The following is a 57,671-nucleotide window of genomic DNA, read 5'->3' as shown; positions in this document are numbered from 1 at the left end:
GCCTTCCTTGCCAACTTTCTGCATCGCATCGGCAATAATCTTACCGATGGTCTCGTCGCCATTGGCAGAGATGGTGCCAACCTGAGCAATCATCTTGCTGTCGTCGCAGGGCTTGGCCATCTCGCGGATCGCCTTCACAGCTTCGGTAGTGGCCTTGTCGATGCCGCGCTTCAGATCCATCGGGTTCATGCCGGCAGTAACCGCCTTCACGCCCTCGTTAACGATGGACTGAGCCAGAACGGTTGCCGTGGTGGTACCGTCACCAGCTGTATCGTTAGCCTGGGAAGCCACTTCCTTCACCATCTGGGCGCCCATGTTCTCGAACTTGTCAGACAGTTCGATTTCCTTGGCGACGGAAACACCGTCTTTGGTGATGGTCGGCGCGCCGAAGGACTTTTCCAGAACCACGTTACGGCCTTTCGGGCCGAGGGTCACTCTAACTGCGTCTGCCAGTACGTTGACGCCTGCGACCATGCGCTTACGTGCGCTATCACCGAATTTAACGTCTTTTGCTGCCATATCTTCTATTCCTGTTCGTTAAACCGAAGTCGTTGAATCAATCGGATTAATGAGAGTTCGTGCGATTCGCTTCAGCGATCACTCAAGCACGCCGTAGATGTCGCTCTCGCCCATGATGAGGAGCTCTTCGCCATCGATCTTGACGGTGTTACCGGCGTACTGACCGAAGACCACGGTGTCACCCACCTTGACCGCCAGTGAGCGGGTTTCGCCGTTATCGAGGATACGACCGTTACCAACGGCAATCACCTCGCCTTGGGAGGGCTTCTCTTTGGCGTTACCCGGCAGCACGATGCCACCTGCAGTTTTCTCTTCTTCTTCCTTACGGCGCACGACAACACGATCGTGTAGCGGACGAATTTTCATTGCTCGGCTTCTCCAATAGTCAGATTAATGTGGCAATGACATTGTTGATGTAAGTCGGATCAGCTAAGCCTGACCCGACAAATTGCCCGGCCAGATAACCAACTGTTTTCAGTGGAAATCAGCCCGCAGCGAACTTGTGGTTTCTATTTGGGGTAGCAGGTAGGTGTTTTCAACACCCCGGAGAGAAAATTTTTCACTTTTTTTCGATCCGGTCCCGATCGGATTCGGTCTCGTCCTGATACTCGCCTTCGATGATGTCGCCATTGCTGTCACGATCAAACGGGCGTTGCCTTCCGAACGGATTCTCCCGGCCACCAAACGGATCCTGTCCAAACGGGTTCGAGCCACCACCGGCACGAAAATAGAAACTGCTACTCCGACTTTGACCAGCCACAACCATGCGCTTGAGCGCCTGTGCGGCGAGCCAATGCCGGGTACCCGGAATCAGACAGAGGAAGCCAACGGTATCGGTAATAAAACCCGGCGTCAGCAACAGGGCGCCGCCTACGGCCAGGATCAGCCCCTCGGCAACCTCTTTGGCAGGCAGTTCACCACTATTCAGACGCTGATTGGCCCGCAAAAGCGTTGCCAGACCCTGCTGGCGAAGTAGCCACGCACCAATAACGGCCGTCAGCAACACCAGCCCGATGGTATTAAGCACACCAATCATGCCGCCCACCTGAATCAATACCGCCATCTCGGCGATTGGCATAATAATGAAGAGAAAAAGGAAAACGGACAAAGTGCCTCCATTGTTTCTGATCCTGTCGGGTTACGCTTCGCTCACTGTGCCGTTCACCGGCAAACCCGACCTACGGTACCGGCCCGTGCATCAAGAGCAGGTCGGATTAGCGAAGCGTAATCCGACAAGGCTAAACCCCACCATAGTCGTATTTGGTATACTCCGCGCACAAAAAATAACCGCACAGACGCACAGCAACCGTAAAACCACCTGATAACAGTAGTTAGGGCAAAACATGAAACTTCAAGATTCCGTGATTGCAATTACCGGCGGCGGCCAGGGCCTTGGCCGCGCCATGGGTGAATACCTTGCGGCCAAAGGCGCAAAAATCGCGCTCATCGACCTGATGCCAGAGAAACTGGACGAAGCCGTCACCGCATGCGTGGCCGCAGGCTCTGAGGCCAGAAGCTACGTTTGCAACGTGGCCAAAGAAGAAGACGTTGAGAAAACCTTCGAAGCCATCGTCAACGACTTCGGGCACCTTAACGGCCTGGTCAACAACGCCGGCATCCTCCGGGACGGCCTGATGGTCAAAGTGAAGGATGGCGAAGTTGAACGCCGCATGGAGCTGTCCCAGTGGCAGGCCGTTATCGACGTCAACCTCACCGGTGTGTTCCTCTGCGGTCGCGAAGCTGCGACCCAGATGATCAAGAACGGCGATCAGGGCGCGATCATCAATATCGCCTCCATCTCCCGCGCCGGCAACATGGGCCAGAGCAACTACTCCGCCGCCAAAGCCGGCGTTTCCGCCCTGGTACCCGTCTGGGCCAAAGAACTCGCCCGCTACGGCATCCGCTGCGCCGGCATCGCCCCGGGGTTCATCGAGACCGAAATGACCGCTTCGATGAAACCGGAAGCCCTGGAAAAAATGACCGCCGGCATCCCGCTGAAGCGCATGGGCAAACCGGAAGAAATTGCCTCTGCTGCGGCGTTTATTTTCGAGAATGACTATATGTCCGGGCGGATGCTTGAAGTGGATGGGGCTTTGAGGCTCTGATCTGGCAGCAAGAGTAACCGGCAAGTGTCGGATTACGGCCCTTTGCGCCTAATCCGACCTACTACCAATCAGATTTATGGTTGCTTTGCCTATTCCGGCCTACGGTTGCCATTGGAATTGGCGCATGGGGACGCGGCCGTTGGTGATCTCTACGCCTTCACCCCTCAATTTGCCAACCTGAGTTTCGTAGGCATCCGAGCCTTCGGGGAAGGCAATCTGGCCATTGCTGCGGATTACCCGGAACCAGGGGATGCTGTGGCCGGCGGGCAGCTTGCCCAGGGCCCGGCCTATGTATCGGGCCTGACGACCCAGACCGGCCATGGCTGCGATCTGGCAGTAGCTGGCTACGTTGCCGGGCGGGATGGCGGCGACGACTTGCCAGATTTTTTGGTCTTTTGTTGGTTCTGACATGTTTTCCGGGTCTCGCTCTTTGTCGGATCACGCTTTGCTAATCCGACCTACGGCACTAATCCGACCTACGGTTCTGAGTTTAAATCCTCGCAATCGTAGGTTGGATTGGCCGTAGGTGTAATCCAACGGCTTCTGTCGGATTACGCTTCGCTAATCCGACCTACTTTCTGAATCTGCATCAGGTTTGGCTTCATTCTTTGGCGCAAGCGCATCCAGGCGGCTCCCTTGCCGAATCATGAAAATGGCCAACAGAATGGCAGGCACGCCCATTATGCCGGCCACCAGGAAGAATTCCGCGTAACCAAAGCCGGCCACGACAATGCCGGAGAAGCCCCCCAGAAACTTTCCGGGCAGGGTCATCAGAGAACTGAACAGGGCGTACTGCGTTGCCGTGAACGAGGCGCTGGTCATGCTGGAGAGCCAGGCGATCAGGGCCACGTTAGCAATGCCGCCACTGAGGTTATCGGCGCTGACCACCGCCGCCAGGGTGGCAATGTTGGGTGGGTACTGGGCCAGAACGACAAACAGGAGGTTGGTGGCGGCGGTCATTGTTGCCCCCAGCAGAAGAATGCGACGAACGCCGTAGCGAACCACCATAACCCCGCCAACGAGAGAACCGGCAATGGTCATGAAGAAGCCAAAGATCTTGGTCACATCCGCTACCTGGGTTTTGCTGAAACCCATAAAATCCAGGTAGAAGGGATTGGCCATCACACCCATGGCGATGTCCGAGATCCGGTAAACGGCAACCATGAGCAGGATGACCAGAGCCAGTTCCTTGTACCGGCGAAAGAAATCCAGGAACGGGCCGGCCACAGCGGCATAGAACCAGCCAACCAGCCTCGCCAGTCGGGGCTTCAGATGGGTGCGTTTGGCGGCCTCCTGCTCGATCTTGTGAGCAATGTCCTGGGCGGCGGCAAAGTGGTTTACGGTGGGCTCGCGAACGATCAGAACGGTCAGAGCCCCGACACCCACGAGGGCTGCCATCACTTCATAGGACACCTGCCAGGACCAGAATTCCGCCAGGTACAGAGCACCGGCGCCGGCCACCAGCAAGGCCAGACGGTAGCCAAAGATGTACGTAGCAGCCAGGGCGGCCTGGAGCCGTTCCTCGGCAATCTCGATGCGGTAAGCATCAATTGCCACGTCCTGGGTGGCGGAGGAAAAGGCCACCAGCAGGCCACAAAGGGCCATCATTTCCGGCGCTGCCGTGGCATCCACGTGAGCCATCAGGTACAACCCCGTGGCGATACCTGCCTGCGCAAAGATAATCCAGCTTCGCCGCTTGCCCAGCAGCCGGTCGAGCAACGGCAGCTTCAGGCGGTCTACTACCGGCGCCCAGAACACCTTGATGGAATAGGTAATACCAAGCCAGCTGAAAAAACCGATGGTGGCGGTTTCCACTCCGACATCCGCCAGTCGGGCATTGAGGGTGGAAAACACCAGCAGGAACGGCAAACCTGCCGAAAAGCCCAGGAATAACAGGGCGATCACCTGCCAACGGGTGTAGGTGTAAAGCGTATCCCGAATCAGGGTCAGGCGGGTGCCGGTTAAGATGGTGAAGCCTCCGGATCAGTCGCGGAAATTATTGAACTGCAGCGGGATGTCCAGCTCAGCTTCCCTGAGCATGGCAATAGCTTCCTGGAGATCGTCCCGCTTCTTGCCGGTCACCCGCACCTTGTCGCCCTGGATACTGGCCTGGACCTTCATCTTCTGGTCCTTGATCATCTTCACAATCTTCTTCGCCATATCGGTTTCAATGCCCTGCTTCAGCAACAGGTGCTGTTTCACCAGCTTGCCGGACTTGCTGTCACCATCTTCCGCCAGGGCGCGTGAATCGATATTGCGCTTGGCAAAGGCCATACGCAGCATATCCAGCAACTGTTCGAGCTGGAACTCCTGCTCGGCACTGATGGTGATGCCCTTGTCGTCCAGCTCAATGTCAGCTTCCACGTTCTTGAAATCCCAGCGATTGCCCAGCTCCCGCTTGGCCTGGTCGACCGCATTCGTGACTTCGTGCATATCGATTTCTGAAACAATGTCAAAAGAAGGCATGGTCGTTATTCTCCAACAGGGTAAGAAGGTATACTTCTGCAATTTGCTGGGGATGATACCAACCCCCGACAACTCCCGCATCTGACAATGGACTGGTAAAAGTAGATAACAATGCCAAATCTGGACCTTCCCATCCTCGTAGTAGACGACGCGAAATTCAGCAGTATGGTGGTTGGCCGCACGCTGCGAAATGCCGAATATCGCGACGTACGCATCGTTAATAACGCACCGGAAGCCCTGCAGCTGATCGAACAGCGCCCGGTAAGCGTGCTGATTGCAGACTGGCTGATGCCCGAGATGGATGGCCTGGAACTGACGGACCAGGTGCGACAACAGGACGAACAGAACAATCATTACACCTACGTGATCCTGCTCACCGCCCGGGAAAGTGTAGAAGCCCTCTCGGAAGCCTTCGACCGGGGCGTAGATGATTTCATCTACAAGTCCGACATGACCAAGCAGCTGATCCCCCGCATCTTTGCGGCAGATCGCATGGCGGATCGCCAGAACACCCTGCTGAAGGCAAACTCCCTGCTGATCGAGAACAACCGGGAACTGGAATCCACCAACATCATTGATCTGGAAACCGGCCTCTGCAATACCAAATACGGCCGGGAGCGCCTGACCAAGATGCTCCGCCATGCTGAATCCCGCGGCGGTTGTTCCGCCTATGTACTCTGCGGCCTTCGCAACTGGCAGGAACTGAAACGCAAACATCCGCCCACGGTGATGAGCGAACTGGCCATCGGCATCGCCCGCCGCCTGAGCACCCTGATTCGCCCCATTGATGCTTTGTGCCGGGTTGGCGACAACCAGTTCGCCATCATTGCCTACTTCCCGAACAGCGACCACTGCACCACCACCGCCTTCCGGCGCGTGTTCGACGGCATCAACCATAAGGCCCTGAAGACCACGGCCGGCTATATTTCCGTGGAAGCAGGCATGGTGCTGTGCAAAGCCGACGCCCAGAACGGCACACCCTCGATCCAGGATATGGAGCGAGCAGCGGTGCAGGGGCTGGTGGATGCCTACGATACACGGCGGTTTACCGAGACCGCGCCGGAAGTCAGTGCAACGGCATAACCAGTCTGTCGGATTACGGCTTTGCCTAATCCGACCTACCCTTCCCTCCCGATTCAGGAGATCTCCGTAGGTCGGATTAGCGCAGCGTAATCCGACAACCAGGCTCAGCCTTGGCGACACATTCGGTAACACTGATACACACTTCACAAACAGACAGGAAAGCCCGGAAGACTTATTCTGAAATTGTGGATTTAAGCAGTATCCCCCATGGCGGAGGAGCCGAGTAGTACCTCCGCCGCCATATGGGGAATCGAATCCACCGGATTAACGAATTTTTCAGGCACTTTCGTTCTTTCCTTGTTTTTTGGGCCAGCTCTTTAGCTGGCCTTTTTATTTTCACTCCCAGACGTTTCCGCACCAGTTCCGTTATACTCCCGCTATAACGACTCCAAAAACAGTGCTGCAACCATGAAAACCCTCGGAACCGCCTCCGTCGCCGCCCTGCGCCAATACGTTCGTGCTGCCGAATCTTCCGGCGTGGATATCAACCGCCTTTTTGACCAGGCCGAACTGGACCATAACATCCTCGACACCGATGACGGCCGCATCAACGGTGAGCAGTTCCAGCACTTTATCCGTTTATTGTGCGAGCAAACCGGCAACCCAATCCTGGGCCTAGAAACCGGCGACTTTGTCCAGCCTGGCTCCTACAGCGTCCTCGGCTACATCACCATGAGCTGCGCCACCCTGGGCGAGGCAGTGGCACTAATAGCGCCGTTCGAAAAACTCGTCGGAGATATGGGCACCACCAGCCTCGCCATGAAAGGCGAAGACATCAAACTGACCTGGAACTGCAACTACACCGACCCTGTCGTTCGGCCGCAACTGGTGGATAACGTGTTCGCCTCCTGGGTGAACTACGCCCGCTGGCTTGCGGACAATCAGGAGGCGTCACCCAGCTTGGTAAAACTCCGTCGGGCCTCTCCGGGCTCAGAATTTGAAACGGCCTACCAGGAACGCTGGCACTGCACGGTCACTTTCTCAGCAGATGAAGACAGCATCACCCTCAAGAAAAGCCTGTTGGAAACCCGACTCAGGCAACCGGACCCTCTCCTTCGCAAAACCCTGGAAGCTCATGCCCTCAGCCAGTTGGCCTCTCTGGACACCGACAGCGACCTGACTTCGAAGGTCCGCCACAGCATCCAACAACAACTGATGCACGGCATCACGCGACAGGACATGGTGGCAGAAGACCTGGGCATGACCAGCCGGACCCTGCAGAGAAAACTTGGCCAGGAAGGCGTGTCTTACCAGAAACTGTTAGATGAAGTGCGGCAAAAAATGGCCGAGGACTACCTCCGCAACAGCGAACTGGCCATTCCGGATATTGCACTGCGGCTGGGGTACAGTGAAACCACGTCGTTTCACCGGAAATTCAAAGCGGTAACGGGGAAGACGCCCGGAGAGTTCCGGGCGTCCGTAGAGCAGACTTAAAGCTTGCGGCCTTTCCCTGCAGCAATCCGCAGGCGTAGGGCATTCAGCTTGATAAAGCCTTCCGCGTCTTTCTGATCGTACGCACCCTGATCTTCTTCAAAGGTGGCAATCTTCTCATCGAACAGAGAATCCTCAGATTTACGGCCAACCACGTCCACATTGCCCTTGTAGAGCTTCAGACGAACAGTGCCGTTCACATAATTCTGGGTCTGATCAATCAGCGCCTGCAGAGCCTCACGCTCCGGGGACCACCAGTAGCCGTTGTAGATCACTTCGGCGTAGCGCGGCATGATGCTGTCTTTCAGGTGCGCCACTTCGCGGTCCAGGGTAATGGACTCGATGGCACGGTGGGCACGCAGCATAATGGTGCCACCCGGGGTTTCATAGCAGCCACGGGACTTCATGCCCACATAGCGGTTCTCGACGATATCCAGCCGGCCAATACCGTTGGCACCCGCCACCTTGTTCAGGGTTTCCAGAACCACGTGGGGCTTCATGTCCTGACCGTCGATGGCAACAATGTCGCCCTTCTTATAGGTCAGCTCAACATAGGTCGGCTCATCCGGCGCGGCTTCCGGAGACACACTCCAGCGCCACATATCTTCCTCGGCTTCCGCCCAGGGATCTTCCAGGTTGATGCCTTCATAGGAGATGTGCAGCAGGTTGGCGTCCATGGAGTACGGGCTCTTGCCCTTCTTCATTTCCACCGGGATGTTGCGCTCTTCGCAGTATTGCAGCAGCTTCTCGCGGGAGTTCAGATCCCACTCACGCCAGGGCGCAATCACCTTCACACCCGGCTTCAGCGCGTAAGCACCGAGCTCGAACCGCACCTGGTCGTTGCCCTTGCCGGTTGCGCCGTGGGAAATGGCATCGGCGCCGGTTTCATTGGCAATATCGATCAAACGCTTGGCAATCAAAGGACGGGCAATGGACGTACCCAGCAGGTACTCACCCTCGTAGATGGTGTTCGCGCGGAACATCGGGAACACGTAATCGCGCACAAACTCCTCGCGCAGGTCCTCGATGTAGATTTCCTTAACGCCTAACGCCTCGGCTTTCGCCCGCGCAGGCTCAACTTCCTCGCCCTGGCCGATGTCGGCGGTGAAGGTCACCACCTCACAGTTATAGGTATCCTGCAACCACCGAACGATTACGGAAGTATCCAGGCCACCGGAATAGGCCAGCACCACCTTTTTGATATCAGACATGCCCTTGCTCCAGACTGAACAGAATGGATGTGTTGAAAATAAGGGCAGTATTGTACGGGAGAGCGGGGGGAATGGCTATTGGGCCGGAACATGGGGTCAGATGAAAGCGTTCATCTGACCCAGACTTCAGCTAGATCAACAGGACTGTTCAAACAGCCTGTTGCTGACCAATAGCTTCTTCACGAATACCGTCCCAACCTTCTTTAACAGAACGAAGAAGGGTCAGAACCTCATCCAGCTTGGCCAAATCATTCCTGGCACTGGCTTCCAGAAGTGCCCGCTCCATGTAGTCATAAAGCGCTTCTAGACGCGCAGCCAGATCGCCACCCTGTTCAAAATCCAGGAAGGAACGAAGCCCGCCAATAATTTCAATGGCCTTATTGATCAGCTGGGCCTTGCCAGAGTAATCCTTTGCCTGGATCCGGGACTTGGCCATGTTGATGCGCTCAATGGCACCGTTATACAAAAGCTGGATCAGCTTATGGGGGTCCGCATCAGTGATGCTGGTTTGGGTGTTTACGCGCTGGTATGCCTGTAAACCGTTCATATCAGACCTCTTCGTTCGCTAACCGGCTAATCGCCGATCAGTTGTTGTTCCGGTTGTTTTGGGGTGCAAGCGCGGCAAGCTGCTGGCTTACGTAATCTTGGGTGCTGTTGAGCTGGGAAATTAATGAGTCCGCCGCCGTAAACTGGCTTACCAGACGCTCACGATAAGCTGCAATTCGTTCTTCCAGCCTTGCCTGATTCTGCTGAATCTGCTCAAGGTCACGGTTAAGGCTTTCTGTGCGTGATTCGAGAGCACCGTCAGCGCCAACGAAGCTGGTCACGAGATCAACCGTGCGCTCTGCCACACCCTCTACAAAGGTAATTGAGCCACGGTTTCCGGTCTGATCGCCCAGAATACGAACTTGAAGGCCAGAGGCACCGCCATTGCCGTTGTCAAGGAATAGAACCTGACCGTCGCCCTGGGCTGTCCGCCCACCAATTGTGCCGGCGACGTCAGAACCGGCAGTTCCAGTGGCAACAGACAGGCCATAGGCAGATCCATCCTCCGCAGAAGTAATACTAACATTGGACTCGCTGCCATACTGAGAAGAGGTAAAGGTAAACTCACCGCCAGCTCCAACACCTACCTGTACTGATGAACCTGAAGCGTTGAGCGCGTTGTTGGCATTAAGCTGAACCTGGAGCTCATCAGCCAACTCTTGGGCCGAGTTGTAGGTTTGTTGAGTCAACTGAACGCTGACGGAGGTTTCTCCGTTGACCTGAAACGTCAGATCATCGTTCGTTCCGTCGACAGTGATCGGAGCAGTAACAGCAGACGCGCCCACAAGGCTCCCCTGACTCGCGGCCTGGGTGATGTTGACAGTGTATTCTCCAGGTTCGGTATTCACCCCGCTTCGGACAAATTCCACCTGGCTATCACTTGCTCGCCCTTGCTCAGCGAATAAAGCCGTCACGTCGTCCGGATTGTTTTTAAGCTGCTCTTCGAACTTCGCTCGGTCAAACTCAAGGCCGCCAGTCTCAAAATTGGTGGTAATGCCAACGTCGGCCAGGCTTCGAACACTTGCACCTTCAAGCCCCGGAACAACCCGAGTCAATATTTGGCGCAGCTGGTTCTGGATACCCCGAACTGTACTATCACCGGTGAGAAGCCCCCCAACGCCAGCTTCAGCGTTGAAGCCGGCAAGGCTATCAATCGTCCCCTGGAGGGAATTAAATTTGTCCACGAACCCCGCAACACGATCAGCTACAGCACCATAGTCTTGCTGGACCTTAACAATGGAAGTTCCAGTCGCTGCGATATCGAAAGTAAGACCATCAATCACATTTTCGAAGTTATTGGTAGAACGAGTGACTTCGACTCCATTTATCTTCATGACGGCGTCAGAGGCTGCGATCGTTTCATTCAAACCCGAATCCACATCCATCCCGGGGTTGAAGGCAAACCGCGAAAGGCCCTGGTTATCTGTATCGGTACCGCCTGAATCCCCCGAAACAGAAATACTCACAGCGTTATCTGTGCCCGTGTCATCAGCAGACAGAACCAGCTGGAAACCGTTACCTGTGTCGATGACGCCAGCTGATACGCCAGCATCCGCCTCGTTAATGGCGTTGGCCAGTCCCTGAAGCGTGTCATTGCTGTTATCAATCGTGATATTCGTGGTGTTGTTTCCAGCGGAGAGAGTGAGCGTTCCCTGGCCGACACTTGTTGAGTCCCGGTCCGCAAAAACGTCTCGAGACGCAAGTGCCTGGGCACTAGCCAAACTGGTCACTTCCACGCTATACGTACCGCGGCTAGCTCTAGCACTGTCAACGGATACAGCAATATCTTCATTCGAAGAGTTCGCAGAGAACGCCTTCATGTTATCTGGCGCACTCAACTGCCTCATAGGAAGGCGTAGTTCGGTGATGGCACTGCGCAACTTCCCGTAGGCCGAGATAAGCGCTTGAGTTTGTTCCGTTTTTCGGGCAAGACGGTTTTCAGTCGGCGCTCGTTCGGCCTGAACCAACTGATCAACCAGGTCTGACGTCAAGACGCCGGAACCGATACCCAAAGATGAAATACTTGCCATAACCATGCCTCCTCAAGGGGGCCAATCCACTCATTGTTCAAGTTATCGGCAAAATGCGGCAAAACTTTGCCTTTTTCTTTCCCCGATTTGTAACGGCTTGTAAAAAACAAGCTTGACTCTTAACGCAGAGCACCGCCGGGCCCTCTCGGGTGCGGCGGTGCTGAAATACCGATGTTCACATTAGCGCAAAAGCGGCAATCGCTTACACTTTGATGTTAAACAACGTCAGCGGCTCATCCTGCTGCAAGTTTTCTGCCAACCTCATTGCCACCTCATCTGGAATCTGGCGAATGACTTCCTGGGTTTGCTGGTCTACTACACGAACAACCGTCTGACCCAATTCGTTATTCACTTCAAACTGCAGATCCCGCTGGACATTCTGAACGTATCTGTTCAGCTGCGAAACCGCATCATCAAGCTCTTCCCGCTGGGCCTCATTCTGCTTCTGAAGCTGTTCCGTTCTGGAAACATCCTGCGTTTGAGGAACTGTAGATGTGGGCGCAACGCGTCCCGCATTCGAAAGGGCAAGGTCGGAGGCATTCCTGCCTTCGGCCTGAGATGACGAAATTGCCCGAGCCGGTGGTTGGTCACTGGTACGAACCAGCTTCAGATCCGGGCTATTCAGGTTAACGTCATTCATAGCTTACCTCGCTATCCTGGAACGGCGCTAAGCCGGAACCCGAAGGTTCCGGCTATTCCCGTTATGCCCCAATTACTGCAGGAGGGACAAAACCTGCTGCGGGCGGGCGTTCGCCTGCGCCAGTACAGAGATACCGGCCTGCTGCAGAACCTGGGACTTGGACAGTTTCGCAGTTTCCGCTGCGAAGTCTGCATCCAGGATCCGGCTGTTTGCCGCACTCAGGTTTTCAGAAGTAGTCGCCAGGTTGGCAATTGTGCTTTCGAAGCGGTTCTGGATCGCACCAAGGTCCGCACGGATTGAATTGACCCGGGAAAGAGCAGAATCTACAACTGCGATTGCAGATGCAGCGCCATCTTCACTGCTGATATCAATCTGGGCAACCGTGTTTGCAGAACCATTGTTAACGGTGTTTGCAGCACTGTTAAAGATTGAACCTGCGTCATCTCCCAGACTTGAGCTAGCTGAGAACGCCTGATCGGCAGACAGTTCAACTGTACCAGTCACAACTGTGGAGTCTGTGTTGCCAGCAGTAGTGTTTGCGGAAGCAAGCTCAATTGCTGTTTGAGCGGTTGTCCCGTCACCAGCACCTGCAACATCAATCGTATCACCGTCAGCTGCGCCCAAGAAAGTCAGGCCAATGTCCTTACCAGTGGACTGTGAAAGTACAATCTCGTTACTAGAGTTGATCTCCGCGGAAACACCTGTTGTACCAGCCAAGCCATTGATTGCATCAGCAAGCGCGGAGAGATCACCTGTAGTTACACTTGCAGTGGCTGTGGCTGACTGACCACCGCTTTCAATAGTCAAGCTCACCGAGCCACCAGCACTCAAATTCGAGAGAGTCGCTGAGGTCGAAGCCGTCGCAGACACGCCTGTGGATCCGGAGATATCATTAATCTGACCGGCAACCTGCTCTGCAGACTCCCCACCAGTGAGGGTGAAAGAACCCTGGGCTACAGGGCCATTTATGGTCACATCCTGACCAGCAACAGTGTTTGTTGCCGGAATTGCAGTTGCCGGGTTTGCAGCTGTACCCAAACCGAAATTCGCATCTTCACTACCTGCAGTCAGCGAGTAGTTAGCGAGGTCAGTAGTCTTTGCACTGCCTACATCAACGGAAATGGTTTGATTGGCGTTAGCGCCTACCTGGAATTTCTGAGCACTAAAGCTACCATCCAAAAGATTCAGGCCGTTAAACTGAGTTGTCTCCGCGATCCTCTGCATCTCCTGCTGCAGTTGATTCACCTCAGACTGAAGGGCGGAACGATCAGACGAAGAGTTTGTGGAGTTGGCTGACTGAATAGAAAGATCGCGGATACGCTGCAAAATGTTAGTGGTTTCTTCCAGGGCACCTTCCGCAGTTTGAGCCAGAGAAATACCGTCATTGGCGTTACGCTGAGCAACATTCAGTCCCGAAATCTGGGATTGAAAGCGAGTAGAAATTGCAAGACCAGCCGCATCATCTTTGGCAGAGTTAATTCTCAAACCCGAGGACAGTCGCTGCAGGGCCTGATCAGACAGGCTCTGAGACTTGCCCAGTTGGTTCTGAGCGGAAAGTGACGCAACGTTAGTGTTAATACCGAGAGCCATTATGCTTCTCCTTCGACAGGTGTCGTTATTTCATGAAAAAGGTCTGGCGCCCTTTTTTCACTTTGGGAGCGCCGCCCTGTTACACCGCTTAACGGCCCCCCCTTCCTATCCTTTAGAAAAAAAAGCCCAAATTTTGTAAAGGAATGTAAAACCGCTTAAAAAGCGGCAAACGCATGCCAGAAAAAAAGAATCCGTAAACGGAACGGCGAGTCAAAAAACACCCAAACCATATAATTTTTAGCTTTATGTTCAATTTCTTAGCGTCATATTGTCGAAAGTGGCACGCCCTTCGCTTAATCAGAGGAAAACGGCAATCAAACGAATACCTGCCGGTCACTCGTTGCCCTTTTTACGGGAAGACGACCAGCCGGCACCTCTGAGCAGGGAGAAGAGACATGCCTCAGATCATCAATACCAACATTGCGTCACTCAACGCACAGCGAAACCTCAATGCCTCGCAGGAGGATGCCAACGTTGCACTTCAGCGTCTTTCCTCGGGTTTGAGAATTAACTCTGCCAAAGATGATGCCGCAGGCCTTGCGATCTCCGAACGCTTCACATCTCAGATCAAAGGCCTCAACCAAGCAATCAGGAACGCCAATGACGGCATATCCCTCGCCCAGACGGCAGAAGGCGCTCTTGGCGAATCCGGTAACATTTTGCAGCGCATTCGTGAACTGGCGGTTCAGTCTGCCAACGCCACGAACTCCGCTTCCGACCGGAAGGCTCTACAGTCTGAAGTTAACCAGTTGAAAGAAGAGCTCGAACGGATTGCCACCACAACCGAGTTCAACGGGCTCAAGCTGTTGGATGGCACTTTCCAGGCTCAGAAATTCCAGGCGGGCGCCAACGAAAACCAAACCATTGCCGTATCTATCGAGGGCGCTCGAACTGACGATCTGGCAAACAATACTCTGTCAGCGACAAACGCAACTCTGAACCAGGGCACCGGTTCCACCACGGCAGCAAACGCCACTCTCCCGACCCAAAACACAATAGCGAGCCAAAACCTCACTATCTCAAGCTCGCTGGATAGTCAGGTGGTCCCAATTGGAGCCGGGGATACAGCTGAAGAAATAGCTGCCTCAATCAACGATATTGCAGCAACAACCGGTGTCAACGCTACAGCGCGAACCTCAGCGACACTCAGCAACACGGCAACAACACCGATTGCCGTGCCACAAACTGTATCCCTCACCATTTCTAACGGCAGCAGCTCGGCAACCATTTCAGCACAAATCACTGATGCCAGCGATTTGTCGGCCATAGCACGCGAAGTGAACGCAGCCTCTGGCAAAACCGGTATTACTGCCGAAGTGGAAAACAACGGCAGCATCACACTGGTTCAGGACCAAGGCAAGGACATCACGATCGAAGACTTTACCGCGTCTGGTTCCCAGCAGCTTGCTGTTCAGGGTAGTGGCGACCCAAGCGCTATCGAGTTGACCAGTGGAGGCACCAACGCTACCCGAATCGCTGGCGAACTGACTCTCGATTCATCGGTAAGCTTTGCAGCCACCTCAGACGCGACTCTGGCTGCAGGCAGCGTTCTGAATAGTGCTCAAAACATAGCGGACGGCTCGACACCGGAAGCCGTATCAGGAATCGACATCAGCACTGTTGATGGGGCAACCAGCGCTCTTGCCGTCGTCGATGCCGCCCTTGAGACAATCAGCGGCATTCGTGCCGACCTTGGTGCAGCTCAGAACCGACTCGAATCCACAATCGCAAACCTGAGCACTACCTCCGAGAACCTCTCGGCAGCCCGCTCTCGTATCCGCGATGCGGACTTCGCGGCGGAATCCGCCGAACTGGCCCGAACCCAGGTCCTGCAGCAGGCCGGCCTCTCGGTTCTGGCCCAGGCCAACGCCAGACCGCAGCAGGTACTGCAGTTGCTGCAGGGTTAAGCCTTAACAGTGAATCCAAAACAACCGGGCTAATGGCCCGGTTGTTTTGGTTTGGGATCGCACTTATTACCGAAGTAGCTCGAACAAACGCCAAGTGGTAGACTAAGGCCCTTAGACTAAGTTTAGGTGAAGATCGATGGAATCGATTAACATGCACGAAGCAAAAACCCGCCTTTCACAGCTTGTAGCCCGTGCAGCCAAAGGCGAGGCCTTCATTATTGCAAAAGCTGGCAAACCCGTCGCCCGCGTAACCGCTTACGATTCTCCGGAAGAAGGCCAGCAGAAGAGGATCGGCTTCATGGCAGGTGAATTCACCGTGCCAGACGATTTCGACCGAATGGGTCAGGATGAAATAGTCGACATGTTCGGAGTCTGACGTGAACCTGCTTTTGGACACTCACGTTTTGCTCTGGGCGGCGGCTGAGCCCTCCAAGTTATCCCCACGGGCTACAGAGCTGATTGGCAATGAAGAAAATCGCTTGTTTTTCAGTGCTGCCAGCCTGTGGGAAGTCGTGATCAAGAACGGCCTGGGCCGGCCGGATTTTCGGGTTGATCCCCATTTGCTGAGGCGCGGCCTGGTCGATAACGGCTATTCGGAATTGCCGATCACCTCGCAACACACACTGGCGGTAAGTCACCTACCGGATATACACAAGGATCCCTTTGACCGGATTCTGGTTGCCCAGGCAGAGATTGAGGGCTTTTTGCTACTTACCTCTGATGAGTTGGTTGCACGCTATCCGGGGCCTGTTCGGTTGATTTAAATATCTTCCTGAATTTGTCGGATTACGGCTTTGCCTAATCCGACCTACCGAGCTAATTCCACCTCCCTTAATATTGCCACCCGTCGCCTCACTAAACTGGCACACCTTTCGCAACACCTCACCCAAAGCACGGCAAACCGTCAAAAACTGCAGACCTTTGCCGCTCCCAACTGCGGCTGTATTCACGAGGTGTCCCATGCAAGCCAAGCATCAAGTTCAGGTTTCCCAATCCCAACAGGCCCAGGTTGCCCGCCTGCTTCTGCAGGCCAATCTTGCCTACGGGGAGTCTAACAGCAACGGCCTCAGCCATATCCAGCGGCTGAAGGCCCGGCAGGAGTGTCGGGGCTACCTGAACGAGGCTCTGGCACTGGAGCCGGAGAACGCTGGTGGGCTGGGACTGCTTGGCCGCGTGGAGATGGACGATGGGCAGCTTGAGAAGGCACACACCCTGTTCAACGCCAGCCTGGACCATCAGCCGGGCCAGGTGCAGCAGTATTGCAACCTGGGTTACTGGGCCCTGAAAACCGAGCGACCGGCGCTTGCAGAGCAATATTTCCTGCAGGCCCTGGACTGCGACCGGCAATCTGCCGCCGCTTTCTGTGGCGCTGCCCATTCCAAGCGGTTGCAGGGGCAGTTCGATGTGGCCTACCTGCATTACCGCAAGCTGCTGGAAACCGGCAACGAATGGGATTCCGTCTACAGCGGCATGCTGACCTGCGCCCAACATCTGGAAGTTAACAAGGCGGATTCCGCCCTGGCCCACGATGCTGTCACCCTCCTCCAGAGGGAGGGTTTGCCGCATCAGGAATTGGGCCGGTTTGTCAGCGCCATTATTCATCACCAATATGGCCTTGATAACCCGGACGCACAGATTTCCCTTGAGGCCGCCAGCGAAGACGAACTGCTGATCCTGGCCCTGCAGAAAACCCTGATGCCCAATCCGGCGGTGGAAGAACTGGTTACCCTGCTGCGTTGGGCGATCATTGCCGAAGTGGCACAAACCGTTGAACTCCGGGATGAACTGCAGCTCCTGACGCTGGCCATCGCTCAATACGCCGACAAAACCGGCTATGCTCTGGCTGCTGAAGACGATGAAGAGCGACTGGTCTCTGCCATCAACGACAGCATCCAGGCCCAGTTTGCCCTCGGCGAGGAACAGGACGGACTCATCGGATCACTGATGATCAGCGCGATGTACGGAGCCCTCTTCCACCAGCCGTTCGCGGTACAACTTGGCCAATGGAACCTGGTGGACTGGCCCCTGGCATTGCAGCCCGTTCTGGCCGCCAGCTATTACGACCGGGCCGAAGAGGAAGCCATCAAGCAGAATTTCGATGAGAAGGCCGAGGAGCTCTGCCTGGAGAAGACCGATGTTCCTCAGGCATGGCCGTCCTGGTCCCAGTTGGCCTATCGTACCGAAAGCAGCCTGAAGACACTGATGGCCAATGAACTGGGGCTGGACACCGAAAATCTCCCGGCCACCCTTCGCATCATGGTGTGCGGTGCCCAGTCTGGCCAGCGGGCGATGGAACTGGCCGGCTATCTGGACGATGTGGAAGTGATCGCGGTGGATGAATCCCTGGCCAACATCGCCAAAGCCACACGCATGGCGAACGAGATGGGTATGGACAACATCGTGTTCTGGCCCTGGTCCATCGCCCAGCGATTCGTGGCGGATGACCATCAGGTGCACTGGATCGAAGTCGGTCGCCTGCCCTCACCGGCCATGACCACCCTTTCGCTTGCCGCCCTGGTTAACCAGGCCACCGGTTCTGGCGCTGTGGTGCACATGCACACGGCTGTTGCAGAGCAAACATCGGGCGACAAACAGATTCGCAAACTGGTTGCCGAGCACAAGCTGCAACCCACCCGCCAGACGCTGCGCCAGTTACGCCGGATGGTTCTCGCCAATCGAAATGATGTCGCCTGGCAGGAACTGATCGCCGACGCCGATTTCTTCAGTCTCGGCGGCTGCCGCGACAGATGGTTCCGGCCCCAGGATACCGCCCAGCTGAAAGAGCTGGTGGCTATGGTAAGCAATGAGGTGGAATGGAAGCTGGTGAAGGCGCGGGATGTGGATGGCCACAGTCTGGCAACCGGGCCGGTTCAGAAGCAGATTCAGGCAGAGGCACTGGGAAGTGAGGTGCAGAGTCTGATGGGGCAGAGTTTGAGTGTTTACTTCCAGCGAAGGAGGTAAAAAAGGAGAACACCTAAATGCCTCGGACCTTGTTCGGGGCGTTTTTGTTTAATGTGAACGGTAAATTATCAACCAGCCTTCAGCGCTGCCTGCGCCTGGCTCAAAACGTCCTCCAGATTGCTTTCCACCACACCCCAAACAATCATCGGATCGATAGTCGCATAGCCGTGAATCAGCACGTTCCGAAAAGCAATCATCTTTTTATAATCGACAAATCGCTCAGCCTTATCCGGGGCAATCTTATGTAACTTACCCATCGCCTCTCCGATAATTTCGAACTGGCGCTCAACGGCAGACTGCAACAACTCATCATTCAGATAATCATCTTCACTGCTACCAGCAACAAAACGCTGAACCTTCTCAGCAGCTGCAAGAATATCGTAAAGGTACTTGAGAGCCTCACGCTGCATACAAGGAATGCCGCTCTTCGAGAACCGAGTCTCTGAAATAAGGATTGGTCAAGGATGCCAGCGTGACCAAATCCACCGGGCGAGAAAACATTGCTTCCAGATCTTCTTTTAGTCCGAAAAACGCCGCAGCTTTTTGTGAGGCGGTTAGCGTTGGATCAAAATCCACAAGAAAATCCAGATCACTATTCTCTTTAAAATGCCCTGTGGCGGCAGAACCAAAAACACCAAACGACATTACCCGGTGCTTTTCACAAAGCAGGCGAATCTCGTCCTGTTTTTCTTTCAGCATTTCCAGTGCATTAAATGCAGCCATACTTTACTCAGTCGTTTGCCGGTATATGTTTGGAGTTTAAACCTTGCCCCCCAGACAATAAAGAAAGCGGCTGCCGGAACGGCCAACATCCTTGTCCTCAGATATAAGGAATCAAAGACTCCCCATACAAATGCAAATCCTCCAGAATATGCCGCCTCTCCGGCGCCAATTCGGGATCCGCCGCCAGGCGTTGCAATTCATTGGCATAAGCCTCCAAAGACCGCCATCCCTTCTTCGGGTGCATTAACCTCTGGCTGCGAAACTCTTCCCAACGCTCCAGCTCCTCACCCATTAGGCTGCCCGGGTAGTTCCTGGCCCGAAAGCGAAACAGCAGTTCCTGCAGACGATCATCCTCGAAGGTCACCTCCAGCTCACCCAGGGTTTCCACCGGCTGCTCCAGCACCCAGTTCAGCTTCTCGCGGTCTGTTTTACTGATAAATCCGCCAGCATAAAGCTGTTCATCCGGATCTGTAAGGTCGCTTTCGTGAGGCTGGTCAAACGCCTCGGCAATCCGGGCCGGCAAGTCCGGGGCCTTGCGCAGGATGGCCAGGTTGGCGCGCAGGGTATCGCCGTCCAGCGCCAGCTCTTCCAGCCGCCCTTTCGACAGCGTGGAAAGCATGTTCGCCGGCGCCAGCACCGGACACTTGTTCAGTTGCACACCTTTCAGCGGAAAACGGCTGACGCCCTCCCCCAGTTCCGCCTGAGAAGTAAATACCCGCTCACGAATCTGCTCAGCACTGGCATTGATCAACTCGCTGGGATCTTCCCGAAGGTCAAAGACAATCACCAGGTTCTTGTTGGTGGGGTGCTCGGCAACCGGCGCAACCAGTGCGCAGCAACCCCGGCTGGCCGGGTACTTGGCGGAAATGTGGAAAACCGGCTTCATGGTGGCCGTATCCAACATGGCCCGGGCGGAGTGTTTGTCTTTGTTCTGCAGAACAAAATCAAAGAGCTTTGGCTGTTTTTTCTTGATCAGTTTCGCCACCTCAATGGTCGCCTCAACGTCCGACATGGCATCATGGGCGGCTTCGTGGGCGATGCCGTTGGCCACCGTCAGCTCCTCCAGTTTGAAACTGGGACTACCGTCTTCCTTGCGGGGCCAATTGATGCCTTCCGGTCGCAGGGCGTAGGTCAGGCGCACCATATCAATGATGTCCCAGCGGGAATTGCCGTTCTGCCATTCCCGGGCGTAGGGGTCGCGCAGGTTGCGGTAGAGGGTGTGACGGGTCACTTCATCGTCAAAGCGCAGGCTGTTGTAGCCCACCACACAGGTGCCGGGCTGGCTGAAGGCTTCGTTGATCTGAGCGATAAACTCCGCCTCGGGAAAGCCATCTTCCAGGGCCTTTTGTGGAGTAATCCCGGTAATCAGGCAGGCTTCCGGCGATGGCAGATAGTCGTCCGCCGGCTTGCAGTAAATCACCAGCGGATCTTCGATGATGTTGAGATCCGCATCCGTCCGCACGCCGGCAAACTGGGAAGGCCTGTCGTGAACCGGGTCTACCCCGAAGGTTTCGTAATCGTGCCAGTAAAACGAGCGGATCAAGGGACTAAGCTCCTGCCGAATGAGTTAAATACTGGCAAGAGTTTAGCATTTAAAACAATTGGGTACCCATATCCTCCCTATGGGTCTGAAGTCGCTCCACACCCTGGCCAATCAACTGGCCCATTTCGAGCTTCATGCTCGTAGGCAGGTTAATAAAAACGCCTTTGTCGGCGTTGATCACATTGGCGCCATCCGGGCTTTGCCAGTCCACACCTTCACGCTGAAAACCAATGATGAAATCGTCGGTGAAATCGGTAACGCCGTCAGCGCCTTCTTCACCAACAATAATCGACTGTAAATGCGTCAAAGGCGCACAGTTGGTAGGGTTGGACGAGGCACAATCGGCAGGCGCGGCAGCAGGGTCGTCGATGCCGATATGGCTAGCCCGGTACTTGGTGGCCTGGGTGTTCGCATCAAAAAGGGTGGCATCATACTCCTGATCGCCGCTTACCAGTTTCAGACCAATATCGCCACTGAAACTGCTGGTCAGCGAAGAAACCGAACCTCTCGCCTGCCCGAAGCCCATCCTGAAACCGGCCAGCTCATCGTTAGCGTCATTTGCCAGCTCGATGTAAGGCTTGAACGCCTCGAAATGAACCGTATCGCCTTCATTGTAAGTGCGGCCGTTATATTGAACGCCATCATTTCGGGCAATATGTCCCAGCGCCACGTGCTGGGCGGCAAAGTCCACGCCACCGTCAATTTCACCGGCCTTCACATCATCAATGTTAACCCGGGTCTCGACGTCCATGCCCAAAGTCATTCGGGTGAACTGATGACCGTCGACACCGCCGTCAATGTTCTCGATCTGCATAAAAGCCTGCCCGGTCACCTCGCCCATTATTTCCTCAGAAATGGGCTTCAGCTCGGCCTGGGCAATGGGCGCAATACCCAGGCAGAACAGGGTGACGGCAGCGTATCCATACGCCAGCTGTCTCATAGCTTTGTGTCTCTGAAGAACCATTATTATTTTATTTGCCGCAGGCACACTATAACCAAGGCAGATCGGCCAATAGAGTGCGCAGAGTCACACTCGCCGTTTACAATTCAGTAATACTTAACCAACTTTGAATACAGTCACAAAACCTTTGGCTTAAACTACTTACAGCACCTTACCAATTGTTACGAATGCTGTAGCAAACGTGTACATAACCAAGACTACTGGTATACTTTCGCACCTTATGACCAACCCCCTACGGCTCCATCAATGACCACCCGCATACTGATCTGCGACGACTCTGCTCTTGCCAGAAAGCAAATCGCCCGAGCCCTGCCAGAAGGATTGCGTGGGGATGTCAGCTTCGCGAAAGACGGCGTGGAAGCGCTGGAGAAATTGCGCCGGCACGAGGCAGAGCTGATGTTCCTGGATCTGAACATGCCGGAGATGGACGGCTATCAGGTGCTGGAACAGGTTCGCAAGGAAGACCTGCCGGTTATGACCATCGTGGTTTCCGGCGATATCCAGCCCGAAGCACGGGAGCGGGTGAAGAAACTCGGTGCCCTCGACTTCATCAAAAAGCCCACCGAAACCTGCATCGTACTTGATCTGTTAGTGGAATACGGGGTGTATCGCCCCGGAGACCTTGAAGATGCCGCGCTGCAGGATGCCAGCCTTAAAAACACAGGCAGCACTTCTCCGGAAATCTCGGTTTCCCTGAACGACTACCTGCAGGAAATATCCAACGTCGCCATGGGCCGGTCCTCGGATCTGCTGGCCCGACTGTTACGGGTCTTCGTAAAGCAGCCGATTCCCAAGGTCGCCTTCCTGGCCAACTCCGAGCTGCACATGGCGATTTCATCGGTCAGCGACAGCGACACCTATTCTGCCGTTTGCCAGGGTTTCACCGGGGCTGGCATTGCGGGTGAGGCACTTCTGCTATTTGCAGACGCCAGCTTCCGGGAAATGGCAGAGATGCTCCACTACGACACCCTTGAGGGCGAAGCGGTGAACGTGGAGGTACTGATGGACATGTCCAGCATACTGTTCGGCGCCTTCCTCAAAGGAATCGGCGACCAGCTAGACCTGAAGCTGGGCCTGGGTCATCCCACGGTGCTGGGCCAGCATCGACAAATCACCGAATTGCTTGACCACCACAGCGCCAGGGAAGAACAGCTGTTGTGCATCGAAATCTGCTACACCCTGGAAGACCGCGACATCGAATGCGACATGCTGATCCTTCTAACCGAGGATTCAGTGCCTTTTCTCGAAGATCGCCTGCAATATCTGGTGGACTGACTCATGGCCATAGAAGAATCTGAAGCCAACTCCTTTCACTGGCTGATGGACATGCTGGAATCCGTGGAAGTGGGCCTGGTGGTCCTGGACCTGGATTTCAGAGTCGAAGTCTGGAACGGCTTCATGGAGAACCACAGCGGTATCACTGCGAGCAGGATCCAGGGCCAGGTGTTGTTCGATGTATTCCCGGATATCCCCCAAGCCTGGCTGACGCGCAAAGTCGATGCTGTGGCCTTGCTAAACACCAAAGCATTTACGTCGTGGGAGCAGCGCCCTTACCTGTTCCAGTTCCGCAATACCCGGCCTATCACCGGTACCGAAGAGTACATGTTCCAGAACCTCACTATCAGCCCACTCTCCGGCACCACGGGCGAAGTCAATAAAGTGTGCCTGATGGTGTACGACGTTACCGACATCGCCAGCAGCAAAATGGCCCTGGAACGAGCCAACGAACAGCTGGCAAAACTGAGCATGACAGACCGCCTCACCGGCCTGCTTAACCGGGGCACCTGGGAAAACCTGGTAGACGCCGAGTTCGAGCGCTTCCGCCGCTATGGCCACACCACCAGCCTGGTGATGTTCGACATAGACAACTTCAAGCCTGTGAACGACACCCACGGCCATCTGGCTGGAGATGCAGTGATCAAGCACACAGCCAGCATCACCCGTAACGCCATCCGCCAATCCGACAGCGCCGGCCGTTACGGTGGTGAGGAGTTCGGCATCATACTACCGGAAACCGACGCCGAGGGCGCACGCATTATCTGCGAACGGATACGGGAAAGCATTGAACAGAGTGTGGTGGAAACCAGCGTGGCACCAATACGCTATACCATCAGTATTGGCATTGCCCAGCTAACCGACGAGCCTGAAAACTATATGCAGTGGATGCAGAAGGCGGACGAAGCGCTATACGCCGCAAAGGAAGGGGGTAGAAATCGGGTTGTGGTGGGTTAACAGCCCCTCCCCCTGAAGGGAGAAGGGCCAGCTGGAATCAGTCCTGCTGCCAGCTTTGCACAGCTTCCTTACCATGCTTCTGACGCCATTCGTTCAACGTCTTGTGATTGCCACCACGGGTTTTGACTACTTCCCCGGTGTGCGGATTCTTGTAGGTCTTCATCGGGCGCTTCGGGCGGCTGCCAGCGGTTGAATCGGCCTTGCTACCAGACACCGAGGGATCAATTGCAGACAGAATCTGAAGAACATCCTTCGGTGACTTGTCATACTCCTTCATCAAGGCGCGAACTTTGTTTTCAAACTCCAGTTCGCCTTTCAGAGCCTGGTCTTTTTCAAGCTGTTCCAGCTCTGCAGCAAGCTTTTCCATAAGCTGTTTTTTCTGGTAGTAATCGTTAATCTTTGCCATGGAATTAAAACCTTATTCAAATAGGGGTTTTAAAAAACTCAAGTGGAGTTGACCAAAAGTCAGTGACGATAATAATCAATTAAATGTAGTCTGGCAAAATTATTTATTTACGGGCCCTTAATAAAAAAGCCGGTCGATTTGACCGGCTTTTAAATCACACACTGTAAAAATTGTGTACTTACAATCTGAGATCCGCTTCGCCCAATGGCAAAACACCCTTCAGATCAAACAAAACACCATTGTCTTTCAAATAATCCCGCAGTTCTTTCGAAGATTTCGCAGCATATTCACGATGAGGCACGGCCAAAAACAACGCGTCATAATCACCGGCTTTCGGAGATTCCACCAAAGAAATACCATATTCATGCTCAGCTTCTTCATTATTTGCCCAGCTGTCCGTCACATCCACGGAACAGCCAAAATCCTCCAATTCACGGATAACATCAATCACCCGGGTGTTCCGTAAATCCGGACAGTTTTCCTTAAAGGTAAGCCCCATTACCAGGACTTTTGAGGACGCCACAGTATGCCCGCTTTTGATCATAGCCTTTACAAGCTCGGCTGCTGCATACGGTCCCATATTGTCATTTACCCGACGACCGGAAAGAATAATTTCCGGGTGGTAGCCAATGGCCTGGGCTTTGTGAGTCAGGTAATACGGATCCACACCAATACAGTGACCACCCACCAGACCGGGTTTAAATGGCAGGAAATTCCATTTAGTGCCTGCTGCCGCCAGCACTTCATGAGTATCAATTTTCAGGCGCGAGAAAATCATCGAAAGTTCATTCATCAGCGCGATATTCAGATCACGCTGGGTATTTTCGATAACCTTCGCCGCTTCGGCCACTTTAATGGAACTGGCTTTATGGGTGCCTGCGGTAATAACACTGGCATAAAGTGCGTCCACTTCATCGGCAATATCCGGAGTGGAACCAGAGGTTACTTTCATGATGCTGGCTACCCGATGCTCTTTATCACCCGGATTGATTCGCTCGGGGCTATAACCGGCAAAGAAATCCTTGTTAAACGCAAGGCCGGAGACTTTTTCCAATACCGGTACGCACACTTCTTCCGTGGCGCCGGGATATACCGTGGATTCGTAAATCACGATATCGCCTTGCTTCAAAACCTTGCCTACGGTTTCGCTCGCTTTTACCAGAGGGGTTAAATCCGGGGTTTTGAACTCATCAATCGGGGTGGGCACTGTGACAATAAAAATCTGGCAGTCGCGAATGCCTTCAAGATTATCGGTAAAAGACAAACTCGATGCCGCAGCCAACTCTTCCCGGGAAACTTCGCGGGTGAAATCAACACCGTCCTTAAGCTCGGCAATACGTTTGCTGTTGATATCAAAACCAACAATTTCACGCTTTTCACCAAAGGAAGCAGCCAGAGGCAGCCCCACATAGCCAAGACCAATAACTGCAATTTTCTTCATTTGCAATCCCTTCCCAAGAAGTAAAACCTTGGCGTCGATCCGCCCTACTCTGATGGAATGATTATGTCTGTCCCAGACAGGGATTGAAAACATCTTTTCAATGCCCGCTTGGCGTCCGGGTCACCATGGACAATTCGAATCTCACAGGGTGGTGTAGGGATTCCTCTTACAAACCCCACCAGATCCGATTGCCCGGCATGGGCTGAATAGCCCCCGACCTGATGAACCCGGGCCCGGATATCGTAACGTTCATCATCCAGCTCTACCCAGCCACCGCGAGGGCCATAAGTAAGAATATCCCTGCCAGGTGTACCGGCTGCCTGGTATCCCACAAACAGAACATCGTTCCGTTTATCACCCAGCATCGCCTTCAGGTAATTCACCACCCTGCCACCGGCACACATACCGGAACCGGCCAGAACCACACAGGGGCGGTGAGAGCGGGCCAGGTAATCCACCGCGTTCAGGTGGTCTTCATGGGAATTGATGACTGTGAGTTGCTCAAAAGAGAGCGGATGCCGGCCCTGAGAAACCAGCTCCGTGGCTTCGGCATCCCAGTAGGGCTTCAGATCGCGGTAGATTCGGGTAAATTCGGCGGCCAGCGGCGAATCCACGACAATTTCCAGATCGTTCCACGTTAGCTTCTTTGTCGGATTACGGCTCTGCCTAATCCGACCTACGGGTTCGGAGTCGTCTTCGTAGGTCGGATTAGAGCCGCTCTGCGGCACGTAATCCGACACCCCACCAAGAGCCCTATCCCCAAATTCGTGGATCAGACTCTCCATCTCATAAAGCAATTCCTGCGTCCGCCCAATACTGAACGCCGGCACCAGCACCGTGCCTCCATCTTCAAGCGCATGCTGCAGCACCGCCTTCAATCGGTAACGCCGCGTTTCCCGATCCTCATGGTCTTTATCCCCATAAGTACTCTCAATCACCAATCGATCCGCCCGCTCCGGTGATTCGGGTGCCGGGAGCAACGGGGCATGGGGCGCCCCAAGATCGCCACTGAACACAATCCGCTCTTCAGAATCTCCCGCACGAGCATCGCACTCCACATAGGCCGAGCCAAGGATATGCCCTGCTCTCTGAAGCCGAATCGACAGCGAGCAATCACCCTCAGCAAACACCGAGTGCCACTGGCCATAAGGCACCGGCACCAAGCGGAAACGAATCAGCCCCAAAACCCGCTCAATCAAACGCCTGTCCCGGGTAAACCCAATCTTCAGGGCATCTTCCAGAATCTCCGGCAGCATTATGGCCGAGGGTTCGGAACAGATAATTGGCCCCTCAAAACCCGCGGCTAGCAAATAGGGAATGCGCCCCACGTGGTCGATATGCACGTGGGTGACCACGAGGGCCCGGATATGATCAATGGGAAAATCAATGGAAAGATCAGAAGCAGAAGCCCCGCGACCTTCATCCTGGCCCTGGAACAGGCCGCAGTCTATAAGGATGCCGCTCTTCTGGGCCTCTTGACCAAGGGTAAGTTCGTGGCAGGAGCCGGTTACGCCAGAGGTGGCGCCGTGGTGGGAAATCTCAAGCATCGTCAACACTCCTTGTAAATTTTCAGTCTGATACAGGCTGTAAAAAGCAAGAGGGTCAAGCATCCAGCTTGACCCTCGCAAAATTTACGTGAAACGAACGAATTACTTCTGATCCGCTGCCTCGTAGTTTTTTCGAAAAAACACCAGCAATCGCCAAACATGGCTAATTGCCCAGTTGTAAGCAAAAAACCCGGCCATAAATAAAACGAACATTACCCACTCTGAGATGCGGAGTATTTCGCCCCCCACCCCAATAAGTGCGCAGCCAACTGCCAACGCAGTGATTACAAGAAGGGCTTGCCTATCAGAGAAACCGGCCCTCAGGCATATATGGTGCAAGTGGTCCCTATCCGGCATCATTACAGACTGCCCTTTACGGGCACGCCGAATCATGATCGCAACCATATCCATCAATGGCAATGCGCACACCCAAAGCGCAGTGACAGGTCTGAAGGCGCCATTGTCAGTCTGGGCACCGTTCACCAGCAACCACACGACTGAAAAACCGATAAACATAGATCCGGCATCGCCCATGAAGATTTTTTTTCGGAACGGACGCAGCTGAAGGTTAGCACCCAGGTATGGCAGCAAGGCAGCCCCAATGGTTATTGCCAGGGCGAGTTCCAGGTGGAACCCGTCTGCCAATGCAAACAATAGCGCCAATGCGCCCAGAGTCACAAGACTCATGGTACCGGCGAGGCCATCGATTCCATCAATCATGTTGTAAGCGTTGGTTGCCCCAATAACGGCCGCAATAGTAACGACTGGGCCCAGCCAGGAAAGTTCAATATTACCGAGCCCAAGCAGGTTTCCAAAGGTCGTTAAATAGATTCCCGAACCGTAAGAAAGCAGCGCACCGAGGAGAACCTGCGCCCAGAGGCGATACCTTGCCGGGATATCTCTGGCATCATCTATGGCACCGAGAATAACCAGCATCAGTGCACAGAACAGATAGATTCCAAAACCCTCCGTGAGCGGCATGGAAATCAGCCAGGCCACCAAAAGTCCCGCGAAGGCACTCAATCCCCCAATAAGTGGAACTGCGCCCTTATGGGATTTGCGGTGATCGGGCATGTCAACGAGCCGAAACCTACCCGCAATCGGTTGCAAAATGAGCAGCGCGATAAAAGCCGAAACCACGGCGATCAGTCCTGTAAAACTTGCGGTTTCCATAATCATCCCGGGCATCGCTGGCTGTGGAAGGCTTTGAGGGAAGGCGTGACAGTCAAAGCGACCGAGAGTTTACTCTTTTCGAAAAACCAAGTGTGACCTCTTTCACACACTTTCACAATTGCCCTACCAAAGTTTAAGACTCCAGACACAAAATTTCCCTCAATACGATCGCCAATCTCATAGCCGGACCTCTTCACACTAATGATCTCAGACAACAGAGGTATTCCTCAGCCTCGGCCGAACCTTCCTCCGGTGCCCAAGGTGCGAATTCCTTCGCGGCATCCGGATCAAACGGGCCAGCCTTCAATTCAAGCAATACCGAGTCCGGTTCCAGCGCGATAACGGTGTGCCAAGTACCTGCTGGCAATTCTACGCCGAATGAAATAGCGGGATCATTACGGTAATAGGTCTCGGTACCAAACTGCTCCACATGCCGAATATCACCCTCTTCATTAAAGACGACCAACGCGAACAGGCCTTTGGCAGCAATTAAGCATTCATCCTTGGGGTCAAGTGCATGACGGTGAGGCCGAATGTAGCTATCGATTCCTATTGCGTTCAATAGTTTTTGGCAGGGGTCTTCATATGAGCCATGGATATTGTGATGCTGACGACATCGTGAGGATTGCTGGGCTTTCTCTCCCAATTCGTCCAACAGATTTCTCGAAATGACTTTAAACGACATACAAAACGGTCACCTTTTCAGTGCATTCACAATCTGTTCAACTGCGGTTTTCGGCGAGAAAAGCCGTTTATAAACAGCCCGGCAGCGCGAGGGTAATTCTTCGTCCAGGTTACATCGCTCTATCAGGGACTCCGCCATTCTCTTCAGCGCACCTACAGAGTTATCAGTAACAGCCGCCCCAACCCGCTCCTCCCGAATTAGATTCACGAGGTCATTTCCTTCATTGACCTTTGCCAAAACAGGCAATCCGCTCTGCATGTAGGTCAGAAACTTGCCTGGAATGTTATGCGTCTTATGGCTTGGGTGCAGCGCAACCAGGCCGACATCACATTGGGCGTACAAGCCGGGTATTTCATCTGGATCAATCTCATCGTGGAAGAGCACATTGTCGAGATTTCGACGCTCTGCATCCTCTGCCAGCTTTCGAGCTTCACTTCCACGCCCCACAAACAGGAAGCCAATGTCTTCCCTGCATTGCAGCGCTTCTGCAAGATCCAGCAAAATATCCATGCCCTGCGCAACGCCCATATTCCCGGCATAGACAAACACCTTGCGCCCCGCCAGGGAGGTTTTGGCGACATCAATGGAACAGTGCTCTGCCGGTGCATCGGCCAGCCAGTTTTGCAGCACTTCCAATTTCCGGCTTTCATCTTTTCGCCAGTCATCAAAGTAAACTGCATTGCCAGGGGTCTGAATCCCAATGATATCGGCAACGGAATACTGATAATTGGCCACGGCACGGAAAAACCGATACGGAAGGCCGCGGCCCATCAGGCCCATATCTACGGCCCACTCCGGGAAGATATCGCGGATTATCAGGTAGCTCCGGCAACCACTCGCGCTCTTCAAAGCCTTCGCAATAGGCCCAAAGAAAATACTCGGTGCATACCAAACCACACCGTCCCAGCCGTCCTCGGCAAGAGGGCTTTTGCTGAGGTTGCGCAACATGGCATAGGGCATAACAAACTCGCCCAAAGTGCGCTGGACATAATTGATGTCTTTCGTCCTGGGAGCACGCAGCCGCAACAACTGCACACCATCAAAATCTTCGATTGCCCAGGGCTCCTTCATACCTGGCGCGGGCAACATGACTGTCAGGGAATGCCCCTGCCTGACAAACTCCCGGGATAAGTCCCGAAGCTGAACTGCGCCAGAGGTTCTCAGCGGAGGAAAGGTATCCGCAATCAGTGCAATCTTCATTAACGCCCCGGAGTCAATACTTTTTCCATACCACTCGATTCACGTAATCGGTATAGCTATGAATGATTCTCACCACCTTGTCCGAGACATTGGGCATGCTGTAATCCCCTACCAACCGAAGGCCTCGCTCATCGCCCCGTGGCTGGGTTTCAAGAATCGATAGTCCCTGCCGGACTCTTTCCACATCGAGCCCCACCATCATAACGGCCGCTTCTTCCATTCCTTCCGGCCGTTCGTGGGCCTCACGAAGGTTCAAAGCGGGGAAATTGAGAATTGATGACTCCTCGTTGATGGTGCCGCTGTCTGATAACACCGCCCGGGCAGAGAGCTGAAGCTTCACGTAATCATGGAAACCCAGCGGTTTCAGAAGCCTGACCTTATCGTGGAAGATCGACCCCGTGGCGTTGATACGGTTCTGCGTTCTCGGGTGCGTGGACACAATTACTGGCAAATCGAAGTCCTCGGCAACGCCATTCAGCGTTTCCACAAGGCGGGTAAACGAGCGCTCGGATTCTATATTCTCCTCCCGATGAGCGCTCACGACGAAATACTGGTCAGCCTTCAACGAAAGCCGATCCAACACATCAGAGGCCTCAATGCGTTGCCGATAGTGATTCAGCACCTCGAACATCGGGCTACCGGTTTTGATCACTTGGTCCGGAGCCAAGCCCTCTCGCAGCAGATACTCCCGCGCAATGCTGCTATATGTCAGGTTGATGTCGGCCGTATGGTCCACAATTCGCCGATTGGTCTCCTCGGGTACTCGCTGGTCGAAGCACCGGTTGCCCGCTTCCATATGGAAAATCGGGATCTGTCGACGCTTGGCCGGAATCACAGAGAGACAACTGTTGGTATCACCCAGCACTAGTAAAGCTTCAGGCTGAACCCGCGCCAGAACCTCATCAACGGCAGATATCAGGTTGCCAATGGTGTTGGCCGCACCTTTACTCCCCGTCGCGCTGTTTAGAAAGTGGTCCGGCTTACGAATATCCAGGTCATCGAAAAACACTTGGTTAAGCTCGTAGTCATAGTTCTGTCCGGTATGCACCAGGATATGTTCGCAGTGCTCATCGAGCCGTGCCAGAACCCTTGATAGCCGTATAATCTCAGGCCGGGTGCCAACCACCGTCACTACTCTCAGTTTTTTCATCGAGGTTCTCAGGAATCAGAAGTATTTAATCAGAGTGGGCAAGCGTAAGTATCCGGGTTCTCCCGATCGAAAATCTCGTTGGCCCAGAGCATACAGACCAACTCGCTTTCGCCGATGTTCGTGATGTCATGGGTCCATCCCGGCACTGTTTCGACGATTTCGGCTTTCTCTCCCCGAGTTATCAATGCATACTCTTCACCCGTTTGCATATGGCGGAACTTGAACCGGGCTGTACCTTTGATCACGAGAAACTTTTCTGTTTTCGTGTGATGGTAATGTCCACCGCGGGTAATTCCAGGATGTGCCGTAAAGTACGAGAACTGGCCGCAATCTGGCGTTTTTAACATTTCTACAAATACCCCACGCGAGTCACCGTGTTGAGGCACCGTATAGGAAAACTGCTCGGGCCTCAGAAAACTCAGATAAGTGGAGTGCAAAGCACGAGTTAACCCCCTCCCTACCCGTTCCGTTACCAACGTCTCCCGGGTATCGCGAAACGCGCGAATCGATTCGGCCAATTCACCTACGGTCGTGTGATACACCGGTTGAACCTGTTCGAAGCCTTCTGAATCCGGGTTTGGCGCCGCACCGTCCAACAACTCGATAAACCGGCGAACCACATCATCCACATAGACAAGGTTCATCGGCGCAGCAGAATCGTTTATCTGAACCGGAAGCCCTCGGGCAATGTTGTGGCAAAAGGTTGCAACAACAGAGTTGTAGTTAGGGCGAGACCATTTGCCAAAGACATTGGGCAGCCGAAACACGTGGACGGGCAAAGAACAACCGGTTCCAAGAGAGAAAACGGCCGCCTCGGCATCTCGTTTGCTCTGCCCGTAGGGATTATCCTGAACAGCCTGAATGGAGGAAGAAAACACCACCGGCACACCCACTCCCGGATCACCGCTCTTTTGCGCGAGAAGCTCGCACAGTCGCCCGGTAAACCCGGCGTTCCCCTCATGAAATTCTGCAGGATCTTTAGGGCGATTTACGCCGGCCAGGTGAAACACGAAATCGGCCCGTGAGACGGACGTTGCCAGATCTTCATCAGAGGCATCCCGGGTAATGGGCAAAACCTCTACATCTGCTCTCTCCGCCAAGTGCTGCCGCAAGTTCCTGCCTATAAACCCATTTGCACCAGTAATCAGTACACGCATAGATTCAATCCTGAGGTTCTGCGTTCTCGCCGCGCACAATGGCCTGAACGAAATCCAATTTCATCAGCAGCTCCTGCATTCCCGCTTTATCAAGGCGAGTGGTATTGTGGGAGTTGTAGTCTACCGCTTCCGAAATCTTTCTTTCACCCTCTTCAACAAACTTCCCGTAGTTCAGGTCACGCAGATCGGGCGGCACACGGAAATAATCACCAAGGTCTGCCGCTGCAGCCATCTCTTCACGGCTAAGCAACACCTCGAACAGCTTCTCACCGTGGCGGGTGCCGATCTCATGGACCTTATGTTCGGGCTGCTTAAGCAGATCAGTCAGAGCGTACGCGAGAGTCTCAATCGTTGCAGCTGGCGCCTTCTGGACAAAAATATCTCCGGGATTACCGTGTTCGAAGGCATACAAAACAAGATCCACAGCATCATCGAGTGTCATCATGAACCGGGTCATGTTCGGATCAGTAATGGTGATTTCTTTGCCAGCGCGAATCTGGTCCACGAACAGCGGGATAACAGAGCCACGGGACGCCATCACATTTCCATACCGGGTGGCACAAATGACGGTATCGTTCGCGCTGCGAGATTTGGCAACCGCTACCTTCTCCATCATGGCTTTGGATATGCCCATGGCATTAATTGGATAAACAGCTTTATCCGTTGAGAGACAGATTACTCGCTGAACACCAGTACTGATCGCCGCTTCAAGTACGTTCTCGGTACCAAGGACGTTGGTCTTGACCGCTTCCAACGGGTGAAACTCGCAAGACGGTACCTGCTTCAGCGCTGCTGCGTGGAAGATGAAATCGGCACCGCGAACGGCATTCAGAACAGACTGATAATCCCGCACATCCCCAATATAAAACTTTATCTTAGGGTTGTCGTAACGCTTGCGCATGTCGTCTTGTTTCTTTTCGTCGCGACTGAGGATACGAATTTCGCCAACATCAGAGTCAAGAAAACGACGCAGAACGGCATTACCGAACGAACCAGTACCACCCGTAATCAAAAGAGTCTTACCTTTAAATACCACAGAATTCACCCATCATTGTTTATTGCCAGAGCTCGAGTTAAATCGTTGAAATTATATGCCTTCGCTATTTTTTCTGAAGATAGAGAAGGGAATAAATGCTCAACATAAAATCTATCTTTTTGGTTTATGAGTATGGCTATCGCTTGACTACCACGCTGCGATGCTTCGATAAGTACCGTTGATTTTCTGGACAGGCAGAAAGAGGAGCTCAACGCATCTTCTAAGTCAGAAATCATGTCGATGTTCGGATATCGATCTTTATATATTTCTTGGTTTTCTAAAGGGTGTAGTTTGACTGAGAACTTGATATTCTCTGCGACTAGTTGATTTATTATTTCAAAATTAACACCTTGATCCCTGGGCTCCGTGAAGAAACAAACTCTATCGATAGTACTTCTTCGATAATCCATACCTATCCCAAGCATTCTATTGACGACATCCTCCGAGTATAAAAACTTATTGGAAGAGTATATGGATTCAAGAAACTCCTTGGCCCTCCTACTAAAACAATAAAACGCACTACCACACAACCCACCAGGAAATCTGAAACCGTATTCCAGCCCATGAGGAAGGCAGTTTAGTCTGTGACCACTCCGATAACAGCATCGTGTTTGCAGCATGGCAAAACGGTCTTCTTTCTCACCTGAAAACAACTCAGACTTCTTTGACGAAAGTTGCAAAACCTCCTCAAAACAAGCTTCATAAAGTACCTTCTGAGGTATTCGTTTCCAGTAGTCCCAAAATACAGACAGTGCCACCCAACTTCCCAAGAGCGCGCTTGCGTCTTTGTAAAATAGCGATAAATCTCGGAAAAGATATCTCAATGTTCTCAGGTAGATCCTAAGAAAGCTCGACGACCAAAGCACAACATATATCGATTCGCCCGGAACATTAATCTTGGAAAAATCATCAACAAATAAAATACAATTAGAGCTCTCCTCAATAAAACGTTTTGCTCGAGAGTAGCCAGACTTACTTCTGACAAAGAATACGTTTTTTCTTGACCTCAAACTATTTTTTGGAGATGAATATCGGCTTCTACACTTGATCAAAAGAATAAACGGCAAAATAACCGAAACAAAAACACTAAGAAATATTGATGCAGAGAAAGCAATTAATGCCTGCAGATAAAAAAATACAGATTGTAATAAGCCGACCTTAAAACCAATCTTTTTTCTTATATTAAAAAGAAGGCTTTTATCTGCCAGCCTAGCTTTACAAGAGTATGACGATTCATCCACCTCACCTACAACCTGCTCTAACTCCTTACTTCTTACAAAATAGTATAAATACAGTTCGTTTATGTAGTCAGAAAAAGGGGCATGACGACTGCAGGAATTAAGATCTTCAATAAACTCATTGTTGTAGGCGTTCTCAAGGTTCAACTCTTGCCACCCGGCATCACTTTTGACCCACCAGGTATTCCCGGAAAGCTTCAAAATTCTGGACATATTAATCAAATTCTAGTTTTAAAATATCGCTTAGCTCCTCACAGACAATAATGTTATGAGAGCAACAAAATTCGGACCAACCAGCAAATTCTGTCCATTGCTTAATAAATAAAAAGTCGATGTTATATTTCTTGGCCGCCAAATAATCATACTTACTATCACCGATGAAAAGTGCTGGTTCGACTATATTCCCTTTGGTGATCTCGCGATCCAAGATTTCTTCCTTTGAGTCCGGCGATCCGAATATTCCGCCCTCAAACAATACGTCAATTCCTTTTTCACTGAAAACCCACCTTAATTCGTCCTGCGCACCGCCAGATACTATCAACCAGTTCGAATCAGGAGTAAGGCGCTTCATAACATCAATATTTGGCTCCACGCGGCTCTCTACCAGACCCTCCCTTACTTTCCTCGCATACTTTTCAACCAACTCCTCACGTGATGGCAAAGGATCCACGTTTTTAACGATATTTGCTAGAAAGTAATCGAACTTTTTAAACCGTGAAACACCACCATTGGCCTTATGGTAAGCAACCAGTTGTTCGGCAGCATCCTGTCCAAACTCTAGTGCAGTTTCATAAAATGCACGGGTTTTGACTGCATTTGAGTCCAGAACAACACCGTCACAGTCAAAAATTAGGGTTGAATATGATTCAATTGACCGTTTCATGACTGTAGCGCTCGCAATGCTGACTCCACTTTCCCCACATCGTCAGGGACATCCACAGCAAGACTTCCCGGCCTTGTCTTTACCATGAGCACTGGCACACCAAGCTCAAAGAAGCGCAAAATCTCAATATCTTCACACTGTTCCAGTGTGCTCTTTCTGCCAAACTCCCGATATTTTTTCAGCTCATTTTTAGAAAAAGCATAAATACAGACCTGCTTTTTGTAACGATCAGGAACATTCTTTTCTTCTTTAAATCCAGGTATCGGGAGCCTAGACATATAAACCAAATCATCGCTCTCGTTCGTGATCACCTTGGGAATATTCACATTAGATGGATCCTCGGAATCCGATAGCCAGGCATAGCCATTGATAACTTTCTCAGGATTACGAAGCTTCGCATCACGAATATTCAGAATGTCCTGGGGGTCAACAAGCGGCTCGTCTCCTTGTACATTGATGAAAATGTCTCCGTCTATCGCAAGTGCAGCGTCCGCGATACGGTCGGTTCCTGTTTGCGCCTCGCCTGTCATAACGAATCTGAACCCAGCTTGCTCTACCACTCTCGCAATACGATCGTCATCTGTTGCAACGTATACATTCTGATTGCCTACCGCTTTCGCTGCCAATTCTGAAACCCAAAGAATCATTGGCTTACCCAGTAAAGGCACCAATGGTTTTCCCGGATAACGACTAGATGAAAACCTTGCTGGAATGATTACAACTGTCCTCATAGTGAACTCACAACAGATAAATTGATGTCAGTGGTATTTTGTAGCGTGTGGGAGTCACAGCCAGAATAGGGCAGGCTCCGGAGGAATTCTCGTAACATCTCAAGAGATTTTCCATTTCCTCACTGCGCGGGTCATCGGCTCCGTATCCATCGAAGCCAGCCATTAGCAGCCGACTTGCCCCCCCGCTGCTGGCCAAAGCCAACGCGTAAGCTGCAACCAATGGTGCCGGTACTACGCAGCTGGTCTCTCCAAACGTGAACAGCGTCGATTCTACACTTAAACCAAAATCAAGCACTCTCTCGGGGCCATAGGAGTTCTGCACGTCCGCGGGTAACATCGAATAAGGCATGATGAGAGGCTGCTGGTACTGACTGTGCTTTCTGGCATCCGCCATCAGCCTCACAGGATGACATGCAACACGGAAGTCAATCAGCTCCTCAGACACAGCTGACTGTGTGTTCAGCGCCATAACAACAGGGCGATGTCTGTGGATAAATGTCTCCAGAGCTGAAGAATGTTCTCGCACTCCTGGGCCTGACCCCAGGAGGAGAACCTCTCGCCCAAAGAAACTCTCTGCAGGACGCCATTCGCCCTTTGCTTCACCCTGATAGAAACTTCGAGCAGTGCCCAGTGTACTTGCGCTGAACTTCCTCCCGCCTACGCGCCGCAAATGGTCAATAACGGCTAGAACATCCGCCTCATCATATCGTGAGTCGCTCAGCATCTCCTGAATGTATGTCGGGTGGATCCCATACTTACCAGCCAAATAATAGAAAGGATTAGTGCCCCAGCCATACTTTCGCTGTAAAGGTATGAAAATCTCGGAAGCAAGATGAAAAATAGGCACGAGCGCCCTCGGATCGGAGCGTCGTTCAGCTATTTCAATCGCAAGCTCCTCTGTTTTTGCGTTACCCGGCCCTCGTCCCATTCCCGTAACGGTGGCGTCGAGCCACGTTGCACCCTCGCCAATTGCGCGAAGCGAGTTCTGGAGAGCCATTCCCATATTGTCATGGGTATGAATACCTATGGGGCCACTCCACGCCTCTCTGAGGGATCTGATGGTATCAGCAACCGCTTCAGGATCCATGCTACCCAATGAATCGGCAAAATAGAGAACGTCCGCCGGTGTTGTTGCGACCATGCGGGCCAGTTCCACGATGTCCTCTTTAGGGCGCCCTGCTATCTGCATTAAATTGATACCTACTTGATAGCCCTTATTCTTCAGCCAAGAAGTCCCGACAAGAACACTCGGCACCTCGTGGAGATGACACGCGACTCTCACAAGATCAATACAGGACTGGGCTGCGGGCACAGGAAAAAGATCTTCGAGTGTTGAACTGACATCGTCCGATTCCAGAAGCTCGGAGGCATTAACCATCACTCCTACTTGCAAATTTTTAGGAATGGGCAAAGCGGACAGGTACTCCTCAGGACAAAAGGCGAACATGCCTTTGAACCCTCCCGCCTTTCTAGAACGAAGCCCCAGCTCGACTACATCAACGCCACTTTCACTAATAGCGCTCAAGTATTCTGAGACAAGCTTTTCCGAAAAGTCCCAAGAGTTATAATAACCACCATCTCTAAGAGTACAATCTAAAAATACGAGCTTGGGATCCATAAAATATACCTATTGTCGTAAGAGAAAATCTAGCGCAACTTTCAACATAAATCTAAACATTATAATATCAGGTAAAAGTTGATCTTGGCGTTAAGCTAAAAGGAAATCTTACTTTTGACAAAACGAGAAACACTGCAGCATACAGCCCACTAAGTGAAAAAATCTCATTGGATAGATAGTTATTTGAGAAAAACAAGGCTGGAATCGACAAAAGGAAGCCGATCAGTGGTAGTGAGTAACCGTTTAAAAACGCACCAGAAGACGACGCCATTTTAACCACCATGGAAAAAGCGGCCAAAAAAACAAGAACACCAACATATGAATAATCATACACTAATGTCGCTACGAGTCCATTAAAGCGACTTCCATAGATTCCCAATGTATCCGACCGGAGCTCAACGTAAGACTGGACGTGAAATCCCAGCCTTTCCAAAACATAGTCAAAAAGAGATATCGACGATTTCCCAAGCCATAAATCATTAAGTGAAAATCTGTTCATTACTATTAATCCATTATTTATCCATTGGGAAAAATAATCAAAAATTGAGTAAATAACTTTGTTTTGAACTATCGCGCCCTCTGATATTTGATAAAAGGTAGAATCTGAGAACCTGTAATAGGTAATTAATAAAAATGCAATCAGAACAACAAAGCCTATCAATGCAAGCAAAACGTTGAATTTACGCCGAACACCTCGATCAAGGGCTTGATAAACATAAAGATAAAGACAAGAATACATTAGAATGAAATGAACGATTGAAGCCCTTGATAGACCATGCAAACCAACCAATGGAAGATTTAGACTGACAATGAAGTAAAAAACGGTAAGAAAACCCCTTTTTTGATTTAAATAATAAAAGTGATAAAAAATTGAAATAACCCCAAGACCCGACACTAAATTTGCATAAAATACCAAATTGGGGTCGATCCAACTTCGAATTAACTCAGCCGCTTCCCCTTGATTTTTGAACTGTGTAATACTTACATTGCCGGATAAAACATAATCTAGGGAGCCAATAACTATATAAACATTAATAACAATAGCAGGAGCTAACAACACCGCAAGTATTACAGCAAAAAACCTAAAAAAATTTTTGTTAGAAATTGTAAATGTTGGTTTTTTGGCGCAACTGCAAAATGAAAGAGCAAAACATGACAAAACTAAAAGGCTGAAGCTCAAGTTAGCAAGATCAGACCAATTTTTAATTTGTAGATTTCGCCCTATCAACCAAGCAGAAATAAACGACAAAGAAAACATAAAACAAATGAATGTTACGATAGGATATCGCAACCGGAATACAATTACATAAAACAGAAAATAAAGACTGATGATTAGCATTTAAAATGGCGCTACTCTATAGAATAACCAGGCAAGAACAAGCGACAACGTGAGCAGTCAATACTGAAGCATGAGAGTGCCTGATAAAAAGATATTTAACAAACCTAAAAAGAAAAACCTCTAGTTCTCGCAAAGTAGCCGGGAATCTTCATTCGTTATGAAAAAATTTATATAATAAATAGATACTTTGAATTCTGTTTTTCAGAAAGCATCCTTAATATTTGTCAAAATTTACCTGAGAACCCTTGGGAGAAACAAAATATAAATTGGAACCTTTTATCAACACTGCCTTTTTAGATCTTACAGCACCCCATAATTCCTCAACTTCATTATCACTATATCTGTAAAACTTTAAATCTCCTTCACCAACAACCACCTTTTTGAACCTTTCAACACCCAAATACCCTAGAGCTTTCTTTGCAAGAACTTTGAAAAACCAGAGACCTGCGTATCCTATATAATCTGACGACTGATACTTATCATATATTTTCGAAGGTTCATTTTCGGCTGCGCAAATTTCAACTAAATTACATATTTTTTCTGAACTTGAAAAATCGCTCTTTAAGTTTATCGTTAAGTGGCTTGCATCATACTCAGATTCATGAAAAATAAAATTCGGTTTTATAATACGCGACAGTGCTTCCCTTAGTTGTTCATAATTCTTTACGGTAACACCAATATCCGAAGCACCTGCAACCTCATAATCACGGGCCATTGGGTGATCGGCACAGGGCCTAAAATTAATACTAGGCTTTCGGCTGAGCTCAGCCTCAAGGCCAGTCGTACATTCACTATGAACCAATGCTTTCGATGCTCTGATGAATGGCCTTACGTCCCCAGTTTTATTGATAAAAATATTGTCAAAATGTCCGAATGCGTCAGTGTAGAAAGACTCTTTTTCTGCTGGGTGGGGCCGAAGAACAAAATTTAGTTCTGGGAAGTCTAGAGCCAACCTTGCAACTGCGGGCACGAACTGAGAAAACTCCAGAGATACTTTTTCCCATGCTCCAAACATCGACTTCAATATCTCATCTTTTTGTTTTGTTTTAAGTGCCCCTCCCTCTACTCTTATATCATAACTTCTTTTTCCAAGCGCTGATGGATCATCAGCCACCGTATTCACTGCAGCAAATCTGCCACATATTAAAATAAAATCGCCATATCGTTTCTGGAGGTTCGAAACCGATGACTCATCAATTTTACTCAAGCCTGGCTTACAGAGGTCAAAGCGTGGAAACCCGGAGACTTCGAATTTGTCTTTATAACGAGAATACTTAAAGATGTTTCTTTGAGCCTCTCCCCAAAACAACACCTTTTTGACAGCTTTACTACCAAAATACTCTTCTGGATAGATTTTTCTTACCCAATCTTCATACTCACCTTTAAAGTACAAAGCACCTTCATCATGCAAAAAAAGGAGGGAGGTTCCCCTTTTCTCCATTTCCGAGACATATTCACGATCTGGTTTTGTTCGGCCGGTATTACTGTCCAGGCGCCCAAGAAATACACAGTTTTTCGATCTTGCGTGAATAGCTCGGATAGCTGATTTAGATCCTATTATGCTCGTTATTCCCCGCTCAGCTAACTTTGCAGCCAGAAATAAACGCCACTCCATATCTCTACGTGGTGAATCTACGGCGTGGAGTACGATACTCTGCTTCATTTTACGAACCTGATCGATAAATAATTGTCACTAGAAAAACTGGCTTTTCGCTTGATACTCGGCTTTAACGTGCCATAGAAAGCACAAGCCGGGTGCGGGGGGCGTATTAACGAATTAACCGAACTAAGCTAAAGCCCTCGGCGGCAGATACTCCTACTGTACTTCCTCGCAGAATTGCCTGACGCTCCGAATTCGCAATCGATCGAGAGTGCGGGGCGGACCGCATTTCCATGTGATAAGCGGTAAGAGCTTCTATTTTTTTTTCAATATATGATGAAATATCTACAAAAACATTGGGGATGAATGGATCAACTCCTGGAGTATTCCACTCTGTAGCGGAGAGTACTTCAAAAGAGTAGATTTCTTGTATCGGAGATTTTGGTACTGGGCGGCACGCTGTGATTACAGCTTTATGCGTTATCTCGTGGTCTACATTTAGGTCACCGTGATGATGAGTGTAAATTATTTGGGGCTTAATTTCGTCAAGGACCGCCTCGAGTTTCTGAACAATTTCTAACAGTGCTACCCCATCCATCTTATTATCGGGAAAACCCAGCAGATAAGACTTCCTGATTCCGAGTATTTCGTGAGCCTTGGCAGCCGCATTATTGCGCTTTTTCGATTCTTCCTGGGTTGAATCAGGTCGTGATGTTACTCCATCAGCAAGGAAGACAGCGTAGACAGAGTTACCCTCTGCGACGTGCCTGGCAATCGTTCCACCACAGCCAAGGGCTTCATCATCAGTGTGGGCAGCAACAACAAGAACCGTCTTACCCATCAAAATGCTCCCAACTTGTCGGCGTTCCATGGCTTACGTCAGTCGCCAGGGTTCTGCCGATCAGAGACTTGAAATACTTCGGTTCCAAGGCTACGCCGGGGCGGATGCGTCGGATATCTTTTTCCTCAACTACCTCTCCGGCTTTCATATCTCGCACAAAATATATTGATCGACGGAAAATGCGGTTCGATTCCTCCGCCTTCTGTCTTACGTATCCTTTCTCCCCGACAGCCTCCCAGGCATCTCGAGTGTCTTTACACAAACGTTCCAGCTCATCAGGTTCAATCGAGAAGCCACTGTCAGGCCCACCATCATTCCTGCTCAGAATAAAGTGCTTTTCAATCAGGCAAGCGCCAAGCGCAACCGCAGCAACGGACGCTGCGGTGCCCAGTGTATGGTCCGACAACCCTGGAACAGCATCAAACCTTTGGCCTAGCTCAACCAGTTGTGCAATGTTTGCCTGGTCCATGGGTGCAGGGTAACTACTAATACAATGCAACAGGACCAGTTCTTCGCAACCAGCATTTTTAGCAGTAGCGACAGCCTCCTCAATCTCCGATTCGGTGGCCAGCCCCGTCGACATAATCATTGGCTTGCCAGTTTTCGCCACATATTCGATGAGTGGCAAGTCGGTCACTTCAAAAGAAGCGATCTTGTAGGCGGGTGCATCCAGCTGCTCCAATAAATCAACGGCTGTTTCGTCAAAAGGCGTTGAGAACACAGTAAGGCCTATTTTACGAGCATGCTCGAACATGGCTTTATGCCACTCGAAGGGTGTTTCTGCCCACTTGTAGAGGTCATAAAGCTTAAATCCATCCCAAGGGCCACCCTGGATCAGAAACTCCGGACGATCGCTGTCAATCGTCATGGTATCTGCCGTGTAAGTCTGCAACTTTATGGCAGAGGCACCACGCCGCTTGGCTTCGTCTATTGTCTCTAAGGCTCTTTCAAGGGAACCATTATGGTTAGCCGATAGTTCAGCAATAATATAAGGAGGATGTTTCGGTCCGATCTTGGCCCCATCAATAGTAACGTCTTTCATGACTGCCCCTGATTTTGTTTCTTCCGGATTTTTACCGATGCATTTAGCTCTTGACCCTCGACACGAGCATCAGAGAATTCGATAACAAACTCCCCATACTCGATGAACGCAAGGGGATAGGTAGGCGCATCCAGCATCCTGATATGATCATAAAGGCCTTCCAAACTTCCGGTGCCTGGCAGGATGCTCTGCTCTGGTTTTCTGCGTTTAAAAACAACCGGTTCGCCGGATTGCGGTTCCGGCTCGGGCTGGTTACCGACTATCCATTGTATGATTTCGAAACTCAGCTCCCCAGCTCTCTGGTAGATTTCCGCCGCTGTTCCTTTCAATGAAAGGTCTCGTTTCACATACACCGGCCCTGCATCCATTTCTCTCACCATCCTGAGCGCTGTGAGCTTGGTGTCTTTGTGGCCACGAACAATCAGATTCTGCAATGGGCTGCCACCCCTACCGTACGGAACGTCTGTCATGTGAAAACAGACGCTCTCATGATTCTTCCAGATGTCTTCCGGAACAAGCCAGTTCCAATGCAGAAAAAAAATGTATCGGATACTATCTTCCTGGCCAATTAATTCTTCCAGCTGTCTTGGATTGTGAGCCCACACGAATCTACACCCTGCAACCGGATATTTAGCAGCGAGTGGCTCATGCCAAGGTTTGGAGGTCGCGAGGACGCAGGTTTGTTCTTGCAAAAGATTATTCCAGGTTCGATTTCATGCGTGGGTTCGTCAACGATCTGATTTGACTAGTTGCTGTCTTCATAATCGACTTTGAAAACAAGTTTCCTATTACTAAGCCTTGCAAAAGCTGGGTATCTCTCATTGTCGACGGTCCTGATCAGATTGAACTGTTCCATGATGGATAAATGAGGATCAAGCTCGCTATCAGCGGGCCTTCGACGACGGTACCAGGAGGGCTCTCCGGTCTGCTTTATTGGACGCAACGAATCGTATTCTTTAAGGAATCTGAGGCAAAGCTCGATTGTCTTTTCTCCCTGAAGATGGCGCCACACTGGGAGCATCTCACTGCCATCGAGTTCGATTGAATCCCGCAGCCATATATCTCCAGCGTCTGGTTCGCCCGCGGAAGCCTCCAACAAACAAACCGGGATAGAGTTAGCACCCTCAATAATTTGCCAGGCCATCGGGGCAAACCCCCGCCCTTTGGGAAGGCCACTCTCATGAACCACCAGATTATGGTTGTTCCTATTAAGATGGCTGGGTTGCACGATTTTGACACACCCCAACAGGAAACAGACCCAGCCATTTCTAATTTCATCCGCACTCCGAACCAGTTCAGCACTAAGGCCCATTTGGTGAATACTATCTACCAACCGCTCGGCGTAAGGCATTATCCAGGAGTCGTTATCCACGAGAACAGTTGCGGACTTGTCATCACTTCTTAACATTTAACCACTCCAACACTCTATCTACACCCTTCCCATCACACACTCTTGACGCTCTCTCCGTCATTGCCTCCAGAGTTTCGGGTTCTTTGTGAAAACGGTTCACAGCATCAATCAGGTCCAACTCATCGAACGGGTAGCCAAGTTTTTCAGCAGCCCCTGCACTATGTAGGGCTTCCAGTATTGCTGACTGGTTATGCGCCAGGGCAACTGCAATTGATGGAAGCCCGAGAACGCAGCGCTCCCAGGATGTGCTCCCTGCAGCACCGATGGATAAATCAGCCAGGCACATACGCTCAGCCATATTGCGAACGTCTGTACTCACACTGGTATTGAAACGGGATATTTCCGATAAATAACGAACTTCATCCAGCCCTGGTGCGGCAGAGCCCATTATTACATCAAGATTGAGCTCAGATGGTAAATCTGAATGCTGTAGACTCTTCAAAATCGAAGATGTTGTATTGGGGGTATCCATTCCACCCATCGATATGAGAATTCGGCCCAACCCTGCCTTCCTCCTACGATGTAAGCTGCATTCTCTGGCACCAGAAAACTCTGGCCTGAGTAGCGCGTAACGAGGACCGATCAATCGAATACAGTACTTGGGGAGCAGCCCTTCGTAGTCAATGTTAGATCTACCCAAGTTCTGATCAAGAAGCACGTCCACATGGTGTTTTCGGTCAGCTAAGTCATCAATAGCCATAACTTTGCCAACCAAAGGGCTTACCTGCCTCTCCCACAAGTCATCCAGTGCATAGTGATCTACAACTAGCCAGTCAGCATCTATCATGCCCAGGATAGCCTGACTTTGCATAGCATCCACCTCCCAGCTAACACCAAGCCATTCAGCGTGCCGGTTAGCATCAATCTTGAGGGGAGGCGAATGTTCACTCTGCAGTAGACTAAGCTCAAAACCTTTTTCCGCGATGAACTTGCCCAAGTGCCCAGGGTGCTCACGGCAAATGAAACGACACTCATGCCCTTGGCGTTTCAATTCGTCAGCCAACGCTATACAGCGCATCACGTGGCCAGTTCCCATCTGAATTGAGGCATCTGCCCGGAAGACAATTCTCATTCGTTATTCTTTACTCTTCATGGCACGGAACATCCACTCAGCTCGCACCCAGTCCTCATGGGTATCGATGTCCTGAACCCGATGTCTTGGGAGCTTTACTGGGACAGCTCTTTCGTTAAACAACGTCTGCTCTTCCATCCACGCCTCTTTGGTTCCCCAATAGAACTGGCCCGCATCATGCCATGCCTCTTCCAGATCTTGGGAACGAGAATTAAAGTGCTCAGGATTGAACATGGCCACCCGTCCACTCTCCGTGATCCGAATGGCTCTTTGGATTGGAAAGGCGTAGTTGGTCACCGAAAAAGCAAAGCTTGCAGATTCTTGCTTGAGCAGGCTGTAGCCGCGTTGGAGGTCCTCAGGTGAAACGAAAGGCGCGGTTGCATAAAGACAGCATGCATATTTTACCTGCGAGTCGTTCTGATTAATCCAGTCCACGGCATTTCGAATTACTGGCAAAGTTCCAGTGTAGTCATCTGATAACTCGTGCGGTCGCATAAAAGGAACCCATGCGCCCCAGGCTCTCGCAACTTCTGCAATCTCTTCATCGTCTGTGGATACAACTATCCTGTTAAAACACCCACTCTCCTTTGCGGCCTCTATAGACCAAGCGATCATCGGTTTGCCACAAAACTCTTTGATGTTTTTACGAGGTATGCGCTTGCTGCCACCTCGTGCTGGAATAACCGCAACGATCATAAGCCCATAGCTTCCTTAAGCGACTCTACCACGAAGTCCTGTTCGTCGTATGTCAGCGCCGGGAAAAGGGGAATACTGATGGCTTCAGAGTAATACTTTTCGGATTCCGGGAAGTCGCCATCACTGAAACCCATTTCCCGGTAATAGGGTTGGGTGTGCACCGGAATATAATGGAGATTGACGATAATCTCCTTTGCGCGCAGAGCTTCAAATACATCCACGTGAGAGGTGTTAATCTCGCCAAGCTTCAAACGGATCACGTACAGATGGAAAGCAGAATAGCCATTTTTATCCTGCCAGGGAGTAACGACTGGCAAGTCTTTCAGGAGTTTGTCGTATCGTTTCGCCAGCTCATGCCTGCGCGCAACGTAATGCACAAGCCGCCCCATCTGGCTGGCGCCAAGAGCCCCTTGAAGGTCCGTCATGCGGTAATTGAACCCCAGGTCAACCTGCTGATAATACCAGGAGCCTTCCATGGGCTTTGTCATCAAACTGGGGGTGCGGGTGATTCCATGGCTTCGTAACAGTGCTACCTTCTCGGCAAGCTTATCGTTGTTCGTAACTGCCATGCCGCCCTCTGCAGAGGTGACAATTTTGACTGGGTGGAAACTGAACACCGTAATGTCACTGTAACGACAATTGCCTATGGGCTCATTCAGATATTTCCCCCCAATCGCATGGGAGGCATCTTCGATGATTCTAAACCCGTATTTTTTTGAAAGCTCGTGGACCGACCTCATATCGCAAGGCTGACCGCTAAAATGGACGGGAACAACTACTTTGGGCAGGTTTCCGTTCCTCTCCGCGACCTGTAGTTTGTCTTCCAGCGCCTTCGGGCAAAGGTTGTAGGTCCGGGGGTCTATATCCACAAAATCGACCTTCGCTCCACAGTAAAGGCCACAATTCGCCGAAGCCACAAAGGTATTCGGGCTTGTCCATAACCAGTCACCAGGCCCCAAACCAAGCGCAAGGCAGGCTATGTGAAGTGCTGAAGTGGCGCTATTGGTTGCGACAGCGTGTTTGGCATTACAGTGCCTGATAACGGCTTGCTCAAACTTGGGAACGGCGGGGCCTTGGGTCAGGTGTGTGGAAGTCAGCACTTCCACAACCGCCTTGATATCTTCTTCAGTGATGTCTTGCCGACCGTAGGGAATCATAAAGGGCTCTTGACTTGAGGTAACGTTAGACAGACTAATTCTAGGGAATTCATCAGGCCTTGGCGATGCCGAGGAAAGGGCGCGGCGTACACTGTAGGTAGGCGCGAGCCTTCCAGAAGATTATAAACAACTGCGATGCACACAAACCGATTGGCACTGCGAACAATGGCTTCCAGATGCCCACCAGGGCCGTCACTGCAATAAAAACCGGCAGTGCAGCCAGATGGGATTGAATAATTGACCGGTCGCGTTTTTGGGAGTACACCGCGTAGTGAGGAACCATACCCAGCGCATTGAGAATAGTTGCCAGCAGCAGCCAATAAAACAGTACTTGGTTCTGCAAGTATATATCTTTACCCAACCAATCAAGCAAATAAGGCAAGACCACGACGCTGACAACGGCAAATCCGAACGAAAACAGTAAAGTTAGTAACAGCATTTCGCGCATTTTTTTGCGGTAACGTTGCGGCTCATTTCGCTGGTATGCAGCAATCATCGCTGGATAGGCAAAAGAGAAAACGCCAGCATCCAAAAACGACATTAAAGTGCTTGCTAGCCCGATAAACAAAACATAGGCGCCAACAATCTCCAAGCCCGCAAGCCACTGTACCCAATAACGATCAATGGTGAATATGCCGCGTATGGCCAGGGTGGCTATCAGAAGAGGTAGCGCAATTCTGATACCACGCCAGATCCACTCTCTGTCTATTCTGGCAGACCAACCCTTGACCTCCATTGAGCGAAGTTTTCGAACTGAAAAAGCTATTGCGATACCACAGGCCATTACCCAGGTTGCGAACACAGCGTCCAGATTTCGCAAGCTCTCCTCATAAAGCATTGCTAAAACTATTACGATCGCCCACGTCCCTTGCCGCAGGAACAATACGATGCTTGCGGATAATTGCTCTGATACAGCAATGAACAGTCGAGTTAATTCCTGGCAGATGTGTTCCAACACAATGAGCATGAAAAACCATTTGGCCAGTTCCCACGGCAGCATTTCACTCACGAATACTAGCAAAAGAGCCGGCAATACCACTGCGTAAAGCACGAGCGACAGTACGATCTGGTTTTTCAGTAGCCCGCCCCACACAAAGCGCGGATGCGATGCCAGTTCACGTGTTGTGTAAGTGTAAAAATCCAAACCAACAAAATATAGGGAATAGGCGACGGTTGCTGTCACCAACCCATATAGGCCCACTTCAGCGGGTGTAAGCAGCTTGGCCAGAAAAAAAATGAATAAAAACCGACACCCCAGCGTTATTGCTCGGATCGATATATTCAAGAGCTTTACACGAGCATTATGCTCTTTCATCAAAGCCTGCACTGATGTTTGCATTGGAAGCATTACCGGCGCTTCGCCCGCTCAGAAAAACCCGAACGAAAACAACAAAAACTCCAAGCATTCCTCCTAATACAACTGCCAGAACTACAATTAGCGCGCGATTAGGCTCGCTTTTTTCCTGAGGAACCACGGCCGGATCTACGGTTTTGAAAATGTATTCATTCTGAGCATTGGCCAACATGACAGTACGAGTTTCACTTTCTATCAACTGGTAGAACACCTGCTGCATTCCAGCTATATTTGTTTCGCTGAGCTTCTCTTCGAGGTATGCAATTCGAGCTTCTGCATCTTCTACATCTTGCTGGCGCATGTGTTCGTTTATGTCTTGCACCAGCTTTTCAGCCCACTGCTGGGCGGCTATCGGGGACTGGCTTTTAATGCTCACCGTAACCATGCCAGTGTCTTTATTTTCAGAAATGCTGAGGTGCTCTTCCTTGAATTTCTTCACCATATCCCAGTCCGTAGGCTTTTGGCTCTTCCCGTCCTTGCCCTGCAGCCACTCTCGGGCTCGGGGGTCATACACCTCCCCATTGACTAGCCACTCCTGACTCTCCATATCCCAACCTTTGGTCGCCATGAGTGGCACACTGAGATTATGCCGATGCATGAAATCGGTAAGAAAGGCACGGGACTGCAATACCTGTTTGGCCATCACGGTTTTATTGGAATCTCCACCGCTCAAGTTGATGCCGGCCAAGCTGGCCAAGCCACCCAATTGGCCACCCACACCGACAGCGCGGCTGTCTTCTTGAGAGGGGGCCAGCAACACGCTGGCCTGATAGATATTAGGTTTACAGAGGACATAAACCCCCGCCCCAACTGTGAAGGCAATGGTGGCGACAATCATGATCCATTTGCCGCGCCAAAGAGTTGTGAACAACTCCCGCAAGTCAATTTCATCATCTGGACCGTAGTGTTGTCCTATCCCAGGCTGACTTGCCGATTCAAACTTGGTCATCACAAATTCCCCACTGCTGCTGCACCCAGCGCCATCTGGTAAACAATCTGGCTGACGTTGCTCCACAACTCCAACTGATTCAGGCGGTCCACATCAATCGGCATGATGATCGTGTCCCCCGGTTCCAGTTGCTGGCTACGGCCACCAAACCAACGGCTTTGCTCCGGCAGCATCACAGAGCCGTCCGCCTTCACAACGTACACTCTGCTGTCATCCGCCTGGCGAGTCGGGCCCCCAGAGCGCTCAAGGTAGTCATCCACGGTCAGGCCTGCTTGGTGCAAATGACTGGTCGGGAACTGTACCTCCCCGAACACGGAAACCGACTGCGGTATGTTGGGAACGTTCAAGGTATCGCCATCCTGCAAGCGAATGCTCTGATAATCTTGATCCTGCATGACGGCAGCAAGGTCGATCACCATGCGGCCTACAGGTCGGCTGTTCTGGACGTCTTCCAGTAAGCCCTGAACCTGTTGGACCCGCTGAGCATTCTGACCACCGAAGCTGTCACCTTGAAGCTGCACCCCTAGAAGATCCCCTTGGAGGCGCTCCTCTGCCTCCTGCAGGCGCTGGGCCTCCAACTGTCGAAGTTTCTGGCGGGTAAATACCGCCCCTTTGGGGAAAGCGTTTTCGGTCAGACCACCAGCACGAACAATAACGTCCCTCAGAGTTTCGCCTTCACCGAAGGTGTACTCTCCGGGGTAGCGCACTTCACCGGAAAGCGTGATTCGGTATTGTTTGTCAAAATCCGGCGTTGGCTGGATCAAGATGGCATCACGGCTCTGGAGCAATTGCCGGGTCTCGCCTGTCATTGCTTCCGCTAACGCAATCTGGCGGGTGATCACTCTGCGGTCGCCCTCTTCTGTGAGCTCCGATCTGGCCAACTCCGCCGTAAGTAGAGATGCTGAATCTTTCAGCCCTCCAGCAAGAGCAATCACATCGGCAAGCCCGCCGTTTTCCGGGATAGGGTATTCACCCGGGTAGCGAACCTCGCCGGATATGGTGACAAAAGAGGCAGGTTCAAGAGGCGTTGCCTGAATGCGCAACTGCTTCAGCAGCCCTGGCAGTAGTTTCTCTCGCTTTGCGTCCTGCAGCTGCCGGAGCTCGTCCTGTTCACTTTCAGTTAGTTGCTCTCGCTCCAGCATGGCAAGCCAACGGCGCTCCTCATAGTTTTGCTGGAGTTCTTCCCGTTGTTGGGGGCGCAGATCCGCCAGCTGGCGCTCGGACGGTTTCGAAATCCGCTCACCTTTCGCCAGGCGCTCCCGCAAATCTTGATATTCCTCGTATCTCAGAGCCCTTTCATCGAGCTCTGTTTTCTCGAGATCAGAAAACACCAATAGTTGGTCCCTCTCCTCAAAGATGAGGTCCGCTGAACTGCCAGGGTTACGAAGGGCACTGCGCAGATCAATCACCTGAGTGCTCAGCTGATCATCCGCGGACTCTCTTACGAGAAGAGCTACATCGCGATCTGCCGCAGGCAGTAGGTCGTTGCGCAGGTTCTTGAGAACCGATGACACCCTCATGCCGGCTATGAACGCATAGCGCCCAGGGCGGGTGGCTGCGCCACGGATTTCTACATACTGACCGGTGATGTTGGCAATAGAGGCTATGGTAATGCGGTCCCCCGGCAAAACCCGAGCACGCCGCCCCTTCTGCTCCGTGTAGTCCGCTTCGGCGATGATTCTCAGAAAGTCTTCGTTGGTGCGCTCAATTTTTACACGCTCCGGGTAAGCCTGGGGTGTAAGTCCCCCAGCCAGGCGTACCAGTTCTTTGAGGCTGGTTTTGTCTTCCAGTTCGTAAAGGGCGGGCCGGTATACTTCGCCATCAATGCCTGCCCGGTTGCCAATCGGTGGAATGAAAATAACATCCCCGGGCTGAAGGCGGTTGTCGCCAGAGCTGTCACCCTTGAGAAGCAGGTCATACAGATCCAGAGTAGCGATAAGCTTGCCGTTGCGCTTATGCTGAACGGCACGCAAAGATCCGGACTGTTTTACGCCGCCTGAAACATACAGGGCGTTGGTTATAGTGGACAGAGAGCTCACGGTGTAAGAGCCTGGATTTCGGGCTTCGCCGAGAACGAAGACTCGCATGCTGCGCAATTCGCCGAGAGAAACACTGGCCTCCACGCCGATGTATTGCTCGGAGACCCGTTTGCGAATCTGTTGCCGGGCTTCATCGAAGCTCAGGCCTGCAACGCTGAGAGGGCCGGAATTCGGGAAGCTGATAGAGCCATCGCGGCTGACTGGCAGCTCAAGCTGTCGATTCTCTTTGCCCCACAATTGGACGCGAAGCACATCACCGGGACCAAGGGTGTAGTTGTTGGGAACCGGAATTTCCGTTACCGGAGCAAAGGTGGTGGGGCTACCCGCAAAAAGGTCATATCCGAAGGGTTTCAGGCCCCCGTTTTTACGGGCCTGTTCTTCCTCTTTTTGTAGCTCTTCCTGTTCTTGTTGCATCCTCCGTTGGTTGTCACCCCCACTGCCTTGTTGAGGTTCAACAACATCAACATTTTCAGGGCGCTGCTGGCTCTGACTGCGACCCTGTAAGCCATCAAGGTCTATACCGTACTGCCGGGCCAGGGCCTCTTGCTGGGCTTTGGGCAGGTTCTTGAACTGCTCAATCTGGGCAGGACTGATGGACTGGGCAGTCGCGGCCATTGGCAGCAGAAGAGCCAATGGGAGCAATAGGTTCTTAAGCTTCACAGGTATAAATCCGGCGGTTTGGTTCGGTAAAATTTAGAATCGGTAGATCCAGGTGGCTCCCACAGACCATTGCTCTTTCTCGCCACCCAAGTACTGGATTTTCTTTTCGGTTGCCTGGAAGTTCAAATCCAGCCAGCCATTCAAGAAGCGACTGCCGTATCCGAAATCAAGAATAGCGACGTTTTGGTCACCCTCGGGTACGTTATAAAAGATGTCCTCATCAGTCACAACCGTGCGGCTTGCACCATCTTTGTTCAGCCTGGCGTATGTCACCTTTGCAGTCAGATTGGCGCCGTTGTCGAAGAAGTTCAGGGCGCCAATGGTAACGGCTTCTGCGTCGCCGTCGAAGCTGGCTGCCATACTACGCCCGTAATAGCGGTAGCCAGAGCGGTAACGGAAATGGTCATAGGTAATGTTAGGTATGGCATCGCCCAGAAAGTCATCCGCCAAGGTGTTGGTGTATTCAATAAACCACTGCTGGTCTGCGGCAAAGAGCTGCGTGGTCCAGTCCGTACCGAAGAGCCAGGATTTGCGGGCTGGGAAGGCTCCGGCTTCGTCTTCGCCCATCATCTGGACGTAAAGACCCATGGACTGCTGGCCAATTGCAAATCCATAACGGGCATCGATGCTGGCGAGCTGGTTGCCCGGGTCGTTCTCTTCGAGCTGTCCGTTATCGCGGCCGATCAGGGCGTTCCAGATGGTGGATGAGCCTTCCGGCCGCCCTGCTCCGCCAAACATGATCGCGCGGGAAAGACCTATATCCAAGCCATTCATTGGGCGGAACGTAAAACGCATTCCGACCATTTTGGCATCGGGTACCGCACGATCACTTTCATACTGGCCGGCAAGTGCTGTGAACTGCCACGGGCCGATCCAGTTTAACCATGGGGTTTCAAAGGCGTGGGTGTTTTTCCGATTAATCCAAAGCGCCGGCATTGGGCGGGCGTTGTTGGAGAGAATGAGGCTGGACTGCCAGCCGGGCCCCCACCAACGGTCAATAGCTCCAGCGCCCAACACCCAGTTTCCTGCGGCCGCTGCCAAGTAGCTGCCATCCAGGCGAAGCTCTTCGTCGTCATCGCTCTGATGGGCGTATGAAGGCTTAAGTCCTAGAGCCCAGACTTCCCCTTGCCACTGGAGATTGATTGCCGTTCCGGCTTTCGCAAGTGGATTCTGATCAAAACCGCGCACTCCGGGAATCTCGCTGCTGCCATACAGGCTGTACTCGCCCCGCCTGCCCTGTTGAGCCTGCTGTTCCTTCTCAAAGCGCAGGTAGGCGGCAGCGGAGCCCACCGAGGTCTGATCGAAACTGACGCTGTCCTCCAGCCCACTGTGGACCGTATTCCACATTATTGGCCAGGTGCTGATAGTGCGGTCCATATGGCCGCGGTCTGCCAGTTTCTGGGCCGCAAATCTCGCCCTCGAATCACCCGGCTCCAGCCAGGGGGCCGCCGAGACAGACAAACTTGTCAGACACGCTACCGCCCCACCGACCAGGGCCCAGTGTTTTAAGGTCATAAGATTGGATTATCTGACAAATGACAGGAAACAGACAAAAGGAAGGGGACAACTGACTCCCAACTGCATCCTTGTCGGTAGATGAATGAACTGTTTCAGAAGCGTGAAGATTTTACGGCAATGCCTATGACAAGCAAGTGACAAAAAGTCTGCCACATTGGTTATCAGAGGGTTATGGAGGTAAAGATTTGTTAAAGGTTCGGAACCTCAACCTTATCGCCTATATTTCATTCAGGTTGGCTCTTACCAAGCTTACAAATTCAGCTAAAAACGAAATAAATATACCGCCCATTAAACCCAGCATGGCAGCCAAAACAACAATCAGGCTCCTCGCGGGGCCCTTCCTTTCTGCCATTTGGCGGTTGAGCACCAGAAGTTCTGCCGGTTGAATTGAAAGGAGAAGCACTTCAAGGGACAGCCGCTTATTCACTGCGTCAGCTATCGCCGCTCCCACGTCCTGAGAGCCTTCCAACCTGTCAATGGTTGAGGTCAAAGATTCGATTTGTCTTTCCAGGTTACTTTTAAGGGTAGATACCGCAATCGATTGGGTCTGCTCCAGATTCTCAATGAGTGCAGCGTGAATCTGCTTAACGCCCTCAGACCCTGCCGGCTTGGCTTCAGAGACAATGCGAATGAGTCCCGTATTCTCGGGATTCGAAAAGCTCACTTCGAAAGGAAGCGGCTGATCGTGCTCGGCGAGGTAAGCGGCCTCAATCTCAGGAAACCAGCGATTCTCGAGTGTGGCTATCACAGAGGCCGGCTTCTCGATGAAGCTCCCTGTTTCCTTCTCCGCCAGCTTTAACAAGCTAACGTAATCATACTTCTCTGGCATTAGAGTCGCGTACAGGACACCCGCCGCAAGGGTAACCAGAAAAACAACGTAGAAAATTCGACGGCGCTTCAAAAAAGTTGAAGCCAGGTCTACAAGGCTGATTTCATCGTCATGGGCGTGTTTAACGGAGCGCTGTCGTTCTTCCATATTAATTCATCTTTCCTCTAATTATTGTGGCTGCACACCGACTACAGCCTGAGATTGGAGCTGCGAGTCAGTTCCGCGCGCGATAGTATCTTCAGTTTTTTAAAGCCGAGACCGGAACCTTTACCCTCTGCTGCTTCTGCATGAAGTTGATCAGCACTATTGCACGCGCCTCACCGTCGTATGCCTGAAAAATGGCATTGATACCTTCAAATGGCCCGTCGTTCAATTGCACAGCCTGGCCGGGTTTGATGCCGCCCTGCTCTGCAACTGAATCCAAGCTTTTCTTTATGTGCATGATTACATCATCACTTATAGCTGCAGGCTTGTTGGCAAAACCCACAATCCTGAGCACACCGCGAGTAGAGCGCAGCTTTGCCCAAACAGGATCCGATTGTTCCAGGTTCACGAACAAGTAACCGGGAAATAGCGGCTCAAGCTTCTTTGTACGCTTGCCGGCCTTGATTTTCTCCACTGTAATTTTCGGGTAGAAGCAGGCGATATCCTGATTCTGGAGATGTGTAAGGGCTCGGTCGCCCTGGGCGGGCTTGTGCTGAAGTGCGAACCATGTCATGGCTGCGGAAGGTACCAGCTTCCTGCCGCAACGAAATACGGATTTAACACATCTTGTTTACCGTATTTCAGAGGTTTGCCATCCACCGTTTGAACTTTCCCACCGGCCGCCGCCAGCACAGCCTGTGCTGCGCCTGTGTCCCACTCACAGGTGGGTCCCATACGTGGGTATATATCTGCGTGCCCCTCGGCTATGCGACAAAACTTTAACGAGCTGCCAGCCTGCACAAGTTCGTGCTCTCCGAGCTTATCGATAAACGCTCTGGTTTCCGGGTTAAGGTGATTTTTGCTGGCCACAACACGCTTTACGTCTTTGGGCTCCGCCACCCGAATTCTGTGAACTTTGCCTGTGCGATCACGCATATGGGCGCCCTCACCGACCACACCCCAGTAGGCTTCCTTCAAAGCAGGAGCAATGACCACACCCATAACTGGCTCACCGTCCTCAATCATGGCGATGTTCACAGTGAACTCCCCTGTGCGCTGTGTGAAGTCCTTGGTACCGTCGACGGGGTCCACCAGCCAGAACCGGCGCCAGTGCTTGCGCTCTTCCCAAGGGATATCGTTGCCCTCCTCCGAAAGGATAGGGATATCCCGGCTAATTCTGCGCAGCCCACGGGTGATGATGTCGTGGGCGGCGGTGTCTGCAGCTGTGATGGGCGAATCGTCTGCTTTGTAGTTCACTTTGAAGTCTGACTGATAGATATGCAGCACTTTCTCGCTGGCCTCGTCTGCTACCTTGATGACATCCGGAAGGATGGAGCTGTAATGCATGCGATGCGATTCCTGCTTCAGATCAAAACGTTATGAACTATGATAGGTAATAGTAACATTCTCTTAACAAAGAACCAGAAGGACGCCTCTATGAAACTTCGCTTCCTTGGCGGCACGGGCACGGTCACCGGCTCCCGCTACCTGCTCTCGGACGACAAGCACCGGGTACTGGTGGACTGCGGCATGTATCAGGGCGTGAAAACGCTGCGCCGGCGAAACTGGGCGAAATTCCCGGTAGATCCTTCTACCATTGATGCCGTGGTGCTTACCCACGCACACATTGACCATTCCGGGTACCTGCCGGCCCTGGTGAAGAACGGCTTTAAGGGTAAGGTGTATTGCACCAAAGCGACCCACGAATTGTGCAAGGTTCTGCTGCCAGATGCCGGCTTTCTGCAGGAGGAAGACGCCAAGTATGCCTTCCGCAAAAAGTTTTCCAAGCACGAGCACCCGGAACCGTTGTTTACCGAGAAAGACGCTTGGGAAGCCCTCAAACATTTTGAATCCCTGCATTATCACGAGACGTTCGAGCCGGTAAAAGGTTTCGAGGTAACGTTTACCCCGGCCGGTCACATACTTGGCTCTTCTTGCGTGCACGTTCATCACAAAACTGCCGACCGAACGGTTGTGTTCAGCGGTGACGTGGGGCGACAGAACGACATCATCATGCGCCCACCCGAGCCCCTTCAAAAGGCGGATGTACTGGTGTGTGAATCCACCTACGGGGATCGTGCCCACGGCGAAACCGACCCGGAAGCGGAACTGACCGAGATCATCACCAAAACGGCTGGCCGCGGCGGCATTGTGCTTTTACCCGCGTTTGCGGTTGGGCGGGCGCAAATGCTGCTCTATGTGATTCACAAGATTATGGGTGATGGGAAGATTCCGAAACTGCCGGTGTTTTTGAACAGCCCGATGGCTATCAAAGCCACAGAGATCTTCTGCAAGCACCATAAAGAACACAAACTCAATTCCGCTCAATGTGAGCGGATTGATGACAAAACCAATTTTGTGCGCAAGGTGGAAGAATCGATCGAACTGGATGCGGTGCGTTACCCCTGCGTGATTATTTCCGCCAGTGGCATGGCCAGTGGTGGACGGGTTCTGCACCATCTTAAAACCCTATTGCCAAATCCTCGGAACAGCATCGTTTTTGCTGGCTTCCAGGCACCGGGAACTCGTGGGGATGCGTTGGTTAACGGTGCGGAATCGGTGAAGATTCATGGCGAATATTGGCCGGTGAAGGCCGAAATTCACAACCTGGATTCGCTCTCGGCGCATGGCGATTACAATGAGATTCTGGCTTGGCTGGAGCAAGGCTCACTGAAACCCGAGAAGGTTTACGTCACTCACGGGGAGATGGTTGCGAGTGACGTTATGCGGAAACGGATTCGGGAGAAGTTTGGCTGGGATGCTGAGGTACCGGAGTTGTTTGAGGAAGTCGAAGTCTGAGCATGATT

55 protein-coding genes (2 of these 55 cut by a window edge) are annotated in these 57,671 nt (G+C 51.9%); 10 read left to right on the top strand and 45 right to left on the bottom strand.

Annotation, left to right across the window (positions count from 1 at the left end):
- From groL to CFT65_RS08975, 3 genes are all read right to left on the bottom strand, one after another.
- On the bottom strand, window positions 1-519 hold the 5' end (the start) of the coding sequence (gene groL / locus CFT65_RS08985; RefSeq protein WP_088827708.1) for a chaperonin GroEL. The gene continues 1,134 nt to the left of window position 1, outside the view; only the first 519 of its 1,653 coding nucleotides appear in the window; its start codon is at window positions 517-519; its stop codon lies beyond the left edge, outside the window.
- A gap of 78 nt (window positions 520-597) precedes the next feature.
- The gene (groES, locus tag CFT65_RS08980) at window positions 598-885 is read right to left on the bottom strand and encodes a co-chaperone GroES (RefSeq protein WP_088827707.1); all 288 of its coding nucleotides are present in this window, start codon (window positions 883-885) and stop codon (window positions 598-600) included.
- A 193-nt stretch (window positions 886-1,078) separates the two neighbouring features.
- On the bottom strand, window positions 1,079-1,627 hold the full coding sequence (locus CFT65_RS08975) for an FxsA family protein (RefSeq protein ID WP_088827706.1): 549 nt from the start codon (window positions 1,625-1,627) through the stop codon (window positions 1,079-1,081).
- 235 nt (window positions 1,628-1,862) lie between these two features.
- Here CFT65_RS08975 and CFT65_RS08970 point away from each other — a divergent pair, with 235 nt between their 5' ends.
- Window positions 1,863-2,624: an SDR family oxidoreductase gene (locus CFT65_RS08970; RefSeq protein WP_088827705.1), complete on the top strand. Its 762-nt coding sequence runs from the start codon at window positions 1,863-1,865 to the stop codon at window positions 2,622-2,624.
- Window positions 2,625-2,723: 99 nt separating this feature from the next.
- Here CFT65_RS08970 and CFT65_RS08965 read toward each other — a convergent pair whose 3' ends face one another.
- The 3 genes from CFT65_RS08965 to CFT65_RS08955 all read right to left on the bottom strand — a co-directional run bounded on the left by CFT65_RS08965 (window position 2,724) and on the right by CFT65_RS08955 (window position 5,090).
- Window positions 2,724-3,035, bottom strand: coding sequence for an MGMT family protein (locus CFT65_RS08965; RefSeq protein WP_088827704.1), 312 nt, complete (start codon window positions 3,033-3,035; stop codon window positions 2,724-2,726).
- Window positions 3,036-3,185: 150 nt separating this feature from the next.
- On the bottom strand, window positions 3,186-4,529 hold the full coding sequence (locus CFT65_RS08960) for an AmpG family muropeptide MFS transporter (protein WP_172408446.1): 1,344 nt from the start codon (window positions 4,527-4,529) through the stop codon (window positions 3,186-3,188).
- A gap of 78 nt (window positions 4,530-4,607) precedes the next feature.
- Window positions 4,608-5,090, bottom strand: a complete 483-nt coding sequence (locus tag CFT65_RS08955) for a YajQ family cyclic di-GMP-binding protein (protein ID WP_088827703.1) — start codon at window positions 5,088-5,090, stop codon at window positions 4,608-4,610.
- A gap of 111 nt (window positions 5,091-5,201) precedes the next feature.
- Between CFT65_RS08955 and CFT65_RS08950 the strand changes: the two genes are divergently transcribed.
- Both CFT65_RS08950 and CFT65_RS08945 read left to right on the top strand, forming a co-directional pair.
- Entirely contained in the window at window positions 5,202-6,173 is a 972-nt protein-coding gene (locus CFT65_RS08950; RefSeq protein ID WP_088827702.1) for a response regulator, read from the top strand.
- 408 nt (window positions 6,174-6,581) lie between these two features.
- Complete coding sequence (locus tag CFT65_RS08945) at window positions 6,582-7,607, top strand: AraC family transcriptional regulator (RefSeq protein ID WP_088827701.1); 1,026 nt, start codon at window positions 6,582-6,584, stop codon at window positions 7,605-7,607.
- Here the strand turns inward: CFT65_RS08945 and CFT65_RS08940 are convergent.
- The 5 genes from CFT65_RS08940 to CFT65_RS08920 all read right to left on the bottom strand — a co-directional run bounded on the left by CFT65_RS08940 (window position 7,604) and on the right by CFT65_RS08920 (window position 13,621).
- Entirely contained in the window at window positions 7,604-8,815 is a 1,212-nt protein-coding gene (locus CFT65_RS08940; protein WP_088827700.1) for an argininosuccinate synthase, read from the bottom strand. The two genes, CFT65_RS08945 and CFT65_RS08940, sit on opposite strands and share 4 nt — an antisense overlap.
- Before the next feature lie 148 nt (window positions 8,816-8,963).
- Window positions 8,964-9,362 (bottom strand): flagellar export chaperone FliS, encoded by a 399-nt coding sequence (fliS, locus tag CFT65_RS08935; protein ID WP_088827699.1) that lies wholly within the window; start codon window positions 9,360-9,362, stop codon window positions 8,964-8,966.
- A 37-nt stretch (window positions 9,363-9,399) separates the two neighbouring features.
- Complete coding sequence (gene fliD / locus CFT65_RS08930; protein ID WP_088827698.1) at window positions 9,400-11,391, bottom strand: flagellar filament capping protein FliD; 1,992 nt, start codon at window positions 11,389-11,391, stop codon at window positions 9,400-9,402.
- 202 nt (window positions 11,392-11,593) lie between these two features.
- Window positions 11,594-12,031 (bottom strand): flagellar protein FlaG, encoded by a 438-nt coding sequence (locus tag CFT65_RS08925; RefSeq protein ID WP_088827697.1) that lies wholly within the window; start codon window positions 12,029-12,031, stop codon window positions 11,594-11,596.
- 72 nt (window positions 12,032-12,103) lie between these two features.
- Window positions 12,104-13,621 carry a flagellin gene (locus CFT65_RS08920; protein ID WP_088827696.1) on the bottom strand — a complete coding sequence of 506 codons (1,518 nt, stop codon included), beginning with the start codon at window positions 13,619-13,621 and terminating at the stop codon, window positions 12,104-12,106.
- 395 nt (window positions 13,622-14,016) lie between these two features.
- On the opposite strand from CFT65_RS08920, the gene CFT65_RS08915 reads away from it, so the two are divergent.
- From CFT65_RS08915 to CFT65_RS08900, 4 genes are all read left to right on the top strand, one after another.
- Window positions 14,017-15,528 (top strand): flagellin, encoded by a 1,512-nt coding sequence (locus CFT65_RS08915; RefSeq protein ID WP_088827695.1) that lies wholly within the window; start codon window positions 14,017-14,019, stop codon window positions 15,526-15,528.
- Window positions 15,529-15,664: 136 nt separating this feature from the next.
- A complete protein-coding gene (locus CFT65_RS08910; protein ID WP_088827694.1) occupies window positions 15,665-15,904 on the top strand; it encodes a type II toxin-antitoxin system Phd/YefM family antitoxin in 240 nt (79 codons plus the stop codon).
- 1 nt (window position 15,905) lies between these two features.
- Window positions 15,906-16,292, top strand: coding sequence for a type II toxin-antitoxin system VapC family toxin (locus CFT65_RS08905; protein ID WP_088827693.1), 387 nt, complete (start codon window positions 15,906-15,908; stop codon window positions 16,290-16,292).
- A gap of 196 nt (window positions 16,293-16,488) precedes the next feature.
- Window positions 16,489-18,489 carry a hypothetical protein gene (locus CFT65_RS08900; RefSeq protein ID WP_088827692.1) on the top strand — a complete coding sequence of 667 codons (2,001 nt, stop codon included), beginning with the start codon at window positions 16,489-16,491 and terminating at the stop codon, window positions 18,487-18,489.
- Between the two features lie 68 nt (window positions 18,490-18,557).
- Here the strand turns inward: CFT65_RS08900 and CFT65_RS08895 are convergent, their stop codons facing one another.
- The 4 genes from CFT65_RS08895 to CFT65_RS08880 all read right to left on the bottom strand — a co-directional run bounded on the left by CFT65_RS08895 (window position 18,558) and on the right by CFT65_RS08880 (window position 21,695).
- Window positions 18,558-18,899 carry a DUF86 domain-containing protein gene (locus CFT65_RS08895; protein WP_088827691.1) on the bottom strand — a complete coding sequence of 114 codons (342 nt, stop codon included), beginning with the start codon at window positions 18,897-18,899 and terminating at the stop codon, window positions 18,558-18,560.
- Window positions 18,889-19,212 (bottom strand): nucleotidyltransferase family protein, encoded by a 324-nt coding sequence (locus CFT65_RS08890; protein ID WP_088827690.1) that lies wholly within the window; start codon window positions 19,210-19,212, stop codon window positions 18,889-18,891. Before CFT65_RS08890 ends, CFT65_RS08895 begins: the two co-directional genes overlap by 11 nt.
- A 97-nt stretch (window positions 19,213-19,309) precedes the next feature.
- Window positions 19,310-20,755, bottom strand: coding sequence for an exodeoxyribonuclease I (sbcB, locus tag CFT65_RS08885; protein ID WP_088827689.1), 1,446 nt, complete (start codon window positions 20,753-20,755; stop codon window positions 19,310-19,312).
- A gap of 49 nt (window positions 20,756-20,804) precedes the next feature.
- On the bottom strand, window positions 20,805-21,695 hold the full coding sequence (locus tag CFT65_RS08880) for a hypothetical protein (RefSeq protein WP_088827688.1): 891 nt from the start codon (window positions 21,693-21,695) through the stop codon (window positions 20,805-20,807).
- A 267-nt stretch (window positions 21,696-21,962) separates the two neighbouring features.
- On the opposite strand from CFT65_RS08880, the gene CFT65_RS08875 reads away from it, so the two are divergent.
- Together CFT65_RS08875 and CFT65_RS08870 are read left to right on the top strand one after the other, a co-directional pair.
- Complete coding sequence (locus tag CFT65_RS08875; RefSeq protein ID WP_088827687.1) at window positions 21,963-22,991, top strand: response regulator; 1,029 nt, start codon at window positions 21,963-21,965, stop codon at window positions 22,989-22,991.
- Between the two features lie 3 nt (window positions 22,992-22,994).
- Window positions 22,995-23,948: a GGDEF domain-containing protein gene (locus CFT65_RS08870; protein WP_088827686.1), complete on the top strand. Its 954-nt coding sequence runs from the start codon at window positions 22,995-22,997 to the stop codon at window positions 23,946-23,948.
- A 37-nt stretch (window positions 23,949-23,985) separates the two neighbouring features.
- Here CFT65_RS08870 and CFT65_RS08865 read toward each other — a convergent pair whose 3' ends face one another.
- The 29 genes from CFT65_RS08865 to cysQ all read right to left on the bottom strand — a co-directional run bounded on the left by CFT65_RS08865 (window position 23,986) and on the right by cysQ (window position 56,211).
- A complete protein-coding gene (locus CFT65_RS08865; protein WP_088827685.1) occupies window positions 23,986-24,354 on the bottom strand; it encodes a histone-like nucleoid-structuring protein, MvaT/MvaU family in 369 nt (122 codons plus the stop codon).
- Between the two features lie 178 nt (window positions 24,355-24,532).
- A complete protein-coding gene (tviB, locus tag CFT65_RS08860) occupies window positions 24,533-25,795 on the bottom strand; it encodes a Vi polysaccharide biosynthesis UDP-N-acetylglucosamine C-6 dehydrogenase TviB (RefSeq protein ID WP_088827684.1) in 1,263 nt (420 codons plus the stop codon).
- 44 nt (window positions 25,796-25,839) lie between these two features.
- Entirely contained in the window at window positions 25,840-27,342 is a 1,503-nt protein-coding gene (locus tag CFT65_RS08855; protein ID WP_088827683.1) for an MBL fold metallo-hydrolase RNA specificity domain-containing protein, read from the bottom strand.
- 102 nt (window positions 27,343-27,444) lie between these two features.
- Complete coding sequence (gene wecA / locus CFT65_RS08850) at window positions 27,445-28,515, bottom strand: UDP-N-acetylglucosamine--undecaprenyl-phosphate N-acetylglucosaminephosphotransferase (RefSeq protein WP_088828198.1); 1,071 nt, start codon at window positions 28,513-28,515, stop codon at window positions 27,445-27,447.
- Between the two features lie 193 nt (window positions 28,516-28,708).
- Window positions 28,709-29,200: a WbuC family cupin fold metalloprotein gene (locus CFT65_RS08845; RefSeq protein WP_088827682.1), complete on the bottom strand. Its 492-nt coding sequence runs from the start codon at window positions 29,198-29,200 to the stop codon at window positions 28,709-28,711.
- Between the two features lie 9 nt (window positions 29,201-29,209).
- On the bottom strand, window positions 29,210-30,400 hold the full coding sequence (locus CFT65_RS08840; RefSeq protein ID WP_088827681.1) for a glycosyltransferase family 4 protein: 1,191 nt from the start codon (window positions 30,398-30,400) through the stop codon (window positions 29,210-29,212).
- A gap of 13 nt (window positions 30,401-30,413) precedes the next feature.
- On the bottom strand, window positions 30,414-31,550 hold the full coding sequence (gene wecB, locus CFT65_RS08835) for a non-hydrolyzing UDP-N-acetylglucosamine 2-epimerase (RefSeq protein ID WP_088827680.1): 1,137 nt from the start codon (window positions 31,548-31,550) through the stop codon (window positions 30,414-30,416).
- A gap of 29 nt (window positions 31,551-31,579) precedes the next feature.
- A complete protein-coding gene (gene wbjC, locus CFT65_RS08830) occupies window positions 31,580-32,707 on the bottom strand; it encodes a UDP-2-acetamido-2,6-beta-L-arabino-hexul-4-ose reductase (RefSeq protein ID WP_088827679.1) in 1,128 nt (375 codons plus the stop codon).
- Between the two features lie 4 nt (window positions 32,708-32,711).
- Complete coding sequence (locus CFT65_RS08825; protein WP_088828197.1) at window positions 32,712-33,743, bottom strand: polysaccharide biosynthesis protein; 1,032 nt, start codon at window positions 33,741-33,743, stop codon at window positions 32,712-32,714.
- 5 nt (window positions 33,744-33,748) lie between these two features.
- A complete protein-coding gene (locus tag CFT65_RS08820; RefSeq protein ID WP_088827678.1) occupies window positions 33,749-35,194 on the bottom strand; it encodes a hypothetical protein in 1,446 nt (481 codons plus the stop codon).
- Between the two features lies 1 nt (window position 35,195).
- Window positions 35,196-35,864: an HAD family hydrolase gene (locus CFT65_RS08815; protein ID WP_088827677.1), complete on the bottom strand. Its 669-nt coding sequence runs from the start codon at window positions 35,862-35,864 to the stop codon at window positions 35,196-35,198.
- Window positions 35,861-36,595: a 3-deoxy-manno-octulosonate cytidylyltransferase gene (locus CFT65_RS08810; protein ID WP_088827676.1), complete on the bottom strand. Its 735-nt coding sequence runs from the start codon at window positions 36,593-36,595 to the stop codon at window positions 35,861-35,863. The genes CFT65_RS08815 and CFT65_RS08810 overlap by 4 nt, the downstream gene beginning before the upstream one ends.
- Window positions 36,596-36,602: 7 nt before the next feature.
- Window positions 36,603-38,213, bottom strand: coding sequence for an aldolase catalytic domain-containing protein (locus CFT65_RS08805; RefSeq protein WP_088827675.1), 1,611 nt, complete (start codon window positions 38,211-38,213; stop codon window positions 36,603-36,605).
- A 67-nt stretch (window positions 38,214-38,280) separates the two neighbouring features.
- Window positions 38,281-39,552: an O-antigen polymerase gene (locus CFT65_RS08800; RefSeq protein ID WP_088827674.1), complete on the bottom strand. Its 1,272-nt coding sequence runs from the start codon at window positions 39,550-39,552 to the stop codon at window positions 38,281-38,283.
- A gap of 214 nt (window positions 39,553-39,766) precedes the next feature.
- A complete protein-coding gene (locus tag CFT65_RS08795; RefSeq protein WP_088827673.1) occupies window positions 39,767-41,215 on the bottom strand; it encodes a surface carbohydrate biosynthesis protein in 1,449 nt (482 codons plus the stop codon).
- 106 nt (window positions 41,216-41,321) lie between these two features.
- Complete coding sequence (locus CFT65_RS08790; RefSeq protein WP_088827672.1) at window positions 41,322-41,993, bottom strand: PIG-L deacetylase family protein; 672 nt, start codon at window positions 41,991-41,993, stop codon at window positions 41,322-41,324.
- Complete coding sequence (gene pseI / locus CFT65_RS08785; RefSeq protein WP_088827671.1) at window positions 41,986-43,035, bottom strand: pseudaminic acid synthase; 1,050 nt, start codon at window positions 43,033-43,035, stop codon at window positions 41,986-41,988. Before pseI ends, CFT65_RS08790 begins: the two co-directional genes overlap by 8 nt.
- Entirely contained in the window at window positions 43,032-43,727 is a 696-nt protein-coding gene (locus tag CFT65_RS08780) for a methionyl-tRNA formyltransferase (protein ID WP_088827670.1), read from the bottom strand. Before CFT65_RS08780 ends, pseI begins: the two co-directional genes overlap by 4 nt.
- Window positions 43,728-43,780: 53 nt before the next feature.
- Window positions 43,781-44,443, bottom strand: coding sequence for a methionyl-tRNA formyltransferase (locus CFT65_RS08775; protein WP_088827669.1), 663 nt, complete (start codon window positions 44,441-44,443; stop codon window positions 43,781-43,783).
- Entirely contained in the window at window positions 44,430-45,518 is a 1,089-nt protein-coding gene (gene pseG / locus CFT65_RS08770; protein ID WP_088827668.1) for a UDP-2,4-diacetamido-2,4,6-trideoxy-beta-L-altropyranose hydrolase, read from the bottom strand. Before pseG ends, CFT65_RS08775 begins: the two co-directional genes overlap by 14 nt.
- A gap of 3 nt (window positions 45,519-45,521) precedes the next feature.
- Window positions 45,522-46,214, bottom strand: a complete 693-nt coding sequence (gene pseF, locus CFT65_RS08765) for a pseudaminic acid cytidylyltransferase (RefSeq protein WP_088827667.1) — start codon at window positions 46,212-46,214, stop codon at window positions 45,522-45,524.
- The gene (gene pseC, locus CFT65_RS08760) at window positions 46,211-47,371 is read right to left on the bottom strand and encodes a UDP-4-amino-4,6-dideoxy-N-acetyl-beta-L-altrosamine transaminase (protein ID WP_088827666.1); all 1,161 of its coding nucleotides are present in this window, start codon (window positions 47,369-47,371) and stop codon (window positions 46,211-46,213) included. Before pseC ends, pseF begins: the two co-directional genes overlap by 4 nt.
- Window positions 47,372-47,423: 52 nt before the next feature.
- On the bottom strand, window positions 47,424-48,710 hold the full coding sequence (locus CFT65_RS08755) for a lipopolysaccharide biosynthesis protein (protein WP_088827665.1): 1,287 nt from the start codon (window positions 48,708-48,710) through the stop codon (window positions 47,424-47,426).
- On the bottom strand, window positions 48,673-49,674 hold the full coding sequence (locus CFT65_RS08750; protein WP_088827664.1) for a Wzz/FepE/Etk N-terminal domain-containing protein: 1,002 nt from the start codon (window positions 49,672-49,674) through the stop codon (window positions 48,673-48,675). The genes CFT65_RS08755 and CFT65_RS08750 overlap by 38 nt, the downstream gene beginning before the upstream one ends.
- Window positions 49,674-52,373 (bottom strand): SLBB domain-containing protein, encoded by a 2,700-nt coding sequence (locus CFT65_RS08745; RefSeq protein WP_088827663.1) that lies wholly within the window; start codon window positions 52,371-52,373, stop codon window positions 49,674-49,676. Before CFT65_RS08745 ends, CFT65_RS08750 begins: the two co-directional genes overlap by 1 nt.
- 33 nt (window positions 52,374-52,406) lie before the next feature.
- Window positions 52,407-53,888, bottom strand: coding sequence for a capsule assembly Wzi family protein (locus tag CFT65_RS08740; RefSeq protein ID WP_088827662.1), 1,482 nt, complete (start codon window positions 53,886-53,888; stop codon window positions 52,407-52,409).
- A 220-nt stretch (window positions 53,889-54,108) separates the two neighbouring features.
- Window positions 54,109-54,867: a Wzz/FepE/Etk N-terminal domain-containing protein gene (locus tag CFT65_RS08735; protein WP_088827661.1), complete on the bottom strand. Its 759-nt coding sequence runs from the start codon at window positions 54,865-54,867 to the stop codon at window positions 54,109-54,111.
- Window positions 54,868-54,958: 91 nt separating this feature from the next.
- Window positions 54,959-55,438, bottom strand: a complete 480-nt coding sequence (gene rfaH, locus CFT65_RS08730; RefSeq protein ID WP_088827660.1) for a transcription/translation regulatory transformer protein RfaH — start codon at window positions 55,436-55,438, stop codon at window positions 54,959-54,961.
- Window positions 55,435-56,211, bottom strand: a complete 777-nt coding sequence (gene cysQ / locus CFT65_RS08725) for a 3'(2'),5'-bisphosphate nucleotidase CysQ (RefSeq protein ID WP_088827659.1) — start codon at window positions 56,209-56,211, stop codon at window positions 55,435-55,437. The genes rfaH and cysQ overlap by 4 nt, the downstream gene beginning before the upstream one ends.
- A gap of 90 nt (window positions 56,212-56,301) precedes the next feature.
- Between cysQ and CFT65_RS08720 the strand changes: the two genes are divergently transcribed.
- A complete protein-coding gene (locus CFT65_RS08720; protein WP_088827658.1) occupies window positions 56,302-57,663 on the top strand; it encodes an MBL fold metallo-hydrolase in 1,362 nt (453 codons plus the stop codon).
- A 7-nt stretch (window positions 57,664-57,670) separates the two neighbouring features.
- Here the strand turns inward: CFT65_RS08720 and CFT65_RS08715 are convergent, their stop codons facing one another.
- Window position 57,671: a 1-nt sliver of a pilin gene (locus CFT65_RS08715; RefSeq protein ID WP_088828196.1), read on the bottom strand. Its footprint extends 443 nt past the window's final position; a 1-nt sliver of its 444-nt coding sequence is all that appears in the window; its start codon lies beyond the right edge, outside the window; its stop codon straddles the right edge of the window (only 1 of its three bases is visible, at window position 57,671).

The organism is Marinobacter sp. es.048, assembly GCF_900188435.1.
GTDB lineage: Bacteria > Pseudomonadota > Gammaproteobacteria > Pseudomonadales > Oleiphilaceae > Marinobacter.
Note: the sequence above shows the minus strand (reverse complement) of the source record. Positions and strands in the feature narration are given on the sequence as shown.

What these genes read in the sequence shown, in the direction of transcription:
- fliD (WP_088827698.1), bottom strand. Translation starts at nt 11,391, where the DNA reads ATGGCAAGTATTTCATCTTTGGGTATCGGTTCCGGCGTCTTGACGTCA.
- fliS (WP_088827699.1), bottom strand. Translation starts at nt 9,362, where the DNA reads ATGAACGGTTTACAGGCATACCAGCGCGTAAACACCCAAACCAGCATC.
- CFT65_RS08920 (WP_088827696.1), bottom strand. Translation starts at nt 13,621, where the DNA reads ATGGCTCTCGGTATTAACACTAACGTTGCGTCACTTTCCGCTCAGAAC.
- tviB (WP_088827684.1), bottom strand. Translation starts at nt 25,795, where the DNA reads ATGAAGAAAATTGCAGTTATTGGTCTTGGCTATGTGGGGCTGCCTCTG.
- CFT65_RS08845 (WP_088827682.1), bottom strand. Translation starts at nt 29,200, where the DNA reads ATGTCGTTTAAAGTCATTTCGAGAAATCTGTTGGACGAATTGGGAGAG.
- CFT65_RS08790 (WP_088827672.1), bottom strand. Translation starts at nt 41,993, where the DNA reads ATGGGTAAGACGGTTCTTGTTGTTGCTGCCCACACTGATGATGAAGCC.
- CFT65_RS08940 (WP_088827700.1), bottom strand. Translation starts at nt 8,815, where the DNA reads ATGTCTGATATCAAAAAGGTGGTGCTGGCCTATTCCGGTGGCCTGGAT.
- CFT65_RS08890 (WP_088827690.1), bottom strand. Translation starts at nt 19,212, where the DNA reads ATGGCTGCATTTAATGCACTGGAAATGCTGAAAGAAAAACAGGACGAG.
- pseI (WP_088827671.1), bottom strand. Translation starts at nt 43,035, where the DNA reads ATGAAAGACGTTACTATTGATGGGGCCAAGATCGGACCGAAACATCCT.
- CFT65_RS08950 (WP_088827702.1), top strand. Translation starts at nt 5,202, where the DNA reads ATGCCAAATCTGGACCTTCCCATCCTCGTAGTAGACGACGCGAAATTC.
- wecA (WP_088828198.1), bottom strand. Translation starts at nt 28,515, where the DNA reads ATGGAAACCGCAAGTTTTACAGGACTGATCGCCGTGGTTTCGGCTTTT.
- CFT65_RS08955 (WP_088827703.1), bottom strand. Translation starts at nt 5,090, where the DNA reads ATGCCTTCTTTTGACATTGTTTCAGAAATCGATATGCACGAAGTCACG.
- CFT65_RS08915 (WP_088827695.1), top strand. Translation starts at nt 14,017, where the DNA reads ATGCCTCAGATCATCAATACCAACATTGCGTCACTCAACGCACAGCGA.
- CFT65_RS08800 (WP_088827674.1), bottom strand. Translation starts at nt 39,552, where the DNA reads ATGCTAATCATCAGTCTTTATTTTCTGTTTTATGTAATTGTATTCCGG.
- CFT65_RS08775 (WP_088827669.1), bottom strand. Translation starts at nt 44,443, where the DNA reads ATGTTAAGAAGTGATGACAAGTCCGCAACTGTTCTCGTGGATAACGAC.
- rfaH (WP_088827660.1), bottom strand. Translation starts at nt 55,438, where the DNA reads ATGACATGGTTCGCACTTCAGCACAAGCCCGCCCAGGGCGACCGAGCC.
- CFT65_RS08925 (WP_088827697.1), bottom strand. Translation starts at nt 12,031, where the DNA reads ATGAATGACGTTAACCTGAATAGCCCGGATCTGAAGCTGGTTCGTACC.
- CFT65_RS08815 (WP_088827677.1), bottom strand. Translation starts at nt 35,864, where the DNA reads ATGAAACGGTCAATTGAATCATATTCAACCCTAATTTTTGACTGTGAC.
- cysQ (WP_088827659.1), bottom strand. Translation starts at nt 56,211, where the DNA reads ATGCATTACAGCTCCATCCTTCCGGATGTCATCAAGGTAGCAGACGAG.
- pseC (WP_088827666.1), bottom strand. Translation starts at nt 47,371, where the DNA reads ATGATTCCCTACGGTCGGCAAGACATCACTGAAGAAGATATCAAGGCG.
- CFT65_RS08855 (WP_088827683.1), bottom strand. Translation starts at nt 27,342, where the DNA reads ATGCTTGAGATTTCCCACCACGGCGCCACCTCTGGCGTAACCGGCTCC.
- CFT65_RS08965 (WP_088827704.1), bottom strand. Translation starts at nt 3,035, where the DNA reads ATGTCAGAACCAACAAAAGACCAAAAAATCTGGCAAGTCGTCGCCGCC.
- pseG (WP_088827668.1), bottom strand. Translation starts at nt 45,518, where the DNA reads ATGAGAATTGTCTTCCGGGCAGATGCCTCAATTCAGATGGGAACTGGC.
- CFT65_RS08795 (WP_088827673.1), bottom strand. Translation starts at nt 41,215, where the DNA reads ATGAAGCAGAGTATCGTACTCCACGCCGTAGATTCACCACGTAGAGAT.
- CFT65_RS08900 (WP_088827692.1), top strand. Translation starts at nt 16,489, where the DNA reads ATGCAAGCCAAGCATCAAGTTCAGGTTTCCCAATCCCAACAGGCCCAG.
- CFT65_RS08755 (WP_088827665.1), bottom strand. Translation starts at nt 48,710, where the DNA reads ATGCAAACATCAGTGCAGGCTTTGATGAAAGAGCATAATGCTCGTGTA.
- CFT65_RS08720 (WP_088827658.1), top strand. Translation starts at nt 56,302, where the DNA reads ATGAAACTTCGCTTCCTTGGCGGCACGGGCACGGTCACCGGCTCCCGC.
- CFT65_RS08875 (WP_088827687.1), top strand. Translation starts at nt 21,963, where the DNA reads ATGACCACCCGCATACTGATCTGCGACGACTCTGCTCTTGCCAGAAAG.
- CFT65_RS08865 (WP_088827685.1), bottom strand. Translation starts at nt 24,354, where the DNA reads ATGGCAAAGATTAACGATTACTACCAGAAAAAACAGCTTATGGAAAAG.
- groES (WP_088827707.1), bottom strand. Translation starts at nt 885, where the DNA reads ATGAAAATTCGTCCGCTACACGATCGTGTTGTCGTGCGCCGTAAGGAA.
- pseF (WP_088827667.1), bottom strand. Translation starts at nt 46,214, where the DNA reads ATGATCGTTGCGGTTATTCCAGCACGAGGTGGCAGCAAGCGCATACCT.
- wecB (WP_088827680.1), bottom strand. Translation starts at nt 31,550, where the DNA reads ATGAAAAAACTGAGAGTAGTGACGGTGGTTGGCACCCGGCCTGAGATT.
- CFT65_RS08895 (WP_088827691.1), bottom strand. Translation starts at nt 18,899, where the DNA reads ATGCAGCGTGAGGCTCTCAAGTACCTTTACGATATTCTTGCAGCTGCT.
- CFT65_RS08870 (WP_088827686.1), top strand. Translation starts at nt 22,995, where the DNA reads ATGGCCATAGAAGAATCTGAAGCCAACTCCTTTCACTGGCTGATGGAC.
- CFT65_RS08840 (WP_088827681.1), bottom strand. Translation starts at nt 30,400, where the DNA reads ATGAAGATTGCACTGATTGCGGATACCTTTCCTCCGCTGAGAACCTCT.
- CFT65_RS08820 (WP_088827678.1), bottom strand. Translation starts at nt 35,194, where the DNA reads ATGTCCAGAATTTTGAAGCTTTCCGGGAATACCTGGTGGGTCAAAAGT.
- CFT65_RS08945 (WP_088827701.1), top strand. Translation starts at nt 6,582, where the DNA reads ATGAAAACCCTCGGAACCGCCTCCGTCGCCGCCCTGCGCCAATACGTT.
- CFT65_RS08735 (WP_088827661.1), bottom strand. Translation starts at nt 54,867, where the DNA reads ATGGAAGAACGACAGCGCTCCGTTAAACACGCCCATGACGATGAAATC.
- CFT65_RS08810 (WP_088827676.1), bottom strand. Translation starts at nt 36,595, where the DNA reads ATGAGGACAGTTGTAATCATTCCAGCAAGGTTTTCATCTAGTCGTTAT.
- CFT65_RS08910 (WP_088827694.1), top strand. Translation starts at nt 15,665, where the DNA reads ATGGAATCGATTAACATGCACGAAGCAAAAACCCGCCTTTCACAGCTT.
- CFT65_RS08970 (WP_088827705.1), top strand. Translation starts at nt 1,863, where the DNA reads ATGAAACTTCAAGATTCCGTGATTGCAATTACCGGCGGCGGCCAGGGC.
- CFT65_RS08750 (WP_088827664.1), bottom strand. Translation starts at nt 49,674, where the DNA reads ATGACCAAGTTTGAATCGGCAAGTCAGCCTGGGATAGGACAACACTAC.
- CFT65_RS08805 (WP_088827675.1), bottom strand. Translation starts at nt 38,213, where the DNA reads ATGGATCCCAAGCTCGTATTTTTAGATTGTACTCTTAGAGATGGTGGT.
- wbjC (WP_088827679.1), bottom strand. Translation starts at nt 32,707, where the DNA reads ATGCGTGTACTGATTACTGGTGCAAATGGGTTTATAGGCAGGAACTTG.
- CFT65_RS08740 (WP_088827662.1), bottom strand. Translation starts at nt 53,888, where the DNA reads ATGACCTTAAAACACTGGGCCCTGGTCGGTGGGGCGGTAGCGTGTCTG.
- CFT65_RS08880 (WP_088827688.1), bottom strand. Translation starts at nt 21,695, where the DNA reads ATGAGACAGCTGGCGTATGGATACGCTGCCGTCACCCTGTTCTGCCTG.